General features: G+C 28.5%; 46 protein-coding genes (1 of these 46 cut by a window edge). 37 read left to right on the top strand and 9 right to left on the bottom strand.

The genetic code is table 11. The features are described 5' to 3' along the window. Positions 1-793, top strand: the 3' portion of a protein-coding gene (locus HMPREF0078_RS08565; RefSeq protein ID WP_004839833.1) for a sigma-70 family RNA polymerase sigma factor. It extends 209 nt beyond the left edge of the window; the window shows 793 of its 1,002 coding nt (coding positions 210-1,002); the start codon falls outside the window, past its left edge; it ends in the stop codon at positions 791-793. A 635-nt stretch (positions 794-1,428) separates the two neighbouring features. Continuing rightward, complete coding sequence (locus tag HMPREF0078_RS08570; RefSeq protein WP_004839834.1) at positions 1,429-4,245, top strand: hypothetical protein; 2,817 nt, start codon at positions 1,429-1,431, stop codon at positions 4,243-4,245. 107 nt (positions 4,246-4,352) lie between these two features. Here the strand turns inward: HMPREF0078_RS08570 and HMPREF0078_RS08575 are convergent, their stop codons facing one another. After that, positions 4,353-5,375 (bottom strand): PTS transporter subunit IIC, encoded by a 1,023-nt coding sequence (locus HMPREF0078_RS08575; RefSeq protein ID WP_004839836.1) that lies wholly within the window; start codon positions 5,373-5,375, stop codon positions 4,353-4,355. A 260-nt stretch (positions 5,376-5,635) separates the two neighbouring features. Here HMPREF0078_RS08575 and HMPREF0078_RS08580 point away from each other — a divergent pair, with 260 nt between their 5' ends. The 4 genes from HMPREF0078_RS08580 (at position 5,636) to HMPREF0078_RS08595 (ending at position 9,192) form a co-directional block, all read left to right on the top strand. Beyond that, on the top strand, positions 5,636-6,496 hold the full coding sequence (locus HMPREF0078_RS08580; protein ID WP_004839838.1) for a nucleoside hydrolase: 861 nt from the start codon (positions 5,636-5,638) through the stop codon (positions 6,494-6,496). After that, on the top strand, positions 6,493-7,011 hold the full coding sequence (locus HMPREF0078_RS08585; protein WP_004839840.1) for an FUSC family protein: 519 nt from the start codon (positions 6,493-6,495) through the stop codon (positions 7,009-7,011). The genes HMPREF0078_RS08580 and HMPREF0078_RS08585 overlap by 4 nt, the downstream gene beginning before the upstream one ends. Before the next feature lie 74 nt (positions 7,012-7,085). Then, on the top strand, positions 7,086-7,976 hold the full coding sequence (locus HMPREF0078_RS08590) for an ABC transporter ATP-binding protein (RefSeq protein WP_004839842.1): 891 nt from the start codon (positions 7,086-7,088) through the stop codon (positions 7,974-7,976). Further along, positions 7,969-9,192, top strand: coding sequence for an ABC transporter permease (locus tag HMPREF0078_RS08595; protein WP_039920685.1), 1,224 nt, complete (start codon positions 7,969-7,971; stop codon positions 9,190-9,192). The genes HMPREF0078_RS08590 and HMPREF0078_RS08595 overlap by 8 nt, the downstream gene beginning before the upstream one ends. Positions 9,193-9,362: 170 nt before the next feature. Here HMPREF0078_RS08595 and HMPREF0078_RS08600 read toward each other — a convergent pair whose 3' ends face one another. The 3 genes from HMPREF0078_RS08600 to HMPREF0078_RS08610 are packed head-to-tail and all read right to left on the bottom strand — an operon-like array spanning position 9,363 to position 10,983. Further along, entirely contained in the window at positions 9,363-9,650 is a 288-nt protein-coding gene (locus HMPREF0078_RS08600) for an AraC family ligand binding domain-containing protein (RefSeq protein WP_004839846.1), read from the bottom strand. A 50-nt stretch (positions 9,651-9,700) separates the two neighbouring features. Further along, on the bottom strand, positions 9,701-10,273 hold the full coding sequence (locus HMPREF0078_RS08605) for a uracil-DNA glycosylase family protein (protein ID WP_004839848.1): 573 nt from the start codon (positions 10,271-10,273) through the stop codon (positions 9,701-9,703). Between the two features lie 53 nt (positions 10,274-10,326). Next, positions 10,327-10,983, bottom strand: coding sequence for a hypothetical protein (locus HMPREF0078_RS08610; RefSeq protein WP_004839850.1), 657 nt, complete (start codon positions 10,981-10,983; stop codon positions 10,327-10,329). Positions 10,984-11,203: 220 nt separating this feature from the next. Between HMPREF0078_RS08610 and HMPREF0078_RS08615 the strand changes: the two genes are divergently transcribed. The 15 genes from HMPREF0078_RS08615 (at position 11,204) to HMPREF0078_RS08685 (ending at position 24,440) form a co-directional block, all read left to right on the top strand. After that, positions 11,204-11,746: an ECF transporter S component gene (locus tag HMPREF0078_RS08615; RefSeq protein ID WP_004839852.1), complete on the top strand. Its 543-nt coding sequence runs from the start codon at positions 11,204-11,206 to the stop codon at positions 11,744-11,746. Positions 11,747-12,494: 748 nt separating this feature from the next. Then, positions 12,495-12,956, top strand: coding sequence for a PPC domain-containing DNA-binding protein (locus HMPREF0078_RS08620; RefSeq protein ID WP_232618474.1), 462 nt, complete (start codon positions 12,495-12,497; stop codon positions 12,954-12,956). 1 nt (position 12,957) lies between these two features. Continuing rightward, positions 12,958-14,235 carry an HAD-IA family hydrolase gene (locus tag HMPREF0078_RS08625; RefSeq protein ID WP_004839855.1) on the top strand — a complete coding sequence of 426 codons (1,278 nt, stop codon included), beginning with the start codon at positions 12,958-12,960 and terminating at the stop codon, positions 14,233-14,235. Next, positions 14,232-15,539 carry a radical SAM protein gene (locus tag HMPREF0078_RS08630; RefSeq protein ID WP_004839857.1) on the top strand — a complete coding sequence of 436 codons (1,308 nt, stop codon included), beginning with the start codon at positions 14,232-14,234 and terminating at the stop codon, positions 15,537-15,539. Before HMPREF0078_RS08625 ends, HMPREF0078_RS08630 begins: the two co-directional genes overlap by 4 nt. A 72-nt stretch (positions 15,540-15,611) precedes the next feature. Further along, entirely contained in the window at positions 15,612-16,427 is an 816-nt protein-coding gene (locus tag HMPREF0078_RS08635; RefSeq protein WP_004839859.1) for a Cof-type HAD-IIB family hydrolase, read from the top strand. Positions 16,428-16,547: 120 nt separating this feature from the next. Next, entirely contained in the window at positions 16,548-17,339 is a 792-nt protein-coding gene (locus HMPREF0078_RS08640) for an MBL fold metallo-hydrolase (RefSeq protein WP_004839862.1), read from the top strand. After that, positions 17,339-18,148 carry a tRNA 2-thiocytidine biosynthesis TtcA family protein gene (locus tag HMPREF0078_RS08645; protein ID WP_039920689.1) on the top strand — a complete coding sequence of 270 codons (810 nt, stop codon included), beginning with the start codon at positions 17,339-17,341 and terminating at the stop codon, positions 18,146-18,148. Before HMPREF0078_RS08640 ends, HMPREF0078_RS08645 begins: the two co-directional genes overlap by 1 nt. After that, complete coding sequence (locus HMPREF0078_RS08650) at positions 18,145-19,029, top strand: undecaprenyl-diphosphate phosphatase (RefSeq protein ID WP_004839866.1); 885 nt, start codon at positions 18,145-18,147, stop codon at positions 19,027-19,029. The genes HMPREF0078_RS08645 and HMPREF0078_RS08650 overlap by 4 nt, the downstream gene beginning before the upstream one ends. A 363-nt stretch (positions 19,030-19,392) precedes the next feature. Continuing rightward, positions 19,393-20,256, top strand: a complete 864-nt coding sequence (locus HMPREF0078_RS08655; protein WP_004839867.1) for a YveK family protein — start codon at positions 19,393-19,395, stop codon at positions 20,254-20,256. Next, positions 20,249-20,854, top strand: coding sequence for a CpsD/CapB family tyrosine-protein kinase (locus HMPREF0078_RS08660; protein ID WP_004839870.1), 606 nt, complete (start codon positions 20,249-20,251; stop codon positions 20,852-20,854). The genes HMPREF0078_RS08655 and HMPREF0078_RS08660 overlap by 8 nt, the downstream gene beginning before the upstream one ends. Positions 20,855-20,863: 9 nt before the next feature. Then, on the top strand, positions 20,864-21,358 hold the full coding sequence (locus HMPREF0078_RS08665) for an SH3 domain-containing protein (protein ID WP_004839871.1): 495 nt from the start codon (positions 20,864-20,866) through the stop codon (positions 21,356-21,358). 91 nt (positions 21,359-21,449) lie between these two features. Further along, entirely contained in the window at positions 21,450-21,827 is a 378-nt protein-coding gene (locus HMPREF0078_RS08670) for a GntR family transcriptional regulator (protein WP_004839873.1), read from the top strand. Further along, positions 21,820-22,686 carry an ABC transporter ATP-binding protein gene (locus HMPREF0078_RS08675; protein WP_004839875.1) on the top strand — a complete coding sequence of 289 codons (867 nt, stop codon included), beginning with the start codon at positions 21,820-21,822 and terminating at the stop codon, positions 22,684-22,686. Before HMPREF0078_RS08670 ends, HMPREF0078_RS08675 begins: the two co-directional genes overlap by 8 nt. Then, on the top strand, positions 22,667-23,299 hold the full coding sequence (locus tag HMPREF0078_RS08680) for an ABC-2 transporter permease (RefSeq protein WP_004839877.1): 633 nt from the start codon (positions 22,667-22,669) through the stop codon (positions 23,297-23,299). Before HMPREF0078_RS08675 ends, HMPREF0078_RS08680 begins: the two co-directional genes overlap by 20 nt. A 190-nt stretch (positions 23,300-23,489) precedes the next feature. Further along, positions 23,490-24,440, top strand: coding sequence for a CorA family divalent cation transporter (locus tag HMPREF0078_RS08685; protein WP_004839879.1), 951 nt, complete (start codon positions 23,490-23,492; stop codon positions 24,438-24,440). Between the two features lie 312 nt (positions 24,441-24,752). Here the strand turns inward: HMPREF0078_RS08685 and HMPREF0078_RS08690 are convergent, their stop codons facing one another. Beyond that, complete coding sequence (locus HMPREF0078_RS08690; RefSeq protein WP_004839882.1) at positions 24,753-25,610, bottom strand: MurR/RpiR family transcriptional regulator; 858 nt, start codon at positions 25,608-25,610, stop codon at positions 24,753-24,755. Positions 25,611-25,793: 183 nt separating this feature from the next. Here HMPREF0078_RS08690 and HMPREF0078_RS08695 point away from each other — a divergent pair, with 183 nt between their 5' ends. From HMPREF0078_RS08695 to xylB, 6 genes are all read left to right on the top strand, one after another. Further along, the gene (locus HMPREF0078_RS08695; protein ID WP_004839884.1) at positions 25,794-26,246 is read left to right on the top strand and encodes a PTS sugar transporter subunit IIA; all 453 of its coding nucleotides are present in this window, start codon (positions 25,794-25,796) and stop codon (positions 26,244-26,246) included. 2 nt (positions 26,247-26,248) lie between these two features. After that, positions 26,249-26,560: a PTS fructose transporter subunit IIB gene (locus HMPREF0078_RS08700; protein WP_004839885.1), complete on the top strand. Its 312-nt coding sequence runs from the start codon at positions 26,249-26,251 to the stop codon at positions 26,558-26,560. A 1-nt stretch (position 26,561) separates the two neighbouring features. Next, positions 26,562-27,647 (top strand): PTS fructose transporter subunit IIC, encoded by a 1,086-nt coding sequence (locus tag HMPREF0078_RS08705; protein WP_004839888.1) that lies wholly within the window; start codon positions 26,562-26,564, stop codon positions 27,645-27,647. 14 nt (positions 27,648-27,661) lie between these two features. After that, positions 27,662-28,339 carry a D-lyxose/D-mannose family sugar isomerase gene (locus tag HMPREF0078_RS08710; protein ID WP_004839889.1) on the top strand — a complete coding sequence of 226 codons (678 nt, stop codon included), beginning with the start codon at positions 27,662-27,664 and terminating at the stop codon, positions 28,337-28,339. A gap of 42 nt (positions 28,340-28,381) precedes the next feature. Then, entirely contained in the window at positions 28,382-29,248 is an 867-nt protein-coding gene (locus HMPREF0078_RS08715) for a ketose-bisphosphate aldolase (RefSeq protein ID WP_004839891.1), read from the top strand. Positions 29,249-29,354: 106 nt separating this feature from the next. Then, complete coding sequence (gene xylB, locus HMPREF0078_RS08720; protein WP_039920690.1) at positions 29,355-30,872, top strand: xylulokinase; 1,518 nt, start codon at positions 29,355-29,357, stop codon at positions 30,870-30,872. 389 nt (positions 30,873-31,261) lie between these two features. On the opposite strand, the gene HMPREF0078_RS08725 is transcribed toward xylB, so the two are convergent. The 4 genes from HMPREF0078_RS08725 to HMPREF0078_RS08740 form a co-directional block, all read right to left on the bottom strand. Continuing rightward, complete coding sequence (locus tag HMPREF0078_RS08725) at positions 31,262-31,522, bottom strand: hypothetical protein (RefSeq protein ID WP_004812605.1); 261 nt, start codon at positions 31,520-31,522, stop codon at positions 31,262-31,264. Between the two features lie 9 nt (positions 31,523-31,531). After that, positions 31,532-32,638, bottom strand: a complete 1,107-nt coding sequence (locus tag HMPREF0078_RS08730) for a toxic anion resistance protein (RefSeq protein WP_004839895.1) — start codon at positions 32,636-32,638, stop codon at positions 31,532-31,534. After that, complete coding sequence (locus HMPREF0078_RS08735) at positions 32,631-33,755, bottom strand: 5-bromo-4-chloroindolyl phosphate hydrolysis family protein (RefSeq protein ID WP_004839897.1); 1,125 nt, start codon at positions 33,753-33,755, stop codon at positions 32,631-32,633. Before HMPREF0078_RS08735 ends, HMPREF0078_RS08730 begins: the two co-directional genes overlap by 8 nt. 113 nt (positions 33,756-33,868) lie before the next feature. Further along, complete coding sequence (locus HMPREF0078_RS08740) at positions 33,869-36,727, bottom strand: insulinase family protein (RefSeq protein ID WP_004839898.1); 2,859 nt, start codon at positions 36,725-36,727, stop codon at positions 33,869-33,871. Between the two features lie 170 nt (positions 36,728-36,897). On the opposite strand from HMPREF0078_RS08740, the gene HMPREF0078_RS08745 reads away from it, so the two are divergent. The 10 genes from HMPREF0078_RS08745 to HMPREF0078_RS08790 all read left to right on the top strand — a co-directional run bounded on the left by HMPREF0078_RS08745 (position 36,898) and on the right by HMPREF0078_RS08790 (position 47,459). Next, on the top strand, positions 36,898-37,899 hold the full coding sequence (locus HMPREF0078_RS08745) for a PTS sugar transporter subunit IIB (protein ID WP_004839900.1): 1,002 nt from the start codon (positions 36,898-36,900) through the stop codon (positions 37,897-37,899). A gap of 9 nt (positions 37,900-37,908) precedes the next feature. After that, positions 37,909-38,718 (top strand): PTS mannose/fructose/sorbose transporter subunit IIC, encoded by an 810-nt coding sequence (locus HMPREF0078_RS08750; protein WP_004839902.1) that lies wholly within the window; start codon positions 37,909-37,911, stop codon positions 38,716-38,718. 8 nt (positions 38,719-38,726) lie between these two features. After that, positions 38,727-39,656, top strand: a complete 930-nt coding sequence (locus tag HMPREF0078_RS08755) for a PTS system mannose/fructose/sorbose family transporter subunit IID (protein WP_004839903.1) — start codon at positions 38,727-38,729, stop codon at positions 39,654-39,656. Further along, positions 39,656-40,024, top strand: coding sequence for a DUF956 family protein (locus HMPREF0078_RS08760; RefSeq protein ID WP_004839906.1), 369 nt, complete (start codon positions 39,656-39,658; stop codon positions 40,022-40,024). Before HMPREF0078_RS08755 ends, HMPREF0078_RS08760 begins: the two co-directional genes overlap by 1 nt. A gap of 420 nt (positions 40,025-40,444) precedes the next feature. After that, on the top strand, positions 40,445-42,505 hold the full coding sequence (gene fusA, locus HMPREF0078_RS08765; RefSeq protein WP_039920691.1) for an elongation factor G: 2,061 nt from the start codon (positions 40,445-40,447) through the stop codon (positions 42,503-42,505). Positions 42,506-42,531: 26 nt separating this feature from the next. Next, positions 42,532-44,523 (top strand): alpha-amylase family glycosyl hydrolase, encoded by a 1,992-nt coding sequence (locus HMPREF0078_RS08770; RefSeq protein WP_004839910.1) that lies wholly within the window; start codon positions 42,532-42,534, stop codon positions 44,521-44,523. Then, positions 44,523-45,041 carry an SGNH/GDSL hydrolase family protein gene (locus tag HMPREF0078_RS08775; protein ID WP_004839912.1) on the top strand — a complete coding sequence of 173 codons (519 nt, stop codon included), beginning with the start codon at positions 44,523-44,525 and terminating at the stop codon, positions 45,039-45,041. Before HMPREF0078_RS08770 ends, HMPREF0078_RS08775 begins: the two co-directional genes overlap by 1 nt. After that, positions 45,034-45,909 carry a mechanosensitive ion channel family protein gene (locus tag HMPREF0078_RS08780; protein ID WP_004839913.1) on the top strand — a complete coding sequence of 292 codons (876 nt, stop codon included), beginning with the start codon at positions 45,034-45,036 and terminating at the stop codon, positions 45,907-45,909. Before HMPREF0078_RS08775 ends, HMPREF0078_RS08780 begins: the two co-directional genes overlap by 8 nt. Further along, positions 45,896-46,120, top strand: a complete 225-nt coding sequence (locus HMPREF0078_RS08785; RefSeq protein WP_004839914.1) for a DUF951 domain-containing protein — start codon at positions 45,896-45,898, stop codon at positions 46,118-46,120. The genes HMPREF0078_RS08780 and HMPREF0078_RS08785 overlap by 14 nt, the downstream gene beginning before the upstream one ends. Before the next feature lie 19 nt (positions 46,121-46,139). After that, positions 46,140-47,459 carry a glutathionylspermidine synthase family protein gene (locus HMPREF0078_RS08790; RefSeq protein ID WP_004839915.1) on the top strand — a complete coding sequence of 440 codons (1,320 nt, stop codon included), beginning with the start codon at positions 46,140-46,142 and terminating at the stop codon, positions 47,457-47,459. The last annotated feature ends 2 nt before the right edge of the window (positions 47,460-47,461 follow it).

Raw genomic sequence — 47,461 nt, forward strand, 5'->3', positions numbered from 1 at the left:
AAGGCAAAGATCCGACATAATTAGGCTTTCTGATTTAACAAATGAACAAATTGTAGAGCAATTCCAAGAAGGAAATCAAAATGCCCTAGGAGCCTTAGTAGATAAAAACCAAGGTTTAGTCAGAAGCAGAGCATCATATTTTTATCGCTCACATGGAAACGACCTTGAGCTTGAAGATTTAGTCCAATCAGGCATGCTTGGAATGATAAGAGCTGCAGAAAAATTTGACCTTACTTTGGGATACAAATTTACAACCTACGCCTACAAATGGATAGATAAGGCAATAAGAAAAGCAATCAACAAAGAAGGTCACACAATAAGAATACCAGCTGGAAAATATTTAAAATTAAACAAATTAAAACAAATATTAAAAGCAAATCCAGAAGCAAGCGAAGAGGAATTATACAAAATTTTAAAACAAGAAGGAATCGACAAAAAACAAGCCGACGATTTATTTTTGATAAATAGAAATCAAGTAAATTCAACAAGCTTAAATATAAATTTAGATTCAGAAGATTCAACAGGCGATGAGCTGATGGATATGGTAGGAGACGATTCAATCCCAGTAGACGATCAAATCCTAAAAAAAGATATGGAAGATTTTCTAATGAAAGCTTTGGATCAATTATCAGATAGAGAAAAACAAATAATAATTTATAGATACGGTTTGGATAACGAAAAACCAAAAACCCTAGAAGAAATAGGAACGATATATAATCTATCCAGAGAAAGAATAAGACAAATAGAAAACCAAGCCCTAGGAAAACTAAAACAATACAGCGACCAGGATTGATAATCAGCTTAAAAATGTGCCAGTGGCACATTTTTAATGATTATCCCGCGGACTATAACTAAGGATTAAATTTCGAAAAATAAAATATAATGCTAATTTATTAAAAAATGAATGATAAATTAGCGTGTAAATTAGCTTAAAAACGTGCCAGTGTGCACGTTTTTAATATTTATCCCACAAAGCTGGAAAAAATTCCAAAAAATAAAATTAACTTATAATTAGAAATAAAAAATTTTAATATTAAAAAATTAGAAAGTGCTTGCACTTTCTTTTTTTTGAAAATTTTTAAAAAAATTCACAAAAAATTCTATTAATATTTTAAAATTTTCTAATAAATAATTTTTATTTATTTTTATCTTTAAAATTTCAAATATTTTTTTCTCCCCAGAGTAAATTTTAGATATATTTATTTAAAAATCAAATTTTGCTTTTGCTATTTAAAAAATCCCTCACATTTCTTACATTTTTATTTCACAAAAAGCTCATATTTACTAACATACACCAATTAAGTTTGCTAAATTAAATCAATAAACTTTCTTGAAAATTTTTTGTTGACACTTTAGAAATATTTTGGTAAGATATGAAAATAATGTATAAAACAAAACTAATACAATATAAAAGATGAGGTATAAATTATGAAAAAACAAAAATTAGCAAAATACGCTATGGCGCTTGCTTTGTCTTCTAGCATTATTTTTTCAAATGGAAAAATGGTAAGGGCTGAAGAAAATCTTAATGTAAATTCTATAAATATGAAAAGTAAGGAAGAAATTGAAAATAAAATTGCTCTTATTAAAAAAGAAATTGCTCAATTAGAAAAGCAATTGGATGAAAAATTAAAAGAAAAAGAAGACTTGCTTAAAGAAAAATCTGAACTTTCTAATAAATTATCCAAGAAAAATGACAAGTTAGCTAAGGAAATTGATGATTTAAAAAATAAAATCAAGGAACTTGAGGATAAAGAAGCTGAAAACCAAAAAAATCTTAAATCTTTTGATGAAAAATTAGCAAAAGCTAATGAGGAAAAAGAAAATTTAAGAAAAGCCCTTGAGAAAAAGGAAAAAGAAATTGAGGATGTAAAAAACTTTGATCCAGCAAAGGATAAGAAGGCCCTTGAAGAAAGTATAGAAGAAGATAAGAAAAAAGAAAAAGTTAGTGAAGATAAAAAGAAAAAACTTGAGGAAAGCCTAGAAAAATCTAGTGAAGAATTAGATAAAAAGAAAAAAGCTTATGAGAAAGAAAATGCTCTTTTAGAAAGATATACAGCTGATTTGGCTAAGTATGAACAAGAACTTCCAAAAGCTAAAGAAGAAAGAGAAAAAATTCAAGAAAGTTTAAACAATATAATTGCTAATAAGACAAGCCTTATACAAGAACTTATTGATTTGAAAGCAAAAGAAAAGAAAAACGAAGAAGACAAAAAAAATTTTGAGGATCAATTAAAGGTTATTAATGCTAGTTGTGAATTGAAAAAGGCTGAATTGCAAAAATGGATAGATAAATATCCGGATTATGATTCTGATTTGGATAAAAATATTGAAAATAAAGAAAAAGAAATTAAAAAAATTGAAGATGAAATGTCTACTCTTGAAAAAAAAGTTAAAGAATTAGAGGAAGAAAAGACAAGAAATTCTGCAACTATCGCTGAAAAAGGCAAGGAAGTAGCAGACTTTGATAATAAAATTTCAGGCGAACAAGCTAAAATTGAAGAAAATAAAAGAGATATTCAAAATTTGAATACACATATTGAAAGGACAAAAGAAGCTAAACAAAACTATGGAGAAGCTAAAAAAGCTGGTAATCCTCCTCAAGGTGTTGTTCCTAATTTTGATGAAATAATTGAAAATTCAAAAAAACAAATTCAAGAAAAAGAACTAGAAAACACAAATATACAAAATAAGATTACTGAACTTTCAAATAAGAAAGAACAAGCTAAAAAAGATGCGATAGACTTAGCTAATAAAAATCAAGAACTTGATAAACAAATACAAGAAATAAAAACAAATATTAAGGCTAAAAAAGCTCAAATAGCACCAATTCAAAAAGAAAAAGAAGAATTAGAAAAAAAATTAAATAATAAAACACCAAAAGATGTAATCGACAAAATTGAGCAATTAAAAAAAGATATAGAAGACCTTGAAAAAAGAAAAAATAATGGACCAATTGTATTAAATATTATAAAAGGAGCAAAAGAAGGCCTTGAAAAACAAATTTCAGAAAAACAAAAAAAGCTTAAAGATTATGAAAATTTAGAGGCTAAAAAAGATGAGCTTGACAAGAAAATTAAGTTTTTAGAAAAAGAGATTGAAGATATAAAGAAAATCAAGCCAGAAACTGAAAAAAAGGTCAATGAGCTTAAAGCAGCAAAAGAAGAACAAGAAAATCTTTTGGAAAAAGCTAAAAAAGATTTGCAAGTAGAAGAAGAAAATCTTAAAAATATTCAAAATAGCATTGAAGAAAAACAAAATAGATTAAAGGCTGTAGACAATAAAGACCAAGCAATTAAAGATCTTGAAGAAGAAAAAGCAAAAATTCAAGAAAAAATTGACGCAAATAAGAAAGAAATAGAAGAATTAGAAAAAGAAAAAAATGCTAGCCAGGCTTTAAGTGAAAAGACAGCAAATGAGATAAAAACTCTTAAAGAAAAACTTTTGAAATTAGAAGAAGAACAAAAGGCTGAAGATGAAAAAGAAAAAGAGTTAAGAGAAAAAATAAAAGAAATAGATGAAAAAATCAATGGTTTAGATTTGGAAATAAAAAATCTAAAAGCTGAAATTATTAAGAAAAGACAAATGTTAGCTGCTTTAGAACAAAAACCAATTGCTGATACAATTGATCCAATTCTTCCAAAGGAAAGAGTAAAAGTTAAAAATTTAGAAAAATTAACAGAAAAAGAAAAAGAGGAAATAAAAAATAAAATAAAAGACTTAAACAAAAATAATTTCCCAGAAAATACACAAGTAGAAGTAGATGAAAAAGGAAATGTAAGTGTAACATATCCAGATAATTCTAAAGATACAATTAATGCTAGCGATTTGGTTGAGAAAATGGCACAAGCACAAAATAATAAAACAGATGCTCAAAATAATCCAGCAGTTATTCCAGCTAAGACTTTGGTTAAAGATAAAAATAATTTGACTGATAAGGAAAAAGCAGAAATTGCTAGTAAGGTTAAAAAATCAAATCCAAAGGCTATCAACATTGAAGTGACAAAAAATGGTAGTGTAACAATAACATATCCAGATGGTTCTAAAAATATGATTGATGGATCTAAGCTTGTAAGTGAAAAAGCAAAAGAAATCACATCAAATTCTAAAAAAGCAAAACTTACACCAGCTAATAATAAATCAAAAAATGTTAAAACTGGAGTAGGTTCATCAGCAAGTATTTTGACAATCTTGGCAGGTTCTGTAGGCGGCTTATTTGTTTCTAAAAAAAGAAAAAATAAATAAATTTAATAGATGAAAAATTGGATAAGAATTTAAAAAATTACAAATAATAATGGACTGTGCATTGCATAGTCCATTTTTAAATTTAAAATATTTTTATTAAATAAATTTTATTTAGAAAAATCCAACTTCATATCTCCATCTTTTATCCAGCCGATTTTTTTTATGAAATAATAAATTATTAAGGAAACTATGGCTGGAAGGATTATATGCATTATTATTATAGTAAATAATAATTTTAAAAATGGGACATGGCTCATTGCTGTGAAAGTTGAAATTTGTCCTACCAAACCGCATGTTCCCATGCCGGCTCCTATTGGAGAATTTTCTAGTTTAAAAATTATTGTTGAAAATGGTCCTAGTATTGCTGAGGCAAGTGTTGGCGGAATTAAAATTTTTGGATTTCTCATTATATTTGGCATTTGTAACATACTTGTTCCAAGTCCTTGAGCGATTAGGCCTTGGGTTTTATTTTCTTTAAATGAAATTACTGCAAAGCCTATCATTTGACAACAGCAACCAATTGTCGCAGCCCCTGCCGCAAGCCCCGAAAGACTTATGGTCATACAAAGAGCAGCCGATGAAATTGGAAGAGTCAAAACAATTCCTACAATTACTGAAACAATAATCCCCATTATAAAAGGCTTTTGTCTTGTTGCATCCATTATAATTATTCCGATTTTTGTCATAAGCGTTTGAATAAAAGGTCCTACTAAATTTGCAATCATTACTCCGACTAAAACCGTCACAACTGGAGTTAAAACTATGTCGATTTTTGTTTCTTTTGAAATTATTTTTGCAATTTCTACTGAAATTAATGTAGCGATAAAAACTCCCATTGGACCTCCCAATTTATTTGCGGCAAGTCCTACAATTGTTGATGAAAATAAAATCAACCTGTCAGCGTTTAAAGCGTAGGCGATTGATACGGCGATTGCAGGTCCTGTGGCTTCTTGGGCAAGAGGCCAAATTGTTTCTGACAAAAATTTTATGTCAAAAGATTTGCCGATTGTGTTTAAAATTGTCCCAACCAAAAGAGTTGCAAAAAGTCCGAAAGCCATTGAGCCTAGAGCATCAATAAAATAAACTTTTGCCGATAAACTTATTCCTTTTCTTTTTAAAAATTCTTTCATTTTTTCCTCCTAATCATTAAAAACTATTTTATTATATAAATTATTATTTGTAAATATTCACAAAAATCGGTCATCTTCTTATATTTATTTAATTAATTTGTATTTTGTCAAACAACTATATATTTTGAAAATAAAATTAAAAACCAAGAAGTTTTAATTGACTATAAAAATTAAAAATATATTATTTATATTTTTGCTTATAAAATTTGATAGAAAATTCAATTAATATTGGTATAATTTTTAAAAAAAGGAAGTGAATTATGGAAAAAGAAAAACCATTTATTTATATAGATACAAATTTTACTTTATCAGAAATTTTGATGCTTAAAATGGCATTTAATTCTAATGAATTTGAAATTGTTGGAATTTCTTCTGTAAGCTCTTTTATGGATTCAAAATTTGCCGCAAAAAATATTCTTTCTATGGCAAATATGGAAGATTTAATTTTGCCAATTTGTGAGGGCTCATCTTCTAATTTGAAAAATCAAGAAATTTTGATTAGGGGAGAAAATTCTCTAATTTTTGACAAGACAAAAGATTATTTATCTGATGCAAGTCCTGAAGATTTTTTATATGATTTGGCAAAAGATTGTGGAAGGCTTGATATTATTGCGACAGGTCCTCTTACAAATATAGCAAAAGCAATAATAAAATATGATGATTTTGTATCATACATTGACCATATTTTTATTTTGGGTTCAAATTTTTCTTCTGGAGATATTACAAAAAATTCAGAATTTAATTTTTTTACCGACCCAAAGGCTACAAATATTGTTTTGAAAGAAGATATTGAAACTTTTATTTTGCCAATTGATATTTCAAATTCTTTGACCTTGCCAGATGAAATTTTGGAAAAATCAACTTCTGATCCAGTTTTTGAGAAAATAAAAGATTTGTATAAATCTTTGCCAAAAAATGAAAGAGAAATTAAAGCGGGTTTACTTTTATATATGCTTTTAAAACCTCAAGCCTTTATTTTTGAAGAAAAAGCTATCAAGGTGAATGAAGATTTTGATAGGGGAAGTGTTGTTGAAATATCTTCAAAAAACAAAAAATATTTGGCAAATAGGGTAAATGATCAAACATTTTTTGACTTTTTAAGTGACAGGCTTGGTCTATGAAACTAAAGAAACCAGGACAAAGAATTTTTAAAACGGCCTTGGCTGTGTTTTTGTCTTTTACTTTTTCCCACTTTAGATCTGCCGATGCCCTTCCCTTTTATTCTGCGATTGCTGCAATAATTTGTACGAAAAATGATGTAAATGAATCAATAGAGATTGGTTTAAATAGGATTTTGGGAACTTTTATTGGTGGTTTTGTTGGATTTTTATACCTTTTATTTGTAAAGAAAAATCTTACTAATGAAATAGAAAATTATTTTTTATTATCGGTAATTATGGCTTTTTTGATTTGGATAGTTTCTTCTATGGAAAAACCAAACGCCATTTCAATAATGTGCATAGTCCTAGCTTCGGTTTCTATAAATCATGCTGGAGAAAATTTTGGAGCAATAGATTTTGCGGTAAATAGGGTTCTTGATACCTTGGTTGGAGTTGTAATTGCAATTTTGGTAAATTCTCTTGATTTTGAAATTTTAAAATTTATTAAGTATGAAAAGGAAAAAGATGAGAAGTGATTTCTCATCTTTTTTTAATTTGATTTTCTATGGTAAAATAAGAGTGAATAGATATTTATGATAAAGGAGTATCCATGCTAAAAGTAGAAAATTTAAGTAAAAGTTTTGGCGATCTTCTTGCTTTAAATCGTGCTGATTTTGAGGTGAAAGATGGCGAACTTTTTGGAGTTATAGGTCAAAATGGTGCGGGAAAATCCACACTTTTTAGGTGTATAATGAACTTTTATTCAAAATATGACGGAAATATTACTTATAATGGCAAAAAATTTTCAAAAGTTCCTTTGGAAAAAATCGGTTTTTTGCCAGAAGAAAGATCTCTTGATCCTAAAAGAAAAGTAGAAGACCAAATAAGATATTTTGCAAAATTAAATAAAATGAAAAATATTTCTGATGAGAAATTAAAAGAATGGTTTGATTATTTTGAAATTGATGGGAAATTATCATCAAAAATTAAAGAGCTTTCTAAAGGAAACCAACAAAAGGTCCAACTTCTTTGTGCTTTAATTTATAAACCGGAATTTGTAATTTTGGATGAGCCTTTTTCAGGACTTGATCCATATAACATCAGACTTCTTGAAAAAATAATCAAAGATGTAAACAAAGAGGGAACTACAATTATGTTTTCATCTCATAATATGGAAAATGTTGAAAGTCTTTGCCAAAAATTAATCATGCTTAAAAAAGGAAATATAGTTTTGAATGGTTCTCCTCAAGAAATTAGAAATTCTTACGAGAGAAAAAAACTTGTGGTTGAATCAAGCGAAGATTTATTTTTCTTAAACGATGAAAATATAGAAATGATTAGCCAAGACGGTAATAAGTGGACTTTTATTTTAAAAAATGAAGATTACGCAAAAGTTATTTTCAAAAAAATTGTAGATAATATTGGCTTTGTTCCATATTTTGACCAATCGCCTCCTACATTAAATGAAATTTTTGCAAGAAAGGTGGAAGAAAATGAATAGATTTATGACTGTATCAGTTGATACTTTAAAAAAACACCTTAAATCGCCTACTTTTTGGATTATGGTTTTGATGCCTTTTATTATGGCAGTAGTTATTGGAATAATTTCCTACATTTCTTACTCAACCAAAACTCCAGACACAATTGCAGTTGTAACGGAAGAAAAATATAAGAAAAATTTCCATAATAATCCTATGGTAGATTTTGAATTTAAAGAAAAAAATGAGGCGAAAAAAGCTCTTGATAACAAAGATATTTCAGCTTATCTTGAAGTTAAAAACAAAGATGGACTTTTAAATTTTGATTATTATGGAGATACAACAGCAAGAACACCAATGCTTGTAATAAATTCTTTGGCAGAGGATATGCAAAGAAAAGAAAATTTGAAAAATTCTAATATTGACGCCAAGCAAAATGCAATAATTAGCCAAAAACCAGAAGTTAATCTTCACGAAATAAAAGATAATTTAAAAAATCCAGGAAATATGCTAGCCCTATTTGCTACAATCTTTGTAATGTATTTTGTTTTAATTTTTTATTCACAAATAATAATGCAAGATATTGCAGTTGAAAAAGGCACAAAAATGCTAGAGTTTATTTTCTCATCAGTAAAAGCTGGCACTTATATGGCTGGAAAAATTTTTGGAACAATTCTTGCAATGCTAGTTCATTTTGGAATTTATTTAGCCTTGGGACTTGTTGGATTTGCCGTAATTAAATTTACAGGATTTTATGAAAAAATAAAAACGATGCTAGGATTTAATATTTCTGAAATTTTTGAAGGGATAAATTATAAATTAGTTGGAGAAATAGTTTTATTTATGGTTTTGGGATTGATTTTATATATAATCCTTTCAGCAATGCTTGGATCTTTGGTACAAAAGCAAGAAGATGCAGGGAAAATGGCAACACCAATTATGCTAATAATTATGTTTTGCTATTTTATTTCCACATCATTTGTAGGAAGTGAACCAAATAATTTTATAAAAATTCTTTCCTATATACCATTTTTATCAACATTTTTTATGCCAATGAGATTGATCTACGAAAACGCAAGCCTATTACAAGGAATGATTTCCCTAATAATTTTGTTAGTAGGAATTGTTTTAATGTATATAATCGCAGCAAGAGTTTACAAGAAAAATATCCTAAATTATTCAACAGATAAGTTGTTTGGAAGAGGAAAAAAATTAAAAATTAAAAAGAAAAATAAATAAAAAAGCGGATGTTGCAAATTGTAAATTACTATCGTCCTATTATCATAGATTTTTTAAAGCTTCGTACTGAGCTTATCGCTTTATTTATGCGAAACTTTATTAGAATTTCCTATGATTATTTTGAAACGATTTAATCATTTTGCAACATCCTTTTTTATTTAAAAATTTTATTAAATTTTTGCCTTTATAACCATCAAATCACTATCGTCTATTGCCTTTAGGGCATGCAATTCATTAGCTTCCATAGTTATTATATCGCCAGGAACTATAATCTCATTTCCATTTTCTCCAACGAAATCAACCTTGCCCTTATAAATTACAACCACTACATTTTTATCTGACTTATGGCTTGGAATTTCTTCACCTTTTTTGATTTGGAGATGGGTGATTTGTAGTTTGTCTTCGTCTAGCAAGTGTTCAAATTTACCATCTAAAATATTTGCACTTAATTTTTTCATAAAGCCTCCTTATTGCTAATATTTATTATTTCATTCAACTATAAAATTTTCTAAAGTATTCTTTGGATAATTTTTTTTAGTTCTGGCAGGGTTTCTTCCTTAAAAAATTTATTTTTAGCCATCCACCTATTATTTAAAGGACTTGGGTGGACTAGGGGAAAGTACTCTGGCAAGTAATCTTTAAAATTCCTTACTGTCTCCGTTAGATTTTTCTTAAAATCATCTTTTAGGTAAAATTTCTGTGCATAGGCACCTATCAATATAGTTAAATTTATATTTTTAATCTCTTCAAGTAGGAGAGGATGATATTCTTTTGCTATAAATTTTCTTGGAGCCTTGTCACCACTTTTTCCCTTACCTGGATAATAAAAATCCATGGGAAGTATTGAAAAGTTTTTGCCATGGAGGGTATCCATACTTATTCCCAGCCAATCAACTAGATTTTCTCCGCTTTTATCATTAAATAAAATTCCGCTTTCCTCAACTTTTTTGCCGGGAGCCTGACCAATTATTAAAATCTTAGAATCTTTATTTAACTGAAAAATTGGACCAATCCCCCTGTTCGTATAGTCTTTATTTCGAGGATCATCCTTTAATTTTTTAACTACATCTTCTATTTTCATAAAAATCCTTACTATTTTTCCAAGATATACTTATCCATTTTGTATAATATTTTTTATTTTTTGTAAATTCTATAATTAATTCCACCAACAAGGTCAACTGCGTAGGGAGAATTTTCAAAATATCCTTTCAAAAATTCGTACCTATATTCATGGTAAGGAGATTTTTCTTCTTTTAATTCAAAACCATTTTTATTAATTTCAAAAGCTTCGTGGTGGTCGTGGCTGTGGCCTCCTTCGCAAGTGTTTGAAAGAGAATCTTCTGGATTTATAAAATCTTTGAAATATTTTTCGTGAGTATTTACATTTGTGATTAAAAATAAATCTCCATTTTCATCAATTGTTGCAGAAAGTCCATTATCACAAGGCATTCCATCAAGAATCATGGTATTTAAATCCTTAAAAATTTCATTATAATCAGAAAAATTTTTTCCAACTGCTTGTTTTTTTCCAAAATCAAATAATTTTTCTTTGGTATTTTCGCTATTTTTTATTGCATAGGCAAGTCTATTTTCTACAACATCAATTTTTGAATCAAGCCAGCCGTGAATATTTTCTTGGTCGATTAAATTTTCCAAATTATCAGTTGAAACTGGTTTAATTTTTTCGTCAATTTCTTTTGTATTGCCATCTAAAAGAAAATTTGTAATTTTATCTTGAAATTTTATTTTTTCATACATCATATAATGTATTGGTCCTAAAAATTCGCTCATCTATAACTCCTTTTTGTTTTTAATTTATTATATAAAAAATTCAAATTAATTTCTGTAACTCATGTTACATTTTTAATTTTATAGAAAAAAATTGAATTTTAAATTTGAAAATGGATATTTATAAAATATTTTATAGAAAAATGATATATTTACACATTTTCCTTTGTATTATATAATTAGTTTGTGATAGAAAAACGTAGAAATAAAAATAGGAGGACTCATGATTAAATTATCTACAAAAAAACTTACATATACAGGTCTTTTTATAGCCTTGGTATTTATTTTTTCAGCATTTTTTCAAATACCACTCAAAACGCCAATGGGAGATACAAGATTTCATTTAGGAAATGCCTTTTGTCTTTTGGGAGGAATAATTTTAGGACCAGGACTTGGAGGACTTGCAGCAGGAGTTGGTTCTGCAATTTTTGATTTAACAAATCCACTTTATTTTGCATCAGCACCATTTACATTTATAAATAAATTTATGATGGGCTTTGTGGCTGGTTTGATTTTTCACAAAACAAAAATGAAAAACGAAAAAGCAAAAGCAACTCTTGCAGGATTTTTTGGACAAATAACTTATATTATTCTTTATTTGTTATACACTTTTATAAAAAATAAAGTTGCTATGGGATTGTCATTTGAAGCAAATATGGTAGAAGTTGTACAAAAACTTGGAGTTTCTTCAATAAATGGAGTTATTTCTGTAATAATAACAGCTATTTTTGCAATGGCACTTTTAAAAAGAGTAAAAATGGACTAGAAATAGTCCTTTTTTAAATGCAGATTTTTTTATTTTTTAAGCTTAATGTTTTTCTATGATTTACTAAATTACAATTAATTTTTAATACTTCGTTACTAAGGGGACAAATTAGGGGACTTTCGATTGTCCCCTTTTACCACGCTAACTTACTTTTTAAATTTAAAAAAATCTTAAATCAAAATTCAATTTCAAATTAAAACTACGAATAAAGTCCGCGGTATAATTATTGAAATTGTACCACTGGCACAATTTCAAGCTAATTATATCCCCAAAACCCCCACTTTTTTGCCCTCTGCAACCGACCATTGCATGGAGATAATTTTGTAAGAAGCTGACGCTTCTTTCAGATTTTTAAAAATAATTATAAATTCAAGTGAATTATTAGAGAAAAAATTGTTTGAACGTTAGTGAGTTATTTTTTTCTCTTTTAATGAACTTAGAATTTATTTATTTTGGACTTATATACTTATTAAATTTGGATAATCGATTAAAAAACGAAAGAAACTTTAGTTTCTTTCTAATTTTGCTCCCTGCAAGGGCCGGTTAAGGGGTTATAAAGATGGGGGTTCTTAGGGGGAAGGAAAAAGGGGACAATCGGAAGTCCCCTGTTCCTTCCGCCCTAAGTCTACGAAGTTTTAATTTAATAAAATAATTTATTTTAAAATTAAAGATTAAAAATAAAAAAATCAAAATCCAATATCCATCCCCTTGTTTGGGTATAATTATTAAAGAAAAGATAAGAAGAAAAATGAAAGGACTTTATATGATTTATAAAAGATTTGATGATAAATTAGTTATTAGATTAAAAAAGGGTGACAAGCTTGTTGAATCTGTTAGGAAAATTTTGGAAAAAGAAAATGTAAAGGCTGGTTTTTTAACTGGAATTGGTGCTACTGATAATCTTGACATTGGTCTTTTTGATCCTGAAACTAAGGATTATAATATAAAAAAATATGAAGAAGATTTAGAAATTGCAAATCTTTGTGGAAATATTTCTAATAAAGATGGTAAGCTTTATACTCATTTTCACATCACTTGTGGCAAGGCAAAAACAAATGCTCTTACTGGAGATATTGCAGGGGAAGCAATTGCAGGTCATTTGAATGAGGCTATTATTTCTTTAACTGCGGAAATTTTTGTTACAATTATTGATGGCGATATTAATAGAAAATTTGATGAAGAATTGGGATTAAATTTAATTGAGTTTTAGTATGGATTATTTTATATTTGATATGGATGGAACTATGTTTGATACGGAAAATTTTTATTATCAAACATGGCGTGAGATTGCAAAAAAGAATAATTTTTCTTTTGATTTAGAAGATAAGATTCTTTTATCTGGAAGGAAAATGGATGAATCTATTTCTTATATGGTTGAAAAATTTTCTATGGATAGGCAAAAAGCTTTAGAAATTAGAAAAGATTTAAATGATTTGAGGGAAGAAAAATTTGAAAAAATTGATTATTCTTTAAAAAAATCTGGTTTGGTGGAATTGTTGGATTATTTGAAAAAAAATAATAAGAAACTTGCTCTTGCATCTTCTTCTGAAAAAGACAGGGTAGATTTTTTGGTTGATAGGGAAGGGGTAAGAAATTATTTTGATTTGATAATTTCTTCGGATAATATTGTTGAAGGCAAACCAAATCCCGAAATTTTTAATTTTGCTATTGAAAAATTAAATGCTGACAAAAATAAAACTTATATTTTGGAAGATTCTCTTTCTGGGATAAAAGCTGCAAAGGCAAGTGGTGCTGTGGCGGTTTTGATAGTTGATTTGGACGATAGTGAGCTTATAAAAAATGAAGCAGATTTGGTGTTTTCGTCTTTGGAAGAATTTTTGGATTTTTTAAAAAATAAAAATAATATTGATACAAGAAATAAAGATTTTAATTTATCTTGCCCATCTTGTAAGGAAAAATTTACAAAATCTTTGCCTACTGCAATATTTTCTCTTAATGACAAAGATTTTATAGAAAATGTAGGTCTTGTTGAATGTCCATCTTGCAAAAAATTATTTAAATTAAATTATAGATATGTTTATACAGATAATGACAAGAAGTTGATGTTTGTAAATGATCCTAAATTTATCCAAAAAAGAAATCAACTAGCCTTCAAATCTTCCCTAAAAATTTTGGATAGGTTAAATAAAAATAAGGCAGAAGATTTTATAATAAGAATGTGCAAAAATGACCTTGATTTGAAGGAAAAAATTTCTATTTTCGATGATGGGAAAATTGATAATATAATTGAAATAATGAAGTTTGTCCTAATTCAAAGTCCAGATTTTAAATTTAAAAAAGAAGATATTTTGGCTATGCACTATAAAAATAATGAATTTATAATTGTAACAAAAAATGGCAAATTCAAAATGCCATTTGTGGATGATCTTTATCAAACTTTGTATGACAAATACATAGCCTTTGTTGATGTCAAAGAAACATCAATGATCGACCAAGTTTGGGCGAGAGAAATTGTAAAAGAAATATGAAAGTATATTTAGAAAATGAAAATCAAAGAAAAATTGTATATGATATTTTAAATATTTTTTATGACAAAGAAGATTTTTCTTTTGTTGAAAAAAATCCTGATATATTGATAAAAAATGGACTTATTGAAAGTAAAAATAAGTCCTACTTTTTTGATTCAAATTTAGAATTGAAACAAATTCTTTTTGAAATTTTGGAAAAAGAAAATAAAAAAACTTCTGATTGGGGGATTTTAACAGGGTCAAAACCTTCAAAACTTTTAAAAAATCATAGTTTTGATGATTTGAAAAATATTTATAAGTTAAAAGATAATAAAATCAATTTATTAAAAGCTATAAAAGAAAGTCAGGACAAATTAAAATTTGATGCAAAAGATTTTAATCTTTATATAAATATTCCATTTTGCCCTCAAAGGTGCAGGTATTGTTCCTATCCTACTATTGTGTCAAACACAGTAGAGAAAAATCTTTATGTAGATTTTTTATTAAAGGAAATTTCTCAAATAAATTTGCCGAAAAAATTGGATACAATTTATCTTGGCGGAGGAACACCATCAAATTTATCTGTAAAAGATTTGGATAGGATTTTGTCTTTAATCAACGAAAAATTTATTTTCAATGAATTTACACTTGAAGCAGGCAGGGAAGATACCCTTGACTTTGAAAAATTAGATTTGTTTAAAGAAAAAAATGTAGGAAGAATTTCCTTAAATCCCCAAACTTTTAGCGTGAATGTTTTGGAAAATATTAATAGAGCGATTGATTTGGAAAATTTTATAAGAATTTATGATTATGCCAAAAAGCTTGGTATTATTGTAAATATGGATTTTATAGTTGGACTTTATGGAGAAAATAGGGAAAGTTTTTCTAAAAATTTTGAAATTTTAAAAAAATTAGAACCAGATAATATAACCTTCCATGCACTGGCTCAGAAAGTTGGCTCAAAATATTTTGAAGAAAATATAAATGGAAATGAAAGCGAAAGTATAAAAATTGCAAAGGATATAGAAATTTTTACAAAAGAAAATTCCTACAAGCCCTATTATCTTTATAGGCAAAAAAACATAATAGGAAATTTGGAAAATATTGGCTATGAAAAAGAAAATACTTCTCAACGATATAATATTTTAATAAATGAAGAGCTTGAAAATATTATAGGCCTTGGAATGAATGCAAATTCAAAATTGATGAATGGAAAAAAATATAGAAATGAGAGAAATCTTAGAGATTATTATAAAAATATAGAAAAAGAAATTTATGACAAAAATAAATTAATAGAAAATTTTATTAATAAGCCTATACATTAAGGCTTATTTTTATTTTTTAAAATATATAATTTTATGTGATAGAATAAAAAGAGAAGAAAGTTAGGAGTGAATATGGAAAAAAATATAAAACTTGTAGCTATTGACCTTGATGGAACTCTTTTAAATTCGGATAAAAAAGTTTCTAGAAAAAATTTTGAAATTATTAAAAAGTTGAGAGTAAAGGGGATTTTTGTAGTTATTGCTACTGGAAGGCCTCTTGGTGGATTTTCTTGGATACTTGATGATTTGGAATTAAATTCTGATGATGATTATTCTATAACAAATACTGGCTCTCTTATAATTAAAAATAAAGACAAGTCAGATGTTTCAAAAAAAATTTTAAGCATGGAGGATTATTTAAATCTTAAAAAGATAATAAACGATAAGCTTCAAATAGGAATTTACAATAAATATAATCTGTATAGCAATAGCGAAAGGGTAAATAAACATTTTTTATTTGAATCTGAAATTTTGAAAATGCCTATTGAAAAAATTGATGAAAAAGATATGAGTAAAAGGGTTGATAGGATTACCATAACTGGAAACAAAGATGCTGTTGATGAGTTTGAAAAAAATTATAATGAAATGCTTTTAAAAACTTATCAAACAGTAAGAAATGTTCCAGAAGTTTTTGAAGTTTTACACAAGGAGGCTGACAAAGGTCAGGCTTTAAAAAGATTGTGCAAAATTTTAAATGTGGATTTAAAATCAACGCTTGCTATTGGCGATTCAAATAATGACAAAACTATGCTAAATATGGCAGGAGTTTCTGCAACTTGCGGAAATGGGAGAGAAAGTGTAAAAGAAATGGTTGATATTGTTTCAAATTATTCAAACGATGAAGATGGAGTTTGTAATATTTTAGAAAAAATATTTTTTGCAAATTAAAATTGAAAAAGAAGAAAAAACCAGTATTATATGAATAGTTATTTATGTAAGATTTTTCTAAAATCTTACATATTTTTATGTTAAAATAAATTTTATAAAATAAAAAAGATAGGAAGTATTATGAGTAAATTTTGCTCTCTAGCTTCAGGATCTTCGGGAAATTCTGTTTTTGTTGAACACAAAGGATCAAAAATTTTGATTGATTGTGGTTTTTCGGGACGAAAAATTGAAAATCTTTTATCTCAAATTGGCGAAAATCCAAAAAATTTGGATGCGATTTTTTTAACTCATGAACACATCGACCACGTAAAGGGAGCATCTGTCATGAGCAGAAGATATGATATTCCAATTTATGCCAATAAGGGAACTTGGCTTTCTTTTATAAAAAATGCTGGGAAATTAAAAGATGAAAATATAAAAATTTTCAAGTCGAATTCTTTTTTTAATTTTAATTCTTTTGATATTTTTCCAATATCAATTCATCACGATGCAAGTGAACCGGTTGGTTTTATTTTGTATTTGGATAATAAAAAAATTACGGTTTTGACTGATACGGGAATAATTGATGAGAGAATTTTAAATGAGATAAAGGGATCAGATGTTTATTATTTTGAGGCAAACCATGACCTTGATGCTTTAAAAAGAGGTCCCTATACTTATTCGATGAAAGTTAGGATTATGGGAAAGATGGGACATTTATCAAATGAACAATCGGCAAAATCTTTGGCTGATGCCCTTCAAGGCAAAAATGAAAAAATTTTTCTTGCTCACTTGTCTGAAACAAATAATTCAGAACAGCTTTGCAAAATAACTGTAGATAATTACCTAAAATCCTGTGGACTAGATACAAATAAAGATATACAATTGGAAGTTGCAAAAAGAAACGAACCTTCAAGTTTAGTGGAGTTATGATGGAATTAGTAGAAATTGAAAGATCGATTATAAAAAAATATAGAAAAGAGCTTTGGTCAAAATTTATAAAAGCTGTAAAAAAATATGAATTAATAAATGAGGGCGACAAGGTCGCTTGCGCGATTTCTGGTGGAAAAGATTCACTTTTGACAGCAAAACTTGTTGAAGAATTGCACAAACATTCAAATGTAAATTTTGAAGTTGAATATATTTGCATGGATCCAGGCTACGATAAAGAAAACAGAGATTTGTTAGAGAAAAATCTAAAATATTTAAATATTCCAGCAAAAATTTTCGATTCGGATGTTTTTGAAATTAGCGAAAAAATTTCTGGAGAATATCCTTGTTATATGTGCGCGAGAATGAGAAGGGGATTCTTATATGCCAAGGCAAAAGAGCTTGGTTGTAATAAAGTTGCCTTGGGCCATCACATGAACGATGCAATCGAAACGACTTTGATGAATGTTTTGTATGCTGGAAATTATAAAACTATGAAGCCAAAACTTATGGCGCAAAATTTTGATGATATGGAACTTATAAGACCCATGTATTTTATAGAAGAAAAAGATGTAATAGCTTGGCGTGATTATGTAGGATTAAGTGCCTTAAATTGTGCTTGCACTGTTACAAAAAAAAGTGAGTCTTATACAAGAAAAAAAATAAAAAATCTTATTGAAGATTTAAAAGAAGACATACCAAATGTAGAAAAATCAATCCTAAGATCAGCTGAAAATGTAAATTGTGATATGGTTTTGGGATATAAAATAAATGGTAAAGAACATTCATTCATGGAGGAATTTAAAAAATGATTTTAGATTTATTAAAAGTAATAATTCTTTCTATTGTAGAAGGAGTTACAGAATTTTTGCCTGTTTCATCAACGGGCCATCTTATTTTGGTAAATGAGTTTGTAAAACTTGAACCAGAAAAATTTGCCAACGCCTTTAATGTAATAATTCAACTTGGAGCAATACTTTCAGTAGTTGTTTTGTACTTTTCTAAATTAAATCCTTGGGATTTTGAAAAAACAAAAAGATATTTTCCAAAAAATTATGCGAAATTAAATGGCCAATCAAAATTTTATTATAGATTAACTCATCCTTACAAAGAAACAATTGAGCTTTGGAAAAGAGTTATAGTTGGAGTAATACCAGCAGGAATTTTGGGATTTTTATTTGACGATATAATTGATGAGTATTTATTTAATCCAATGGTTGTTGCCCTTATGCTTTTTGTTTGGGGTATTGGAATAATTTTAATTGAAAATAGAAACAAAAAAGAAAATAGACAAAGAGTCGATAATATTTCATTAATTTCTTATAAAACTGCATTTTTTATAGGATGTTTTCAAGTTCTTGCCATGATTCCAGGAACATCAAGATCAGCTGCGACAATAATTGGCGCAATGATTTTGGGACTTTCAAGATCAGCTAGTGCAGAATTTTCATTCTTTTTGGCAATACCAACTATGCTTGGAGCAACGCTTTTAAAAGTTGTAAAAAACGTATCAGGATTTTCAGGATATGAATGGATTTTAATTCTTATAGGAATGATTTTAAGTTTTATAGTTGCTTATATAGTAATCAAGAAATTTATTTCTTACGTACAAAAAAATGACTTCATTATTTTTGGAAAATATAGAATTGTCCTTGCAGTAATTGTATTTTTATATTTTCTAATAATTAAATAAAATTTTAAAAAATAAAAGGTGGGAAGATTCACTTCAGGAGATAACAAATCCTCAAGCACGAATATCTAACTTCAAAAATTGTTGATTTCTAAATTTCAAAATCCTAAAATCGCAAACTCACTTACGCTCAAACAGTGCGATTTTTGACGGATTTTTTCAATTTGAAATCAAGTCAATTTTTTCCGTATGATATTCTTTGCATGAGGATTTGATATGTTGTTAGAAATCTGAGGTGGGGAAACCCGCCTTTTTGCTTTGGCAAAACTTTAAAAAATTGTCCTTATAGTGTAAAATTAGAATAAGAGTTTTGAAAAATAAAAATAATTTAAATAAAAATAAATCACAGAAATTTCGGAGGAGATAATGAAAAAGAAAGAATCAGTATTTAGCGTAATACCAAAGGCTTTGGTTTTTGGACTTATAATAGGAATAGGATTTTATTTTTTGTTTGATAAGTTTGGAATAAAAACTTACAAGGCTCAATCAAAAATCCTTACAACCTCTAATGAAAAAATAAAAGATGATGATAAAACTGCTTACACTTATGCAGAAACTGTAAATTCAAATGCTATCAAAAAAAGAGTAATTGAAAATTTAAAACTTGATATGGATCCTGGTGAACTTGACAAAAAAATTCAAATACAAGCAATTGCCAATACCCACATTTTAAATATAAATGTAAAAGATTCTATAAAACTTAGGGCAGAAGATATAGCAGATGAATATGCAGAAATTACAGTTTCAGTAATTAATCAACTTTATAAAGCTGATGCAGTAGTAATTGACAAGGCTTATCCAAATGCAAGTTTAGCAAAAACGAGCGAAAAAGATTCACTAAAAGTTGGACTTGCAGCTTTTATAACATATTTTATTTTCGGTTCACTTGTAGTGACAATTAGAAATTCAAAAAATAATGATGAAGAAGAATATGTTGAAGAAAAAGAAATTAGAAAAGTCGTATTTACAAAAGATGATGATAAAGAAGAATACGATTATGAAAATGATTATGATAATGTAAAAGAATCTTATATAAATGAAGATGGAAATTTAGTACAAGAATACTACGACGACGAAGACAATGAATTATCCCAAGATATAAATTCTAACGAAGATTTATCAGATGATGAAGATGAAGATTTTAGATTATATCAAAACAAAGAAAACAACAAGGACTATACAATAATTGCAGATATGCCAAAATATGATGATGGTGATTTAGATGTTTAATAAAAATAAGGCAAAGGAGATAGAAAAATCTTTTGAATCCTTAAAGAATAATTTTTTGAAAATTGCAGATAAAAATTCTTTGGTACAATTTGTATCATCAAATGAGAAGATAAACAAGTCATCTTTGATTTTAAATTTAGCTAGAGCATTGGCAAAAGATAATTACAAGGTAATTATTATAGAAGCTGATTTTAGAAATCCAATGATGGGAGATTTGTGCGATATTGAATTTGATAGAGGATTTTTTGATATTTTGGAAAAGGAAAAACCTTATGAAAATTTCATAGTAAAAGATCATTTCCAAAAAAATCTTGACCTAATTCTTGCACCAGAACAAAGAGAAATAAATCCAAGCATTTTAAACTATGATAGGATAGAAAATATTTTTGATTCTCTAAAAGAAAAATATAATTTTATATTTTTAGATACAGCAGATAACGAAAAATACGACGATGCAAATTTTTATCCAAGACTCGCAGATTCAGTTATAGTTTTTGCCAGAAAAAAAGATTTCAGAAGAAAAAAATTAAATGCATCAATAAGAAAACTTGAAAATGTAAATGCCCAAATTTCGGGAATAATAACAACGGATAATTAAGGAGAAAAAATGAAAAAGAAAATTTTATTAATATTAGCCTTAAGCTTAACACTTTCAGCATGTTCAAAAGAAGAATATGTATCCCAAAGACATCCAGAAGAAAGTGAACCATCAAATAAAGTTTCAACAGAAGTAACCTTCAAAAAGAAAAACGAAACAAACGAAAATTCTTCTTCAAATAATCTTGCAAGTCTAAAAAATCTTGATGAAAAAAATAAATCAAACGAAACAGAAGACAAAAAAGAAACAAAAGAAGAAAAGAAAGATAAGAAAAATAAAAAAGAAAAAGATAAAGATAAAGAGCCAAAACAAGCTTATGGAATATTCACAGTAAAAGATATTTCAAATATAAGAAGACAAACAAACACAGATTCAGAAATTGTAGCAACAATCCAACCCGGAACACAAATAGAAAGATCAGAAATAGTAGGCGAATGGTCAAAAGTAAGCTATGGAGAATACCAAGGCTATATTTTGACAGAGCTTTTAGATGATATTCAATAAAAATTAGCTTGGTTTTAACCAAGCTTTTTTTATTTGTATATCTTGACACTTTTCAACTGTTAAGGTACACTATGAACAGTAGGAGGAATAAATGGATATTAAGATCAAATACTCGAGTAAAGATCCCATATATTTACAAATCAAAAATCAAATAAGAGACGCAATTTTAAATGATAAGATAGAAAAGGATAAGCCTCTTCCTTCTATTAGACTTTTGGCAAAAGAGCTTAGAGTTAGTGTAGCTACAACGAAAAGGGCTTATGATGAACTTGAAAAAGATGGACTTATTAATTCTGTTCCAGGAAAGGGAAATTTTGTAAAAGATCAAAATCCAGAATTAATCAGGGAAAAATTTTCTATAAAAATTGAAGATCATCTAAAAGAAATTATCAAATTGTCTAAACTTGCAGGAATTTCAAAAAAAGAAATTATTTCTCTTATGGATATATTGGAGGAAGAAGATGGATGATATATTAAAAATAAAAGGTCTAAAAAAATCTTTGAATGATTTTTATCTTGGACCTTTGGATTTAAATATCAAAAGAGGATCTATTGTAGGATATATTGGAGAAAATGGAGCTGGAAAATCTACTACAATCAAATTGATTTTGGGCGATATGAAAAAAGATTCTGGTGAAATTTATATTTTCGGCAAAAAAATTGAAGATTTGACTGAGGATGAGAAGAAAAAAATCGCCTTTGTTTTTGAAGATTTTTTCTTTCCCCAAGAGTTAAATATTAAAGAAGTTGAAAAATTTCACTCCATGTATTATGGAAATTTTTGGGAAAAAGAAACTTTTAATAAGCTTTTAAAAAGATTTGAGCTTCCAGAAAAAAAGAAAATTTCTACTTTTTCTAGAGGAATGAAGATGAAATTGTCTTTGATTTTGGCATTAAGCCACAAGGCAGAGCTTTTGATTTTGGATGAGGCGACAAGTGGGCTTGATCCTGTGGCAAGGGATGATATTTTGGATATACTTTTAGAATTTATCCAAGATGAAAACAAAAGCATTATGATTTCATCCCATATTTTGTCAGATTTAGAAAAAATTGCAGATGAAATTGCCTTTTTACATAGGGGAAAGCTAATTTTTGTTGAAAATAAGGATAAATTAAAGGAAGATTATGGCCTAGTTTCCCTTTCAAAAGAAGAATTTGAAAGTATTGATAAAAATTCCATAATTGCAGTAAGAGATTATAAATTTGGAAAAGAATGTTTGGTCAAAAAAAAATTAATTCCTCAAAATCTTGAAATAGAAAATGTTAGTATAGAGGAAATTATGGTTTATATGATAAAGGAGAAATACAATGAAAGCCTTGATATATAAAGATTTGATTTCGATAAAAAATGCTTTGCTTTTACAATTTATAATTATAGTAGGATTGGGAGTTTATTTTTACAAGGAAGATCAATTGGTTTTGATTCCATTGTTTTTCATCCTAGTCCCAGTAATAATTTTGGGCATGGTTTTTGGAATCGACAACCAATATTCAACAAATAAATATTTGATTTCAAGTGGAATTTCGAGGGAAAAAATTGTATTTTCAAGATATACTATAATTTGGTTTATGTCAATTTTTGCAATGGCCTTGTCATTTGTTGTAGGATTTAACAAAAACCCACTTACAAAAGAAATTCCCTTAATTTTGCTTATATCATCCCTATTTTTTGTAACAAGTATAGTTGGAGTTGTTGAACTTCCATTGATGTATAAATTTGGAGCGGAAAAGGCAAGACTGTTTTTTGTAATTTTATATTTTGTAGTATTTGCATTTTTCTCAACAATTTCATCAAATAAAGAATGGCTTTTGGAATATGTAAATAAAGGTTTAACAATGGATAAAACACTTTTATCCTTAATAATTTTTGTCATAACAATAATACTCCACTCAATTTCAGTTTTTATTTCCATAAAAATTTTTGAAAATAAAGAACTTTAATTTGTTTATAAGAATAAATATAAAATAAGAATCTTTTTTAGACGCTTGTAAAAAATTGTTGAATAAAGGATTCTTATTTTTTATTTTTAAATATATTATCTATAAATTAAGCTTTAAATCGTTGAAATTTTATCGATAATTCATATAGTCATAATGTAAAAGGAATGTTTCCTAATTTTAAGGAGAAAAAATGGATTATATTTATAAATTTGACACGGATAACGGTTTTGAACAAACCGATATTTCTAGTTTTTATGATGTTATAGAAGATGATGATTTTTATTTGATGTATTTGGGTAAGGCGAGTTTTATTGATTTTGCCAAAACTTATAATTTGGACGATGCCATAATTGATTTGCTCTTGTCAGACACTGCCAAAAAATCTTATATGGCAGTGGAAGATAATTATACCTTTGCAATTTTAGAACTTTTAGATATAATGGGAAATCTTGAAACTTCAGATCTTATAGGATTTTATATAGAAAACAACAGACTTATAATTGTCGACTTGTATGATAGAGATCAATCGACAACAGAGGCTTTTAGGAAGATGCTAACAAAGAAATTTTCAGCAAGATCTCCTGGAAGGCTTTTGAAATATTTTATTACAGCCCTAGTAAATAACCACACAAGAATTTTTGATCAAATAAAAAATTCAACAGCAGCTGTGGAAGACGCGATAATAAAAAATAAAAAAACCAGAGATAGTATAGAAATAATCTCTGACAATAGACACAAGGCCCTAAATCTGTACGCATCATACGAAAGACTCCTTGATACCTTAGAAGTTTTAATGGAAAATGAGAATGAAATTTTCGATGATGACGATATAAAACACCTAAAATCAGTTTTGTTTAGAGTTGAAAGATATTCTTCAAATATTTCTTATTTGAGTGGATATATTACAAACGTAAAAGATTCCTACACGTCAAAAATGGACCTTTCCATGAATAATACAATGAAAGTTTTGACAGTTGTAACGACAATTTTTACACCAATCACGATAATAACTGGTTGGTATGGGATGAATTTTGAAAATATGCCAGAATTAAAATGGAATTTTGGTTATATGTATGTTATTGGAATTTCTTTGATTAGTGTAATTTTAGTGTATTTATTATTTAGGAGATTTGATAGGTGAAAATAAAATATAAAACCCATCTAAATCGAATGAAAGGATCGAAATCTCAATGGAATAGGTTAAATTTAAATATAAAGTAAAACAAAAGAGATCTCTCGACAAGCTCAAGATGGGTTTCTCTTTATTTTCCTTAATTTCTAAAGGATTAATTTTTTTATTCAACAAAAAAAGTCAGAAAAATAATGATGTGTACCCTCTTTACTGGATAACCCAGTAGGGAGGGTACACATCATTTTTCAACAGCCCTTTTTTATTTTATTAATTTCAGATGAGAATAGGAAAGATTTCTAAATAAATTATAATTATAAATTATTATAATTTTAAAGAAGAGAAAAACTCGTATTCTAGTTGTTGAGATTGTAGCAGTTGATTTTTATTATGTTTTGTTGAAGCAACAAAGGCTATAATTATATCATTAATTATAAATTCTCCTATATGAGATTCTAAACCATTATAAGAGTCATTTATATCATTATAAAGTTTACCTGAAAATATTGTAATATCTGAATTTTCAGATAAACTGGAATTTATTTCTGAAGTGATACAAGCTTGTTTTATATTTTTGTTATTAGCTATATCGCTAACTTTTAATATATTTTTTGATAAACCAGATTTTGAAATCGTAATTAAAAAATCATTTTCATTTAAGTTACTTGTATAATTTAATAATCTTTCATTAGTAGAAGTTGTAAAAGTTTTTATGCCTAGTCTATTTAGTCTAAATTCTAAATCTAGGGCAACGGGCAGAGTATTTCCTGTGGCGGCTATTAAGGTTATGTTGCTGTCTAATAATTTACTTACTAATTTTTTTATATTATTTATATTATCTTCTTTGTTAATAGTGTTTATTAAACTTTTTTTTCTATTTAAAAAAAATTCTATTGGCTTATCCTGAAAATCGGCAATATCATTTTGATTTCCTTCACCAATATCTCTTAAAAGTAAAATTTTCATTTGGTAAAAACCGTCAAAACCAGAATGTTGACACATTCTAACAACAGTTGCATCGCTTACTTTTGTTTCGTTTGCTATTTCTTTTACACTCATAAGAGTTACTTTGTTTGGATTGTTGATTATATAATCCGCAACTATTTTTTCTGCTTTAAAAAGATTTTTGTAATTATTTTTAAAAATATCAATAACTTTTTCATTTTTATCCAATTTAGTCATAATACACCTCTATGTAATTATATTACATTATATAAAAATAGCAAAATAAAAAAATATAGTTTCATATTGACATTTTTATAATTAGTGTTATTATATAAATATGAAATGGTATTACATAAAAAAATATAAAGTACAATTTATGTAATAATATATTTTGTATTTGCTAAAACGAAAGGAGGAAATATGGAAATTGACAAAATATTAGATGACAATTTGATTTTAAATGACTTAAAGGCAGAATCTAAAATTCAAGTATTAGAAAAATTATCTAAAGTTTTGAAAGAAAACGAATATATTTCAGAAGTGGATGGTTTTGTAAAAGATGTTTTAGAAAGGGAAAAACTCGGAGTAACAGGCATTGGAAATTTTGTTGCAATACCTCATGGGCAAAGTGATTATGTAAACGAAACAACAATAGCGATTGGGAAATTAAATAAGGAAATTGAATGGGAAAGTTTAGATAATAATGGAGTAAGGATAGTTATATTATTTGTTGTAAAGAATGATAAGAACTTTGCAGATGAACATTTGAAATTACTATCAAAAGTAGCTTCTAATTTAGCAAATGAAGATATATTAAAAAAATTGTTAAGTGCGGATTCTAAAGAAGAAATAAAAAATTGTTTTAGGAGTTAGGGATGAAAATAGTTGGTGTTTGTGCGTGTGTTGCTGGTATAGCTCATACATATTTAGCGAAAGAAAAGTTAATAAATGCAGCTTGCAAAAGAGGACATGAAATAAAAGTTGAAACGCAAGGAGTTATTGGAATTGAAAATGAGCTTACCGAAGAAGAAATAAAAGAAGCAGATGTAGTAATTTTAGCAGTAGATGTTTCTGTATCAAAGAGAAATCGTTTTGATGGCAAAAAAATAATAGAAATTTCAACTAGCACAGTTGTTCAATCATCTGATAAATTGATTGAAAAAATAGAAAAATTAATGGAGAAATAAAATGAAACAATTAAATATTAGAAAACATGTCATGACAGCCATATCCTATCTAATACCTTTTGTATCTGCGGCAGGAATGCTTATGGTAATTGGAAATATTTTAGGTGGAAAAGTTGTTGAGATAGATGGTGGATTTATTAATTTAAATGATGCTTTGAGCACATTGGGAGCTAATGGATTAGGCTTTATACCTATAGTCATATCAACTGGAATTGCGTATTCTATAGCGGACAAAGCTGGAATAGCACCAGGAATTATTTTGGGTGTTTTATGTAAGACAAATGGTTATGGATTTTTAGGTGGTATAGTAGTAGGATTTTTAGCTGGATATTTAACAAAAATAGTTTTAAGTAATTTAAAACTTCCAAAGTGGATGCAAGGACTTATGCCTCAATTAATTCAACCTTTAATAGTAAGTTTGATTATAGCTATTTTGATGCAATATATAATTGGAGTTCCTATAATTTGGTTGACAGAAAGTGTAAATTCACTTCTTAAAAGTTTAAGCTCTAAGCCAGAATATTCTATGATTTTTGGAGTTGTAGTGGGAGTTTTATCTGCGGTAGATTATGGTGGACCAATAAATAAGGTTGTATTTACATTTTCAGCAGCTGCTTTGTCCGAAGGATTTGGTGGTCCTATATGTAATTTGATTCAAGCGAGTATGATTGCACCATTTGGATTAACAATTGGATATTTCTTATCAAAAATCATCGGCAAAAAAGATTTATTTTCACAACAAGAGGTTGATTCTTTAAAAACAGCATTCATTATGGGATGTTTTCAAATAACAGAAGGTTCATTTCCAATAATATTGAATAATTTATTAAGAATAACTATATGCACAGCTGTTGGTGCTGGTGTAAGTGGTGGATTAGTTGGACTTTGGAATATTGAATCAAAAGTTCCATCAGGTGGATTGGTAGCGTTACCTGGAATTAACAAACCTTTATTGTGGTTAGTTTCTTTATTAGTAGGATCTTTAGTATTTGCTATTTTGTTACAATTTTTAAAAAATAAAAAAGTAACAAATTTTGAGAATAAAAAAGATAATAATGATGAGCTAGAAAATTTAAGTTTTTCATAAATTAGAGAGGTTATATGAAAAGATCACAAATTAATAAAGCAATAAAAGATATGGAAAAATTTTTGAAGAAAATGAATGTATATCTACCTGATTTTGCATATTGGTCAACTGAAGACTGGAAAGATAAAAATAATGAATATGACATAATCAGAGATAATAAACTTGGATGGGATATAACCGATGCTGGTTTAGATGATTTTGAAAATATAGGTTTTTCATTATTTACTTGTAGAAATGGAAATATAAATAAATCTTCTTCAAAAAAATATGCAGAAAAATATATTATGATAAAGCAAAATCAAGAATTTCCGTTTCATTTTCACTGGCAAAAAACAGAAGATATTATAAACAGAGGCGGAGGAACTTTGCTTATAACTGTTTATAATGATGACGATGGAAATTTTTCTAAAGATGATGTCTTAGTAGAATCTGATGGAAGAGAATATTATGTAAAGGCAGGAGAAAGTGTTGAATTAAATCCTGGACAAAGTATTACCTTAAAGCCATATCAATATCATAAATTTTCTGTAAAAGAAAATACTGGAGATGTATTAGTGGGAGAAGTTTCTGAAGTTAATGATGATGATAATGACAATAGGTTTTATGAACAAGTAGGAAGATTTCCTGAAATAATAGAGGATGAAAAACCTTACAAATTATTATGCAACGAATATCCTAAATACAATGGATAAGAGAATAAATAGAAAATGGAATTAATAATATAGGAGTTTAAAATGTTAATTAATATGAAAGAAATGTTGAAAGTTGCTAACGAGAATAATTTTGCTGTACCAGCATTTAATATCTCATCATTACCTATGCTTAATGGAGTTTTCAAAAAATGTGAAGAACTAAAATCTCCAGTAATTATAGCTATACATCCCGATGAACTTTCATACGTGGAAGATAGTTTTGTAAAAACAATAATTGATAAAGCAAATAAATCTGAATTACCAGTAGTGTTACATTTAGATCATGGTTCTTCTATAAAACAAGTTATTAATGCAATAAAAGATGGATTTACATCAGTTATGATTGATGCTAGTACATTTAAATTTGAAGAAAATATTGAAATGACAAAAAAAGTTGTAGAGCTTGCTCATAGCGTAGATGTATCTGTAGAAGGAGAACTCGGAACAATTGGTGTAGATGCTGGAGATGAATATGGTGGTTCAAAAGATATTCAATACACAAAACCTGAAGATGCTAAAAAATTTATAGATCAAACAAATTGTGACTCTTTGGCAATAGCAATTGGAACAGCTCACGGAATATATCCTGAAAATTATGTTCCTAAATTAAAACTAGATTTATTAACACAAATAAAAGATCTAGTAAAAATTCCTCTAGTATTACATGGTGGCTCATCAAATCCTAATGCCGAAATTGCAGAAGCTGTAAAAAGAGGAATCAATAAAATCAATATATCATCTGATATAAAAGTGGCATTTTTCAAAAAATGTAGAGAAGTTTTGAAAGACAATTCTTTAAGAGAACCTAACGCTATATATCCTGCTTGCATAGAAGCTATGTGTGAAGTTGTAGAAGAAAAAGTTAAATTGTTTGAATCAGATAATAAAGCTGAATTATTTTTTCAATAAAAATATTAAGAATTGATAGCAAGAATGTGCAAAGTTATACCTTTGCACATTTTTAAATAATATAAATAAAAATATAAAATTAAAATCATTAATGAAAGGAAATAAAATGAATTATATTTTAGGAATTGACCTAGGAACATCTTCATTAAAAGGAGTAGTTTTTGATCAGGATGGAAATTTCATTGGTGCAAAAAGTAGTTCTTATGATGTTTGCAATCCCAAAAAAGGATATTGTGAACAAAACCCTAAATTTTGGATTGATGCTTTCGAAAATGTTATTGAGAAATTAAATCGTGATTTTGATTTAAATGAAAATCTTATAGCATTAAGTTTTTCTGGGCAAATGCATAGTTTGGTTTTACTTGATGAACAAGGAAGAGTTTTAAGAGATGCTATATTATGGAATGATGTAAGAACTATTGATGAGTGTAAATATATAAGAAATAAGTTTTCTGATAAACTATTAGAAATTACAAATAATATCGCATTAGAAGGTTTTACACTTCCTAAAATTTTATGGGTAAAAAAATACGAAGCAGAAATATTTGAAAAAACACACCACATTTTATTACCTAAAGATTATTTGAGATACTATCTAACAGGAAAATATAACATGGATTATTCTGATGCAGCAGGAACTTTACTTTTAGATATTGAAGACCATATATGGTCGGAAGAAATTATAAGAAAATTTGGAATAAATAGAAAATTACTACCACCTTTACTAAATTCGACAGATTTTGTTGGATATGTTAAAAAAGATTTGATATTAAAATACGGGTTTAAGAAAAAAGTAAGAGTATTTGCAGGATGTGCTGATAATTGTGCTAGTGAAATAGGAAGTGGGGTTATAGGAAAAGACGATACCATGCTTTTAAGTATAGGTACATCTGGAGTAATCCTTAATCCGGAAAAGAAAATAAATAGATCTTACAATGGAAAATTACATTTTTTTAATTCGATTTATAAAGATACGTATTATTCTATGGGAGTTACCTTATCAGCAGGACAGAGTCTAAATTGGTTTAGAAAAAGTTTCTCAAAAAAAGAAAAATTTGAAGATTTGACTAAAGATATAGATAAAATCAAAGCAGGAGCTGATGGTCTAATTTTTGCTCCATATTTAAATGGCGAAAGAAGTCCATATTTTGATGGAAATATTAGAGGAAGTTTCATAGGATTAGATATTTCTCATACAAAAAAACATTTAGTAAAATCAACTTTAGAAGGAATAACTTTTTCACTTAGAGATAATTTTGAAATGATGGAAAAATCAATAGATTCTCAAATAAAAAATATTATATCAGTTGGCGGGGGTTCAAAAAATAAAGATTGGCTACAAATCCAAGCAGATATATTTAATAAAAATATTATGACTATAAATATAGAAGAAGGACCAGGACTTGGTGCAGCTATGATTGCGGCTTTAGGCATGAAATATTTTGATAATGTAAAAGAGTGTTCAGATGCCTTTATAAAATATACACAAATTATAAAACCAAATAAAGAAAATTCAAGAATATATGATAAGTTGTTTGAACAATACAAAAAAATATACCCAAATACAAAATCAATTTGTTACAATTTAATTGGTATATGTGAAAATCAAAATAAAAGTAATTGAAAATATCTTAAAATATTAACTGATAACGATTAAATATATAAACTTTAGCAAAAAACAAAATCAAACAATCGCCCATCTCGAGCGAATGGAATGAGTCGAAATCTAAATTGAATAGGTTAAATTTAAATGTAAAGTAAAACAAAATAGATCTATCGACAAGCTTGAGATTGGTTTTCTCTTTATTTTCCTTAATTTCTAAAGGATAAAATGTTTTTGTATATGGTTTTTATTTTTAAAATAGAAAAGTTTGCATTTTGTTATATAAAATTATTTTTAACCGATTTTATTGTACAAAGCTAGAGGAGAGCCTTCAAGCTACAAATTTATTTCTATTCCAAGACAAACAAAAAGACAGGAAAATTCCTGCCTTTTTTTAGTCCGGTTGTTTTTTATCCTTTTAAACCATCTGCTTGTCTTTGCATATTTTCTACTACTACGTCAAAAATATCTCCGATTGATTGAGCGTATTCTAATATTTCCCATGGTTTATTTGTGTGGAAGTGGATTTTTATTAAATCTTCATCTCCTACTGCAAGTAGGCTATCTCCTTCGAAATTTTCTGTTATGTGATCGAAAATTTCGTCTTCGTCTAAATCTTCTCCTGCTATTAAAAGCTGGGTATCAAATTTAAATTCTATTTTTTCTGCCATTTTTTTCTCCTAACTATTTTTTAATAAATTTCTTTTTAATTCTTCTTCAAGACGACCAAGCTCATTTTTGGCGTCTTGTCTATTCTTATTTCCTTCGATTTGAATTGCTCTTACTTCGTCAATCGCCTCAATTAGTCTATCGTTTGTATATTTTATTGTATCAAGGTCTATTATACCGCGTTCGGTTGCTCTTGCTGTATCGATTGTATTTTGTTTTAATTTGTCAGCGTTTGATTTTAATAAATCATTGGTTAAATTTGTAACGGCTTCTTGGGCACGAATTGCTTGTTCTGTGTGGCTCATGCCAAGGGCTAGGACCATTTGGTTTTTCCAAAGTGGAATTGTATTTACAATTGTTGTTTGGATTTTTTCTGCCATAATTGAGTTTGATGATTGTACCATCCTAATTTGTGGTGCCATTTGCATTGAAACCATTCGGGTTAAATCTAAATCGTGTAATTTTTTTTCAAACCTGTTGGCTTGGGCTTTTATGTCATTTGCTTTTTGGGCATCCATTGGGAGGTTTGAAATTCTTGCTGTATTTTCAAGGGCTGGTATGTCTTTTTCAAAAGTTCTTTTGAGCTTTCTGTTTCCAGCTTCTATATACATAGAAAGTTCTTTGTAATAGTCTTCGTTTAATTCATACATCTGATCAAGCAGGGAAATATCTTTTAAAAGTCTTATTTGATGGTTATCCAAGGCTTTGGCGATTTCATCTATATTTTTTTCTGTTGATTGGTATTTTAATTTTATATTTTCAAATTTTGATTTTTGTTTTTTTAAAAATCCAAAAACTCCGCCATTGTCTTCGTCCATTGATTTGATTTCTGAAACAACCTTATCCAAAAGTCCACCAATTTCTCCAAGCTCTTTGTTTTTTACTGTATTTAAAGTTTTTTCTGAGAAATTTGAAATCTTTTTTTGAGCTCCAACTCCGTATTGGAGAATTATATTTGAATCTTCTAGGTCAATTTTTTGGGAAAAATCATCAATTTGTTTTTCTTCTTCTGGAGAAAATTTTATTGACTGATCTATTTGGATTTTTTCCTTATATTCGACTGGTTTTAATTCGACCTCTTCATTTTCTCCGTCTAGTCTTAATTTAATATCACTCATTTTTGCTCCAATCTTTTTCTAAATATCCTTCTTGGTTTAATAAAATTTTCATTGTATCAATGTCTGTTTTTATATCCATTGTCCTATCTTCCATTAGCTCTAATTGGATTTTTTCAAAGGCTTCATTGATTATTTCTATGGAAGATTCTATTTCTGCAAGTGAATTTTTAATTTTTGAATCGTTTGATTCCATAATTTCGTATTCTGTGTAAGCATCAATTAATTTTACAGTTGTTGGCAAATAATATTCTATAAATTTGTCCAAAACATAAGCTTTTTCTGGGTATCTTTTAATAATGTTTGTAATATTTTCAATTGTTTTTTTGATTTCTATTACTTTTTCAAGAAAATTTCTATTTTTAATTCTTGAAATATCAAGATTTATGGAAGTAATTTCTTTGCTTGAAATTCTTATTATTTCTTCAGCTTTATCCTTGTTTGTTTTTGTGCTTGCATCTTGGGCTATTTTTTTATTTTCTTCGTGTGATAAATTTGGCATTTGATTTTTTTGGTTTTTGTATAATTTAAAAGTTGGAATATCTAACAAAAATAATGAATCATTTTCTACAATTCTTGCTTGTTTGAAATATCCCTTATTCATCATATACAAAAGCTCTTTTATGGTATCTTCCTCTGATTTTTGAACTGATGATGCCAAATCTCTTATTGGAATTACGGTGTTATGTCCAAGCTCTCTTAAAAATCTTGTGTAATCTTTTGAAATCATATCCAATTGTTGGGATTTTCTAAAAGTAAAAAATCCAAATATTGAAAACAAAGCTGTTAAAAATAGATTTTTAAAAAAATCATAGGAAAATCCGTCAAAAAATAAAATCATTAGCATAGAAAGTGCAATTAAAAAAGAAATTATCATAGCTGTTTTCAATAATCCTGCCTTGGTTTTTTCAGGAAGTTTTTGGGCACAAACTTGAGGATTTTTAGTTTGGATTGCGGGTTTTCTAACTTGATTTCCGTTTATAAAATTCATTGTTTTATCAATAAATATATCAAGACTTGTCTTGACCTTTTCACTTATATCAGAAAAATCCATATCAGAAATAGCTTTGTTTAGACTATTTTCCAAAGATTTTTCGTTTTCTTTATCATAATTTGTCATATTCACTCCTTAGTAAAATTATACCAGAAAGATTCAATATATAAAAACTATCTTAATATTTATTTAATATACAATAGTAAAAATTAAATAAATTAATAATAAAATCAGGATATTTAAGAATCTAAATCTATTATTTTATCAAAATAATTTTCATTTTCCCTTAATTTTTCTCTATTTCCAAAAACTGTAAGATTGTTTTTGTCCAAAATATTTTTGTAATCATCTTTCAAATCAATTATATCATCTAAGCTAGCATTTTTTATATCAAGAAGCTTTTCTTCAAGCTCCTTATAAGAAAATCCTTGCAAATATCTTAGAAAATCCAAAGAAGTCTTGGCTTGAAGAGATTGGGGTTTTAAATATGAGCCCATTTTTGAAATTTTTTGGTTTTTCAAATCATTTGGATCAAGTTTTAAATTTTCTAAAATCTCAGGGATTTTTTTATAATTTTCCACTGTTTTTCTTATGTGAGGGTCCCTGTAAGAATAGGTCCCAATATTTCCGTACTTATCAACCATAAGACCTGCTCCATAAGCTCCGCCTTTTGCACGAATTAAATCGTGAAGGTAAGGATTTGAAATAATTGATGAACAAAGGGCCAAAAGATTTAATTTTTTATCAGAAAATTCTTCTAAATCTCCTCCCACAGACACATAATTTACATTTGCATCAGACAAAATTGCTTCTTTATAATAGGACTTATGAAAATCAATATTTCCTTTTTCTTTTTTGGTTTTTTCAAGGTCTGAAAATTCTTTCTTTATATAAGCCTTTACTTTTTCATAATCATTTTTTGATGATGTTATATTAACTAATAGATTTTTTGAGAAAATTTCCTTGTATAAATCTTCTAATTTTTCCTTGAAAGTAATAAAATCTTCTTCTACATCTATGAAAATTTTCTTTATAAATTCATAATATCCAAAACCATTTAGCTCATCTTTGATGTATGAAAGTTTATCAAAATGTGAAAAAGAACGAGTTAGGGCAAGGCTGTGTCCTGAATCATACATATTCATTTCAAACAAGGCCTTGATTTGTTTTAAAATATCCTCAATTCTTTTTTCATCATCAAAAACAGATTCATTCATTATTTCTTTTACAATATTCAAAGAATTTTCATACCTATCTATAGTAGTCTTAAAAGAAATTTTTATAAAATTATTAATTTCCCCGTCCTTATTTTTTATATTTTGGATTGTAAAATTAAGACCTGCCATATTTATTGGAATTAAATCATCCAATTTTTGGTAGGAATGATCTTTTGTATCAATTGATCCCAAAAAATCTGAAATTAGACAAAGATATTTGAGATTTTCAAGGCCCATGTGATTTACGTCAAAGAAAAATTCATTGTAAATCATCCCAGCACTGTCAAGGTCGTGGTAGATAAATTTAAAATCATCATCCTCGATTTTTCTTGGAACTTTTTCGATATCAAGGTCTACATCACTAATTTCAAGAGTTGGAATTGTAGCCTTATCTTCTTTTGAATCTTCTTTTTCTTGGAAGGTTTTTAATTTTTCTTCCTTTTTCTTTAATGTATCAACTTCTTCATCTGATAGGGATTTTTTCAAATTTTCCAAATCCTGGTCGATTTTTTCTTCAATATTTTTAAAATAATCCTTATCAGGCTTTGCCACAAGAACTAATTTAGTCTTGTTATTAATAAAATATTTCCTAACTTGTTTTTCAAAATAATCAGCATCAATCAAATCTCCCAATTCGTTTATATAGTCAATTAAATTTAGGCTATCAAAAATTTCATTATCCAAATTGTGCATGAGTATATATTCAATTCCCTTTGATGCTGAATTCATTTGCTCTCTTTGAGAAAAATCGAAAAGAGCGTGGGCTGCTTTTAGGGAATCTTTTGGAATATGTTGGGCATATTTTTTAAGCTCTTCTTCAATAATTTCTACGAACCTATCCAAATTTTCATCTGATGTGCCTTGGGCTGTAATTTGAATTGAGGATCTTTGACCATAGCCAGTCCTTGCATAAAAACTTTCAGGTCCAATTTCCTTGTAAATTCTTTGAGAAATTTCAGAAGAATCTGAGTTGAAAAGAGCGATTGATAAAATTGCGTTTGCAAGTTGGTCTTTTATATTAGCTCTTTCGTTAGTTAAAAATGAATATGTCAGATATGATTTATTTTTATCTTCATTGTTTGATTGATAAGAAGTAAAAATTGGTTTTTGGTAATAATTTTCAACTACCTTGCAATCTGCAATAATTTCTTTTTTCTCATAGTGGGACAAATATTCCTCATCAAGATTTTTTAAATATTTCCCAATATCCATATTTCCATAATAAAAAATTTCAGCGTTTGATGGGTGGTAAAATCTTTTATAAAAGTCTAAAAATTCATCATAACTTAATTTGGAAATATCATAAGGATTTCCGCCAGAAACATATTGGTAGCAGGAGTTTTTATAAAGATATTTATTTATTTCATTTAAAATAATAGTATCTGGATTTGTAGTGGCACCTTTCATTTCATTGTAAACAACGCCCGATACAGAAAATTTTCCATTTTCATCAATTTTTATAGATTTTCCTTCTTGCAAGAAAATTTCTTCCTTATCTAAAACTTTTGGATTAAAAACTGCATCCAAATAAACATCTTGGAGGTTAAAAAAATCCTTATCATTTTCGCTTGCAACAGGATAAACAGTTTTATCAGGATAGGTCATTGCATTTAAAAAAGTTTGAAGACTTGATGCAATCATATCCATAAAAGGCTCTTTAGTCCTATATTTTTTTGAACCATTTAAAACAGAATGTTCCAAAATGTGAGAAATCCCCTTTGAAGATTCTGGTGGAGTTTTAAAAGCAATTGCAAAAGTTTTGTTTTTGTCATCGGTTTTTATATAATTAATCCTTGCTCCAGATTTTTTATGTTCATACAAAAAAACATCCAGACCAAGTTTTTCAAATTTTTTATTTTTTCTTAAAATATATTTTTCCATTAATAAATCCTTTCTTTATATTTATTACTAAAACTATACTCTTAAATAAATTTCATCTCATTAATAGGAAAAAATTAATTTTTAAAAAAATATTTAAAAAATTTCTTGATATAGTGTAAAATAAAACTAGGTTTATTTAATAAATCAATTTAATTTAAGGAGGGAAGTAAATGATAGGTATTATACTGGCAAGTCACGGAGAATTTGCTCAAGGTATAAGACAATCAGGTGAAATGATTTTTGGAGAACAAGAAAAACTCGAAACAGCAGTTCTCTTACCTTCAATGGGTCCTGATGATTTGAGAAAAGATCTTGAAGAAAAAATCAAAAAACTTGATTGTGAACAAATACTTTTCTTAGTTGACCTTTGGGGTGGAACACCTTTTAACCAAGTTTCAGCTCTAATGGATGGAAATGAAGAAAAGTGGGCAGTTCTTACCGGACTTAATTTACCCATGCTAATTGAGGCGCTTGGCTCAAGACTTATGGAAGAAAAATCACATGATCTTGCAAAAGTTTTATTAGAGCCTGCCAAAGAAGGAGTAAAAACTAAACCAGAATCCTTGATGGACGATTACAATAAATCTAATGCAAAAGATGATTCAAAAGAAAATCTTCCAAAACATACTGGAACAATTCCAGAAGGAACTGTAATTGGAGATGGAAAAATTGATGTTGTTCTTGCAAGGATTGATACAAGATTACTTCATGGACAAGTTGCTACAAGTTGGACAAAATCTACAAATCCAACAAGAATTATTGTCGTAAGTGACAATGTAAGTGAAGATGCTTTGCGTAAGTCAATGATAATGGAGGCTGCTCCTCCAGGAGTTAAGGCTCACGTTGTGCCAATTTGGAAAATGGCAGAAATTTTTGAAGATCCACGTTTTGGAGATACAAGAGCAATGCTATTATTCGAAACACCACAAGATGCTTTAGCTCTTATCGAAAAAGGCGCAGATTTAAAAGAAATAAATCTTGGCTCTATGGCTCACTCACAAGGAAAGGCTTATGTAACTTCTACCGTTTCTATGGGAAAAGAAGATGTTGAAACTTTTGAAAAATTACTTGATAAGGGAATAAAAATCGATGTAAGAAAAGTTCCAGCAAATCAGCCTGAAAACTTTACAAATATTATGAAAAAAGCAAAATCAGAACTTGGTTTGGCTTAAGGAGGAATTATGTCAGCAATTAGTATTATTTTAATTGTTATAGTTGCTCTACTTGCGGGTATGGAAGGAATCCTAGATCAATTCCAATTCCATCAACCAATCGTTGCTTGTACTTTGATTGGACTTGTAAGTGGACATTTAAAAGAAGGAATTATGCTTGGCGGTGCTCTTCAAATGATTGCTCTTGGTTGGGCAAATGTTGGAGCAGCAGTAGCTCCGGATGCGGCTTTGGCATCAGTTGCAAGTGCTATTATCATGGTTTTAGCTCTACAAGATGGCTCAGGAAATGTAGATAATGCAATAAACACATCAATAGCTGTTGCTATACCACTTTCAGTAGCAGGTCTATTTTTGACAATGATAGCAAGAACTTTATCAATTCCAATAGTTCACGGAATGGATGCAGCAGCAGAAGAAGGAAATTTCAGAAAAATTGAAGTTCTTCATATACTTGCAGTTTTGATGCAAGGACTTAGAATTGCTGTTCCTGCAGCAGCACTTTGTTTTGTTTCACCAAAAGTTGTAACAGGCGTTTTAAATTCTATGCCAGGTTGGTTAACTCATGGTATGGAAGTAGGCGGAGGAATGGTTGCAGCAGTAGGTTATGCGATGGTAATTAATATGATGAGTACAAAAGAAACTTGGCCATTTTTTGCAATTGGTTTTGCAGTTGCAGCAATCCCACAACTAACTCTAATCGGACTTGGTGTAGTAGGATTTTCACTTGCACTTATCTATTTAAAACTTAAAGAATCATCTTCATCAAATGGATCAGCTAATACTGGAGATCCACTTGGCGATATTATAAATGATTATTAGGAGGAAATATGACTGAAGTAAATGAAAAAAGAATAGAATTATCAAGATCTGATAGGATAAAAGTATTTAATCGTCATCAACTCCTACAAGGTTCTTGGAATTATGAACGTATGCAAAACGGTGGCTGGTGTTATTCAATAATTCCTGCTATCAAAAAATTATATAAAACAGATGAAGAAAGAAAATCTGCTTTAAAAAGACACTTAGAGTTTTATAATACTCACCCATATCTTTCAAGCCCAGTAATGGGAGTTACTCTTGCTATGGAAGAAGAAAAAGCAAATGGAGCTCCTATTGAAGATAAAACAATAAACTCTGTTAAAGTAGGAATGATGGGACCTTTGGCAGGTGTTGGTGATCCAGTTTTCTGGTTTACAGCAAGACCAATACTTGGAGCTCTTGGTGCATCAATAGCTTTAACAGGAAATATTATTGGACCAATAATATTTTTTGTATTTTGGAATATTATAAGAATGGCATTTGAGTGGAAAACTCAAGAATTTGGTTACAAAGTAGGAAATGAAATTACAAAAGATTTATCTGGTGGACTTTTAGGAAAAGTAAACTTGGTTGCATCAATTGTTGGTATGTTTATAGTTGGCGCTTTGGTACAAAGATGGGTAAATGTAACATTTACTGTAAACGTATCAGAAGTAACTCAACAAGCAGGATCATTTATTGATTGGAATTCTTTATCAACAGGTAGCAAGGGGCTTCAAGAAGCCTTTAAACTTTACGATCAATTAGGATCAGCAGGCCTTGATCAAGTTAAAGTTACAACTTTACAAGATAACTTAAACCAATTAATACCAGGACTTGTTCCAATGTTATTAACACTTGGAATTTGTAAATTATTAAAGAAAAATGTATCTCCAATTGTTATAATAGTTGCTTTATTTATAATAGGAATAATAGCATCTGTACTTGGAATCATGTAATGGTTCAAAGTCAAAATAAAAATGTAGACTTATCCATTAAGGGAAGATGCCTTAATGGATTTACCTCTGATGGAAATATAATGGTAGGCGATAAGGCCTTTGAATTTTATAATGAAAAAAATGTAGAAGATTATATACAAATTCCTTACAAGGAAATTTCTTTTGTGAGTGCGTCAGTTATATTTGGCAAAAAAATAAATAGATTTGCGATTCACACAAAAGAAAGTGGCAATTTTGTTTTTACAACAAAGGATAATAAAAAAACTTTGAGAGCTTTAAATAATTATATTGAGTCAAATAAGTTGAGAAGGTCTCTATCATTTTTTGAGGTAATAAAAAGAGGTATTAAAAATTTAATTAAAAAATAGACTTGGATTTTTTCTAAGTCAGATCGTAAACAAACCCTCAAGCACGAATATCTGACTCCAAAAATTGTTGATTTCTAAATTTCAAAATTCTAAAATCGCAAACTCAAGCTACGCTCTCAAACAGTGCGATTTCTTGACGAATTTTGAAATTTGAAATCAAATCAAATTTTTACGTATTCTATTCTTAGCATGAGGATTTGTATACTTTTTAAACTATCTGGCTTGGATATTTCCAAGTCTTTTTTTATTGTAATTTGATATTTTAATAATAAGTTTACCTTTATTTTTAACAATGAAAATATTTGCAAAGATAAATTATTTAATTTTGATAAAAAATTTTAGTTAATTTAATAAAATGGGTATATAAATATACATAGAATGAAAAAATGTTTTCATCGACAAAACGGAGGTTATTTTATTATGAAAGATTATAAAACAAACAAATTAAGGAATTTAGCTTTAGTAGGGCATTCAGGAGCAGGGAAAACTTCCTTGACTGAATCTTTGCTATATTTTACAAAGGCTATTAACAGGGTTGGAAAAGTAGCGGACGGTAATACTGTATCTGACTATGAAAAACAAGAAATTAAAAGAAAAATTTCAATCCAAACCTCAATAATTCCTGTTGAATATAAGGATTACAAGGTAAACTTTATCGATGCTCCTGGATTTTTTGATTTTGAAGGAGAAGTATTAAATGCTCTTAGAGCAAGTGAGTCAGCTTTGTTTGTAATTGATGGAGAAAATGGAATCGAAGTAGGAACTGAAAAATATTGGAAATATACAGAAAATATTTCTTTGCCAAGAATTATTTTTGTAAATAAATTGGATAAAGAAAATGCCAAATTCAATCAAGTAGTTAGTGACCTACACATAGATTTCTCCAAAAAAATAATCCCACTAACCTTAACCCTTGGTGAAGGCGAAAATTTTGAAGGTTTGATCGATGTTATAGATAAAAAAGCTTTTAAATATGTTGATGGTAAGGTAGAAGAGGTTGAAATACCTGAAATCAGAGTTGAAGAAGTAAATGCTGTTTATGAAGAAATCCAAGAAGTTGTTGCTGAAAGTGATGATGAATTGATGGATAAATATTTTTCAGGCGAAAGTTTTACTGAAGAAGAATTTAAAGAAGGTTTTAGAAAGGCAATTATAAATGGTAATGCTGTTCCTTTAGTTGCTGGTAGCTTGGAGAAAAATATTGGTCTTGATTTGTTGATGGATGTTATTACAAAATATATGCCATCTCCTGACCACAAGGCTGCAAATATTGGATTTAGAGTTACTGATGATTATGAAGAATTTGAAGTTAGCGAAGATAGTCCTTTTTCTGCTGTTGTATTTAAAACAATTGCTGATCCATTTTTGGGTAAGATTTCAATATTTAAGGTTTTATCTGGAGCTATTAAAAAAGATCAAAATTTCTATGATATAAGTAAGGACAAGGAATTAAAGGCTTCAAATATTTTCTATTTAAGAGGAAAAGAACAATTTAAAGCGGAAAAAATTGTTGCTGGAGATATTGGAGCATTTTCTAAACAGGATATTCTTCAAACTGGAGATTCTTTATGCACAAAAGAAAGTCCTATAGAATATAAGAAAATTAAATATCCAAGACCAGTTTTATATTATGCAATTGAAGCTGAAAGTAAAAATGATGAGGATAAAATTTCAGCTGCTTTGAAAAAATTATCAGAAGAAGATCCTACTTTTGAAGATAGAAGAGATGCTGAAACTCACCAAGAAGTTTTGGCAGGACTTGGTAATGTTCAACTTGAAGTTTTGATGGATAAATTAAAAGAAAACTATTCTGTTAATACAAAAATTGTTGATTTAAAAATCCCTTACAGAGAAACTATCAAGGGAAAATCTGATGTTCAAGGTAAACACAAAAAACAATCTGGTGGTGCAGGTCAATATGGAGATGTATTTATTAGATTTGAACCATGCGATGAGGAATTTGTTTTTGATGAGGAAGTATTTGGTGGAGCAGTTCCTAAAAATTATTTCCCTGCTGTAGAAAAGGGACTTCGCGATTCTATGGACGAAGGTCCTCTTGCTGGATATAAGGTTGTTGGAATAAAAGCTACTTTGTATGATGGCTCTTACCACCCAGTAGATTCAAACGAACAAGCCTTCAAATCAGCAGCAAGACTTGCTTTCAAAAAAGGAATCGTTGAAGCAAAACCAATTTTGCTTGAGCCTATAATGAAACTTGAAATTAAAGTTGATGAGAAGTACATGGGCGATGTAATGGGAGATATGAACAAAAGACGTGGAAAGATTTTGGGCATGGAACCACAAGAAGATGGCTCACAAATCATTTCAGCTCTTGCACCAGAAAGTGAAGTTTTAAAATATTCAATAGATTTAAGATCAATGACACAGGCTCGTGGATCATTCTCAATGGAATTTGACAAATATGAAGAAGTTCCAAAAGAAATAACAGAAAAAATTATTGAGGAAAATAAAAAAGAATAAAAAATAGTATAGAAAAGGGGCAAATAATGAAAGATTGGAAGATTTTGGAAATTGATCCTTGGATCAAGGATTACAAAAATGATATAAATCTGAGAATGGATGAATATGAAAAACAAAAGGCTAGACTTTTGAAAAAAGGCGAAAAATTAAAAGATTTTGCCAATGCCCACAATTATTATGGCTTTCACAAGGTAAAAACTGGATGGATTTATAGGGAATGGGCTCCAAACGCCAAGGGACTTTATCTAATTGGAGATTTTAACAATTGGGATAGACATTCCCATCCTCTAAAGAAAATTAATGGCGAAGATTGGGAGATTTTTGTTAAAGGAATTAGGACTATTCCACACAAATCCAGAGTGAAAGTTATGGTTGACTATGGAGAAAGCATCCAAGATAGGATTCCTCTTTTTGCAAGAAGGGTTGAAAGAGATGAAAATTTAGATTTTTCTGCAATTGTAGAAAATCCTAGGAAAAAATTTAAATGGACAGATGATAAATTTAAAATTAAAAACCACGATCTTCTAATCTATGAAGCCCACATTGGTATGGCTTGTGAAAGAGAGGGTGTTGGAACTTACAAAGAATTTGAAAAAAATATTTTGCCAAGAATTAAAAAAGAAGGCTACAATACAGTCCAACTTATGGCTATAGCTGAACATCCATATTATGGATCTTTTGGCTACCAAGTTTCAAATTTCTTTGCTCCTTCTTCTTGGTATGGAGAAAATGATGATTTAAAATCTTTAATAAATACTGCCCACGAAATGGGTTTAAATGTAATAATGGATTTGGTTCATTCCCATGCTGTAAAAAATACTATTGAGGGAATAAATCTTTTCGATGGAACAGACTACCAATTTTTCCATGAAGGCGATGAGGGAAATCATCCTGATTGGGATTCTAAATTATTTGATTATCACAAACCTGGAGTATGCCATTTTCTTCTTTCAAATATAAAATATTGGCTTGAGGAATTTCATTTTGATGGTTTTAGATTTGATGGAGTTACATCAATGATTTATAAAAATCACGGTAGGGGAGAAAATTTTGATAATTATTCAAAATATTTTTCTATGAATACCGATATTGAAGCTATAAATTATCTTCAACTTGCCAATGAACTTATAAGAGAAGTTAAGAAAAATGCCATAACAATTGCTGAAGATATGTCAGCTATGCCTGGAATGTGTCTACCAATTAAAGATGGAGGAATTGGTTTTGACTATAGACTTTCTATGGGTATGCCAGATTTTTGGGAAAAGGCCCTAGAAAAACGAGATGAAGATTGGGACATGGGAAAAATGTGGTACGAGCTTTCAACTTCTAGACCATCCGAAGCTAGAATTTCTTATGTAGAAAGCCACGACCAAGCTCTTGTTGGTTCAAAAACTACGATTTTTAGACTTGCAGATTCTTCCATGTATTGGGATATGGAAAAAACAACCCACAATATCATAATTGATAGGGCGATTGCTCTTCACAAAATGATAAGATGGATTACAATATCCATGGGCGCAGAATCTTATTTGAATTTTATGGGGAATGAATTTGGTCATCCTGAATGGATAGATTTTCCAAGAGAAGGCAATAATTATTCTTTCCATTACGCAAGACGTCTTTGGTCTTTGGCTGACAATGACCTATTAAAATACGATTGGCTTTTGAAATGGGATGAAAAAATGATTGACCAAATCAAAAAAAATAAGCAATTAGGAAATGATATTTTTAGGCTATGGCTTGATAATGATAGGAAAGTTATTGCCTACAGAAATGGGGATATAGTTTATATTTTCAATTTCCACCCACAAAATTCCTACGATTCTTTCCAAGTACCAATCCACGATAAGGGAAAATTTAAAGTGATTTTGGATACTGACGATGAAAAATTTGGTGGACTTGGAAGAATTTCAAAAGATTTTATTTATGAATCCAAAAATTTAGAAAATACTGACTACGATGGAATTGAAATTTATATTCCATCAAGAACGGCCCTTGCCCTAAAGAAGGTAAAATAATGAGAATACTTGCTCTTGGAGATTCCTTTACCCAAGGTTATCTTGTAGAATGCAATAATTACACCCGCTTTTTAACTAAGGCGGGTTTTGAAATTATAAATTTTGGAATAAGCGGTTCTACAAGTTCTGATATGGTTAAAAGGTATGAAAAAATCAAAAATAAATACAAAGATGTAGATTATCTGATAATTTTTGGTGGGTCAAATGACTTTTTGAATGGCAAAAGTGTGAATCTTGCATATTCAAATGTCAAAAGTATATTAAATTTATCTACTGCCAGAAAAAATATTATAATTATACCGCCTTTAATAGAGGAGGAAGATTCTTATCCGATTTATGGATATGTAAATGAAAAAATAAATGAATTTGCAAAAAAACTTTTGAACTTTGATTGTTTGAAAGTTGATTCTAGAAAAATCAAGCCCTATTATCTTGATGGTTTGCACATGGGTAAAATTTTTCACGAAAAGCTTGCTTGTGAAATTTTAAAAATTATAGAGGATGATATAAATGAATGAATTAGAAGATATTGAAAATATTGACAAGATGGTTGCAAAGAGCTCTCTTTTACCAGATTTTATGCGAAATAAAATTACTATAGATATTATTTCTGTCCTAATTGTTTTGTTATTGTGTTTTATTACATTAAAATTAGTTCATAAAATAATAAGAAAGTTTTTTGAGAGAAACAAAAGCAAAGCAAAAAGAAATACAGCAAAACTTGAAACCCTATCAAGGATTTTTTATTCTATAATTAGGATACTTATAATTTTTATTGCCATAACTATGATTTTGGATATTTTTGGAGTCAACACATCAAGTCTTATAGCTACAGCAGGAATTGGTGGTATAGCCATAGCTCTTGGAGCTCAAACTCTTATTGCAGATTTTGTAAAGGGAGTTTTGATAATATTTGATGACAAGATAAGAGTTGGCGAATGGGTTTCATGCTCTGGAGTTGAAGGGACTGTCGAAGAGGTTAATCTTAGAATTACAAAAATCAGAGATTACAACGGCTCACTTCACATTATTCCAAATTCAAACATAACAAATGTCCAAAATTTTGATAGGGGAGCTCAAAAAAGTGAGGCATATTTTTGCGTATCAAATGATACAAAGCTTGATGAAGTAAAAGCGATGATAAAAAGCGTATCTCAACAAATAAAAACAATGCCAAAATATAAAAATGTTTTTATAGAAGATTTGAGTTTTTTTGAAATACACGAATTTAAGGATTTCTCCTACACAGTAAGGGTGACATCCCTGGTAAAAGCAGGAATGCAATGGGAGATTTCAAGGAAAGTAAGAGAGCTTATAAAAGAAGAAATGGAAAAAAGAAAAATAAAAAGTAGTTTATTAGAAGAGGAAATTTATGAAAAAATATAAATTAAACGATATAGTTAGCCTAAAAAAATCTCATCCGTGCGGAGAAAATAAATGGAAAATCGAAAGAATGGGTGCAGATATGAAGTTAAGATGTTTGGGTTGTGATAAATTAGTTTGGCTAAAAAGAACAGATTTCGACAAAAGAATTAGAAAAATTCAAGATAAAAACGGGAAATTTGTATCGATAGTAAATTACAATCCAGAAGATTAGAGGAGAAAAAAAGGAATTAATGATAAACGACAAGATAAAAGATGATTATATAAAAATAATAAACGAAGATTATAAAGACTATAGAAAAGATTACCAAAATTTATTAGACAAAAGAAAAGAATACGGGGCAACCTACAAAGAAGAAGTTCTACCTACCTTGTATGATGCGTATTTTTACGACACAAAAGATTTCAAACTCTATGATGAAATGATAAATATTTTTATGTCTATAGTAGAAAAAGTCACAAAAGAATACCTAGAAAACGAAAATTACAGAAAATTATTCGACCTAGATCCTTTGACAGAAAAATTGATCCTAAAAGATCCAGGCTATGACATTTCAACACCAATAGCAAGATTTGACGTAATGTATGATGGCAAAGAAGACTATAAATTTTGCGAGCTAAACACAGACGGCTCATCAGCCATGCTAGAAGATAAGTCTTTGGCAGATTTGATGAAAGATTCCAAAGCCATAAAAAAACTAGAAGAAAAATATCAAATAAATCATATAAACCTACTAGAAAGTTTGGTAGATTCAATAGAAGATTTATATTTTTCAATAAAAGGCAAAAAAGAAAAAATAAACATAGCCATAGTCGACATAATAGAATTTGACAACATAGAATTTGAAACTATAAAAAATCTATTTAATAAAAGAGGTCACAATTGCAAAATTGCAAACCTAAAAGATTTAGAAAGAAAAAATAATGGCCTATATATAGAAGATATGAAAATTAATCTAGTCTATAGAAGACTTGTAACAAGCGATTTAATAGAAAACAAAGATATAGGGAAAAATCTGATAGACGCATATCTCAACGATGAAATAATAAGCATAGGCTCATTTAGGTCAACACTTTTTTACACAAAAGATATATTTAGAATACTAAGGCTAGAAGAAAGCCAAAAAATCCTATCAGAAAAAGAAAATGAATTTATAAAAAAACACATACCATACACAGAAAAATTAAATTACGAAAAAGACAAAGAGAAATTGGTAGCAAACAAGGACAAATATATATTAAAACCAATCCAAGGCTACGCATCACACGGAATCTACGTAGGAAAAGAACACACAAAAAAAGAATTTGAAAAAATCTTAGAAGAAATAAAAAATAAAAATTACATTTACCAAGAATATTACACAGTAAGCCCAATGAAATTTATAAAAATGGAAAAAGAAAAAGCAAGTTTAGAAAACTTTTCATACGTAACAGGACTATTTGCCTACAATAAAAAATTTATAGCCCCATATATGAGAATAGGAAACGCAGCAATGATAAGCTCAGCAAGAGAATATTACGTAGTAAGTTCGCTAGGCATAAAAGAAAAATAAAC

The organism is Anaerococcus vaginalis ATCC 51170, from assembly GCF_000163295.1.
Taxonomy (GTDB): Bacteria; Bacillota; Clostridia; order Tissierellales; family Peptoniphilaceae; genus Anaerococcus; species Anaerococcus vaginalis.

Bases quoted from the DNA above. Each gene is read 5' to 3' on its own strand.
- HMPREF0078_RS08570 (WP_004839834.1), top strand. From the start codon at position 1,429: ATGAAAAAACAAAAATTAGCAAAATACGCTATGGCGCTTGCTTTGTCT.
- HMPREF0078_RS08575 (WP_004839836.1), bottom strand. From the start codon at position 5,375: ATGAAAGAATTTTTAAAAAGAAAAGGAATAAGTTTATCGGCAAAAGTT.
- HMPREF0078_RS08580 (WP_004839838.1), top strand. From the start codon at position 5,636: ATGGAAAAAGAAAAACCATTTATTTATATAGATACAAATTTTACTTTA.
- HMPREF0078_RS08585 (WP_004839840.1), top strand. From the start codon at position 6,493: ATGAAACTAAAGAAACCAGGACAAAGAATTTTTAAAACGGCCTTGGCT.
- HMPREF0078_RS08590 (WP_004839842.1), top strand. From the start codon at position 7,086: ATGCTAAAAGTAGAAAATTTAAGTAAAAGTTTTGGCGATCTTCTTGCT.
- HMPREF0078_RS08595 (WP_039920685.1), top strand. From the start codon at position 7,969: ATGAATAGATTTATGACTGTATCAGTTGATACTTTAAAAAAACACCTT.
- HMPREF0078_RS08600 (WP_004839846.1), bottom strand. From the start codon at position 9,650: ATGAAAAAATTAAGTGCAAATATTTTAGATGGTAAATTTGAACACTTG.
- HMPREF0078_RS08605 (WP_004839848.1), bottom strand. From the start codon at position 10,273: ATGAAAATAGAAGATGTAGTTAAAAAATTAAAGGATGATCCTCGAAAT.
- HMPREF0078_RS08610 (WP_004839850.1), bottom strand. From the start codon at position 10,983: ATGAGCGAATTTTTAGGACCAATACATTATATGATGTATGAAAAAATA.
- HMPREF0078_RS08615 (WP_004839852.1), top strand. From the start codon at position 11,204: ATGATTAAATTATCTACAAAAAAACTTACATATACAGGTCTTTTTATA.
- HMPREF0078_RS08620 (WP_232618474.1), top strand. From the start codon at position 12,495: ATGAAAGGACTTTATATGATTTATAAAAGATTTGATGATAAATTAGTT.
- HMPREF0078_RS08625 (WP_004839855.1), top strand. From the start codon at position 12,958: ATGGATTATTTTATATTTGATATGGATGGAACTATGTTTGATACGGAA.
- HMPREF0078_RS08630 (WP_004839857.1), top strand. From the start codon at position 14,232: ATGAAAGTATATTTAGAAAATGAAAATCAAAGAAAAATTGTATATGAT.
- HMPREF0078_RS08635 (WP_004839859.1), top strand. From the start codon at position 15,612: ATGGAAAAAAATATAAAACTTGTAGCTATTGACCTTGATGGAACTCTT.
- HMPREF0078_RS08640 (WP_004839862.1), top strand. From the start codon at position 16,548: ATGAGTAAATTTTGCTCTCTAGCTTCAGGATCTTCGGGAAATTCTGTT.
- HMPREF0078_RS08645 (WP_039920689.1), top strand. From the start codon at position 17,339: ATGGAATTAGTAGAAATTGAAAGATCGATTATAAAAAAATATAGAAAA.
- HMPREF0078_RS08650 (WP_004839866.1), top strand. From the start codon at position 18,145: ATGATTTTAGATTTATTAAAAGTAATAATTCTTTCTATTGTAGAAGGA.
- HMPREF0078_RS08655 (WP_004839867.1), top strand. From the start codon at position 19,393: ATGAAAAAGAAAGAATCAGTATTTAGCGTAATACCAAAGGCTTTGGTT.
- HMPREF0078_RS08660 (WP_004839870.1), top strand. From the start codon at position 20,249: ATGTTTAATAAAAATAAGGCAAAGGAGATAGAAAAATCTTTTGAATCC.
- HMPREF0078_RS08665 (WP_004839871.1), top strand. From the start codon at position 20,864: ATGAAAAAGAAAATTTTATTAATATTAGCCTTAAGCTTAACACTTTCA.
- HMPREF0078_RS08670 (WP_004839873.1), top strand. From the start codon at position 21,450: ATGGATATTAAGATCAAATACTCGAGTAAAGATCCCATATATTTACAA.
- HMPREF0078_RS08675 (WP_004839875.1), top strand. From the start codon at position 21,820: ATGGATGATATATTAAAAATAAAAGGTCTAAAAAAATCTTTGAATGAT.
- HMPREF0078_RS08680 (WP_004839877.1), top strand. From the start codon at position 22,667: ATGAAAGCCTTGATATATAAAGATTTGATTTCGATAAAAAATGCTTTG.
- HMPREF0078_RS08685 (WP_004839879.1), top strand. From the start codon at position 23,490: ATGGATTATATTTATAAATTTGACACGGATAACGGTTTTGAACAAACC.
- HMPREF0078_RS08690 (WP_004839882.1), bottom strand. From the start codon at position 25,610: ATGACTAAATTGGATAAAAATGAAAAAGTTATTGATATTTTTAAAAAT.
- HMPREF0078_RS08695 (WP_004839884.1), top strand. From the start codon at position 25,794: ATGGAAATTGACAAAATATTAGATGACAATTTGATTTTAAATGACTTA.
- HMPREF0078_RS08700 (WP_004839885.1), top strand. From the start codon at position 26,249: ATGAAAATAGTTGGTGTTTGTGCGTGTGTTGCTGGTATAGCTCATACA.
- HMPREF0078_RS08705 (WP_004839888.1), top strand. From the start codon at position 26,562: ATGAAACAATTAAATATTAGAAAACATGTCATGACAGCCATATCCTAT.
- HMPREF0078_RS08710 (WP_004839889.1), top strand. From the start codon at position 27,662: ATGAAAAGATCACAAATTAATAAAGCAATAAAAGATATGGAAAAATTT.
- HMPREF0078_RS08715 (WP_004839891.1), top strand. From the start codon at position 28,382: ATGTTAATTAATATGAAAGAAATGTTGAAAGTTGCTAACGAGAATAAT.
- xylB (WP_039920690.1), top strand. From the start codon at position 29,355: ATGAATTATATTTTAGGAATTGACCTAGGAACATCTTCATTAAAAGGA.
- HMPREF0078_RS08725 (WP_004812605.1), bottom strand. From the start codon at position 31,522: ATGGCAGAAAAAATAGAATTTAAATTTGATACCCAGCTTTTAATAGCA.
- HMPREF0078_RS08730 (WP_004839895.1), bottom strand. From the start codon at position 32,638: ATGAGTGATATTAAATTAAGACTAGACGGAGAAAATGAAGAGGTCGAA.
- HMPREF0078_RS08735 (WP_004839897.1), bottom strand. From the start codon at position 33,755: ATGACAAATTATGATAAAGAAAACGAAAAATCTTTGGAAAATAGTCTA.
- HMPREF0078_RS08740 (WP_004839898.1), bottom strand. From the start codon at position 36,727: ATGGAAAAATATATTTTAAGAAAAAATAAAAAATTTGAAAAACTTGGT.
- HMPREF0078_RS08745 (WP_004839900.1), top strand. From the start codon at position 36,898: ATGATAGGTATTATACTGGCAAGTCACGGAGAATTTGCTCAAGGTATA.
- HMPREF0078_RS08750 (WP_004839902.1), top strand. From the start codon at position 37,909: ATGTCAGCAATTAGTATTATTTTAATTGTTATAGTTGCTCTACTTGCG.
- HMPREF0078_RS08755 (WP_004839903.1), top strand. From the start codon at position 38,727: ATGACTGAAGTAAATGAAAAAAGAATAGAATTATCAAGATCTGATAGG.
- HMPREF0078_RS08760 (WP_004839906.1), top strand. From the start codon at position 39,656: ATGGTTCAAAGTCAAAATAAAAATGTAGACTTATCCATTAAGGGAAGA.
- fusA (WP_039920691.1), top strand. From the start codon at position 40,445: ATGAAAGATTATAAAACAAACAAATTAAGGAATTTAGCTTTAGTAGGG.
- HMPREF0078_RS08770 (WP_004839910.1), top strand. From the start codon at position 42,532: ATGAAAGATTGGAAGATTTTGGAAATTGATCCTTGGATCAAGGATTAC.
- HMPREF0078_RS08775 (WP_004839912.1), top strand. From the start codon at position 44,523: ATGAGAATACTTGCTCTTGGAGATTCCTTTACCCAAGGTTATCTTGTA.
- HMPREF0078_RS08780 (WP_004839913.1), top strand. From the start codon at position 45,034: ATGAATGAATTAGAAGATATTGAAAATATTGACAAGATGGTTGCAAAG.
- HMPREF0078_RS08785 (WP_004839914.1), top strand. From the start codon at position 45,896: ATGAAAAAATATAAATTAAACGATATAGTTAGCCTAAAAAAATCTCAT.
- HMPREF0078_RS08790 (WP_004839915.1), top strand. From the start codon at position 46,140: ATGATAAACGACAAGATAAAAGATGATTATATAAAAATAATAAACGAA.